Source organism: Mesorhizobium silamurunense, assembly GCF_014843825.1.
GTDB lineage: Bacteria > Pseudomonadota > Alphaproteobacteria > Rhizobiales > Rhizobiaceae > Mesorhizobium > Mesorhizobium silamurunense.
In genome coordinates, this window is record NZ_JHQR01000050.1 from 1 (window position 1) to 47,851 (window position 47,851).

The 47,851-nt window shown below is 62.2% G+C and carries 43 protein-coding genes and 3 pseudogenes; 21 read left to right on the top strand and 25 right to left on the bottom strand.

Annotated elements, in window-relative coordinates; genetic code table 11:
* The first annotated feature begins 86 nt into the window (after positions 1-86).
* The 3 genes from nuoH to DH10_RS05375 are packed head-to-tail and all read left to right on the top strand — an operon-like array spanning position 87 to position 2,145.
* The gene (gene nuoH, locus DH10_RS05365) at positions 87-1,073 is read left to right on the top strand and encodes an NADH-quinone oxidoreductase subunit NuoH (protein ID WP_192247009.1); all 987 of its coding nucleotides are present in this window, start codon (positions 87-89) and stop codon (positions 1,071-1,073) included.
* 19 nt (positions 1,074-1,092) lie between these two features.
* Entirely contained in the window at positions 1,093-1,659 is a 567-nt protein-coding gene (locus tag DH10_RS05370) for an NADH-quinone oxidoreductase subunit I (RefSeq protein ID WP_192246926.1), read from the top strand.
* A 45-nt stretch (positions 1,660-1,704) separates the two neighbouring features.
* Complete coding sequence (locus DH10_RS05375; protein ID WP_192246928.1) at positions 1,705-2,145, top strand: CBS domain-containing protein; 441 nt, start codon at positions 1,705-1,707, stop codon at positions 2,143-2,145.
* A gap of 59 nt (positions 2,146-2,204) precedes the next feature.
* On the opposite strand, the gene nuoG is transcribed toward DH10_RS05375, so the two are convergent.
* The 21 genes and pseudogenes from nuoG to DH10_RS05480 form a co-directional block, all read right to left on the bottom strand.
* Positions 2,205-4,793 (bottom strand): NADH-quinone oxidoreductase subunit NuoG, encoded by a 2,589-nt coding sequence (gene nuoG, locus DH10_RS05380; RefSeq protein ID WP_192384382.1) that lies wholly within the window; start codon positions 4,791-4,793, stop codon positions 2,205-2,207.
* A gap of 33 nt (positions 4,794-4,826) precedes the next feature.
* On the bottom strand, positions 4,827-6,092 hold the full coding sequence (gene nuoF / locus DH10_RS05385; RefSeq protein WP_192246932.1) for an NADH-quinone oxidoreductase subunit NuoF: 1,266 nt from the start codon (positions 6,090-6,092) through the stop codon (positions 4,827-4,829).
* Positions 6,093-6,096: 4 nt separating this feature from the next.
* Positions 6,097-6,609, bottom strand: coding sequence for an NADH-quinone oxidoreductase subunit NuoE (nuoE, locus tag DH10_RS05390; RefSeq protein ID WP_192246934.1), 513 nt, complete (start codon positions 6,607-6,609; stop codon positions 6,097-6,099).
* Positions 6,610-6,625: 16 nt separating this feature from the next.
* Positions 6,626-7,840, bottom strand: coding sequence for an NADH dehydrogenase (quinone) subunit D (gene nuoD, locus DH10_RS05395; protein ID WP_192247011.1), 1,215 nt, complete (start codon positions 7,838-7,840; stop codon positions 6,626-6,628).
* Between the two features lies 1 nt (position 7,841).
* Entirely contained in the window at positions 7,842-8,405 is a 564-nt protein-coding gene (locus DH10_RS05400; protein WP_192384384.1) for an NADH-quinone oxidoreductase subunit C, read from the bottom strand.
* Positions 8,402-8,905, bottom strand: coding sequence for a NuoB/complex I 20 kDa subunit family protein (locus DH10_RS05405; protein ID WP_111547966.1), 504 nt, complete (start codon positions 8,903-8,905; stop codon positions 8,402-8,404). Before DH10_RS05405 ends, DH10_RS05400 begins: the two co-directional genes overlap by 4 nt.
* Positions 8,893-9,258 (bottom strand): NADH-quinone oxidoreductase subunit A, encoded by a 366-nt coding sequence (locus tag DH10_RS05410; RefSeq protein WP_192246938.1) that lies wholly within the window; start codon positions 9,256-9,258, stop codon positions 8,893-8,895. Before DH10_RS05410 ends, DH10_RS05405 begins: the two co-directional genes overlap by 13 nt.
* A 154-nt stretch (positions 9,259-9,412) precedes the next feature.
* Positions 9,413-10,852, bottom strand: a complete 1,440-nt coding sequence (locus DH10_RS05415) for an NADH-quinone oxidoreductase subunit N (RefSeq protein WP_192246940.1) — start codon at positions 10,850-10,852, stop codon at positions 9,413-9,415.
* Complete coding sequence (locus tag DH10_RS05420) at positions 10,849-12,324, bottom strand: NADH-quinone oxidoreductase subunit M (protein ID WP_192246942.1); 1,476 nt, start codon at positions 12,322-12,324, stop codon at positions 10,849-10,851. Before DH10_RS05420 ends, DH10_RS05415 begins: the two co-directional genes overlap by 4 nt.
* A gap of 8 nt (positions 12,325-12,332) precedes the next feature.
* Complete coding sequence (locus DH10_RS05425; protein WP_192246944.1) at positions 12,333-14,093, bottom strand: Na(+)/H(+) antiporter subunit D; 1,761 nt, start codon at positions 14,091-14,093, stop codon at positions 12,333-12,335.
* Positions 14,086-14,340, bottom strand: coding sequence for a hypothetical protein (locus DH10_RS05430; protein ID WP_192246946.1), 255 nt, complete (start codon positions 14,338-14,340; stop codon positions 14,086-14,088). The genes DH10_RS05425 and DH10_RS05430 overlap by 8 nt, the downstream gene beginning before the upstream one ends.
* The gene (locus DH10_RS05435; protein WP_192246948.1) at positions 14,337-15,791 is read right to left on the bottom strand and encodes a monovalent cation/H+ antiporter subunit D family protein; all 1,455 of its coding nucleotides are present in this window, start codon (positions 15,789-15,791) and stop codon (positions 14,337-14,339) included. The genes DH10_RS05430 and DH10_RS05435 overlap by 4 nt, the downstream gene beginning before the upstream one ends.
* A 3-nt stretch (positions 15,792-15,794) precedes the next feature.
* A complete protein-coding gene (gene nuoK / locus DH10_RS05440; RefSeq protein WP_192246950.1) occupies positions 15,795-16,097 on the bottom strand; it encodes an NADH-quinone oxidoreductase subunit NuoK in 303 nt (100 codons plus the stop codon).
* Entirely contained in the window at positions 16,097-16,597 is a 501-nt protein-coding gene (locus DH10_RS05445; RefSeq protein ID WP_192246952.1) for an NADH-quinone oxidoreductase subunit J, read from the bottom strand. Before DH10_RS05445 ends, nuoK begins: the two co-directional genes overlap by 1 nt.
* 259 nt (positions 16,598-16,856) lie before the next feature.
* Positions 16,857-18,779 carry an adenylate/guanylate cyclase domain-containing protein gene (locus DH10_RS05450; RefSeq protein ID WP_192384386.1) on the bottom strand — a complete coding sequence of 641 codons (1,923 nt, stop codon included), beginning with the start codon at positions 18,777-18,779 and terminating at the stop codon, positions 16,857-16,859.
* Between the two features lie 312 nt (positions 18,780-19,091).
* Positions 19,092-19,259: pseudogene (locus tag DH10_RS36675) on the bottom strand (tyrosine-type recombinase/integrase); the annotation flags it as partial.
* Between the two features lie 3 nt (positions 19,260-19,262).
* A pseudogene (locus DH10_RS05460) lies at positions 19,263-19,502 on the bottom strand (AraC family transcriptional regulator); the annotation flags it as partial.
* Positions 19,503-19,562: 60 nt separating this feature from the next.
* Positions 19,563-19,736 carry a hypothetical protein gene (locus tag DH10_RS05465; protein ID WP_192384388.1) on the bottom strand — a complete coding sequence of 58 codons (174 nt, stop codon included), beginning with the start codon at positions 19,734-19,736 and terminating at the stop codon, positions 19,563-19,565.
* Between the two features lie 29 nt (positions 19,737-19,765).
* Positions 19,766-20,896, bottom strand: coding sequence for a WD40 repeat domain-containing protein (locus DH10_RS05470; protein WP_192384390.1), 1,131 nt, complete (start codon positions 20,894-20,896; stop codon positions 19,766-19,768).
* Between the two features lie 14 nt (positions 20,897-20,910).
* The gene (locus DH10_RS05475) at positions 20,911-21,219 is read right to left on the bottom strand and encodes a MotA/TolQ/ExbB proton channel family protein (RefSeq protein ID WP_192246960.1); all 309 of its coding nucleotides are present in this window, start codon (positions 21,217-21,219) and stop codon (positions 20,911-20,913) included.
* Positions 21,197-21,706 carry a hypothetical protein gene (locus DH10_RS05480; protein WP_192384391.1) on the bottom strand — a complete coding sequence of 170 codons (510 nt, stop codon included), beginning with the start codon at positions 21,704-21,706 and terminating at the stop codon, positions 21,197-21,199. Before DH10_RS05480 ends, DH10_RS05475 begins: the two co-directional genes overlap by 23 nt.
* 552 nt (positions 21,707-22,258) lie before the next feature.
* On the opposite strand from DH10_RS05480, the gene DH10_RS05485 reads away from it, so the two are divergent.
* The 9 genes and pseudogenes from DH10_RS05485 to DH10_RS05525 all read left to right on the top strand — a co-directional run bounded on the left by DH10_RS05485 (position 22,259) and on the right by DH10_RS05525 (position 32,049).
* Positions 22,259-23,932: an aromatic/alkene/methane monooxygenase hydroxylase/oxygenase subunit alpha gene (locus DH10_RS05485; RefSeq protein WP_210325069.1), complete on the top strand. Its 1,674-nt coding sequence runs from the start codon at positions 22,259-22,261 to the stop codon at positions 23,930-23,932.
* Between the two features lie 99 nt (positions 23,933-24,031).
* A pseudogene (locus DH10_RS05490) lies at positions 24,032-25,086 on the top strand (2Fe-2S iron-sulfur cluster-binding protein).
* 52 nt (positions 25,087-25,138) lie between these two features.
* On the top strand, positions 25,139-26,197 hold the full coding sequence (locus tag DH10_RS05495) for an aromatic/alkene monooxygenase hydroxylase subunit beta (RefSeq protein ID WP_192384393.1): 1,059 nt from the start codon (positions 25,139-25,141) through the stop codon (positions 26,195-26,197).
* 17 nt (positions 26,198-26,214) lie between these two features.
* Positions 26,215-26,583: an MmoB/DmpM family protein gene (locus DH10_RS05500; RefSeq protein ID WP_192246971.1), complete on the top strand. Its 369-nt coding sequence runs from the start codon at positions 26,215-26,217 to the stop codon at positions 26,581-26,583.
* Between the two features lie 91 nt (positions 26,584-26,674).
* Positions 26,675-27,697 (top strand): amidohydrolase family protein, encoded by a 1,023-nt coding sequence (locus DH10_RS05505; protein WP_192384396.1) that lies wholly within the window; start codon positions 26,675-26,677, stop codon positions 27,695-27,697.
* 5 nt (positions 27,698-27,702) lie between these two features.
* Complete coding sequence (locus tag DH10_RS05510; RefSeq protein WP_192384398.1) at positions 27,703-28,500, top strand: iron-sulfur cluster assembly protein; 798 nt, start codon at positions 27,703-27,705, stop codon at positions 28,498-28,500.
* Positions 28,501-28,575: 75 nt separating this feature from the next.
* Entirely contained in the window at positions 28,576-30,207 is a 1,632-nt protein-coding gene (gene groEL, locus DH10_RS05515; RefSeq protein ID WP_192384400.1) for a molecular chaperone GroEL, read from the top strand.
* Between the two features lie 37 nt (positions 30,208-30,244).
* Positions 30,245-31,288, top strand: a complete 1,044-nt coding sequence (locus DH10_RS05520; RefSeq protein WP_192384402.1) for an NAD(P)-dependent alcohol dehydrogenase — start codon at positions 30,245-30,247, stop codon at positions 31,286-31,288.
* Between the two features lie 71 nt (positions 31,289-31,359).
* Positions 31,360-32,049, top strand: coding sequence for an MIP family channel protein (locus DH10_RS05525; RefSeq protein ID WP_192384430.1), 690 nt, complete (start codon positions 31,360-31,362; stop codon positions 32,047-32,049).
* 89 nt (positions 32,050-32,138) lie between these two features.
* Here the strand turns inward: DH10_RS05525 and DH10_RS05530 are convergent, their stop codons facing one another.
* Together DH10_RS05530 and DH10_RS05535 are read right to left on the bottom strand one after the other, a co-directional pair.
* Positions 32,139-34,226 (bottom strand): sigma-54-dependent Fis family transcriptional regulator, encoded by a 2,088-nt coding sequence (locus tag DH10_RS05530; protein WP_192384404.1) that lies wholly within the window; start codon positions 34,224-34,226, stop codon positions 32,139-32,141.
* Positions 34,227-34,312: 86 nt separating this feature from the next.
* Positions 34,313-34,786 carry a hypothetical protein gene (locus DH10_RS05535; protein ID WP_192384406.1) on the bottom strand — a complete coding sequence of 158 codons (474 nt, stop codon included), beginning with the start codon at positions 34,784-34,786 and terminating at the stop codon, positions 34,313-34,315.
* Between the two features lie 300 nt (positions 34,787-35,086).
* Here DH10_RS05535 and DH10_RS05540 point away from each other — a divergent pair, with 300 nt between their 5' ends.
* Entirely contained in the window at positions 35,087-35,590 is a 504-nt protein-coding gene (locus DH10_RS05540; RefSeq protein WP_192384408.1) for a hypothetical protein, read from the top strand.
* 369 nt (positions 35,591-35,959) lie between these two features.
* Here DH10_RS05540 and DH10_RS05545 read toward each other — a convergent pair whose 3' ends face one another.
* Positions 35,960-37,003 carry a helix-turn-helix transcriptional regulator gene (locus DH10_RS05545; RefSeq protein WP_192384410.1) on the bottom strand — a complete coding sequence of 348 codons (1,044 nt, stop codon included), beginning with the start codon at positions 37,001-37,003 and terminating at the stop codon, positions 35,960-35,962.
* Positions 37,004-37,197: 194 nt separating this feature from the next.
* Between DH10_RS05545 and DH10_RS05550 the strand changes: the two genes are divergently transcribed.
* The 8 genes from DH10_RS05550 (at position 37,198) to DH10_RS05585 (ending at position 47,079) form a co-directional block, all read left to right on the top strand.
* Positions 37,198-39,564 carry a beta-glucosidase gene (locus DH10_RS05550; protein ID WP_192384412.1) on the top strand — a complete coding sequence of 789 codons (2,367 nt, stop codon included), beginning with the start codon at positions 37,198-37,200 and terminating at the stop codon, positions 39,562-39,564.
* Between the two features lie 98 nt (positions 39,565-39,662).
* On the top strand, positions 39,663-40,898 hold the full coding sequence (locus tag DH10_RS05555; protein ID WP_192384415.1) for an ABC transporter substrate-binding protein: 1,236 nt from the start codon (positions 39,663-39,665) through the stop codon (positions 40,896-40,898).
* Between the two features lie 140 nt (positions 40,899-41,038).
* Positions 41,039-41,914, top strand: a complete 876-nt coding sequence (locus DH10_RS05560) for a carbohydrate ABC transporter permease (RefSeq protein WP_192384417.1) — start codon at positions 41,039-41,041, stop codon at positions 41,912-41,914.
* Positions 41,911-42,795: an ABC transporter permease subunit gene (locus DH10_RS05565; RefSeq protein ID WP_192384419.1), complete on the top strand. Its 885-nt coding sequence runs from the start codon at positions 41,911-41,913 to the stop codon at positions 42,793-42,795. Before DH10_RS05560 ends, DH10_RS05565 begins: the two co-directional genes overlap by 4 nt.
* Before the next feature lie 2 nt (positions 42,796-42,797).
* Positions 42,798-43,868 carry an ABC transporter ATP-binding protein gene (locus DH10_RS05570; RefSeq protein WP_192384421.1) on the top strand — a complete coding sequence of 357 codons (1,071 nt, stop codon included), beginning with the start codon at positions 42,798-42,800 and terminating at the stop codon, positions 43,866-43,868.
* A gap of 76 nt (positions 43,869-43,944) precedes the next feature.
* Entirely contained in the window at positions 43,945-46,320 is a 2,376-nt protein-coding gene (locus DH10_RS05575) for a beta-glucosidase family protein (protein ID WP_192384423.1), read from the top strand.
* 34 nt (positions 46,321-46,354) lie between these two features.
* Positions 46,355-46,660 carry a hypothetical protein gene (locus DH10_RS05580; protein WP_192247003.1) on the top strand — a complete coding sequence of 102 codons (306 nt, stop codon included), beginning with the start codon at positions 46,355-46,357 and terminating at the stop codon, positions 46,658-46,660.
* Between the two features lie 92 nt (positions 46,661-46,752).
* Positions 46,753-47,079 carry an FCD domain-containing protein gene (locus DH10_RS05585; RefSeq protein WP_192384425.1) on the top strand — a complete coding sequence of 109 codons (327 nt, stop codon included), beginning with the start codon at positions 46,753-46,755 and terminating at the stop codon, positions 47,077-47,079.
* 274 nt (positions 47,080-47,353) lie between these two features.
* On the opposite strand, the gene DH10_RS05590 is transcribed toward DH10_RS05585, so the two are convergent.
* The coding region (locus DH10_RS05590) for a thioredoxin domain-containing protein (protein WP_192384428.1) at positions 47,354-47,851 on the bottom strand (498 nt) is incomplete at its 5' end.

The window sequence follows — 47,851 nt, forward strand, 5'->3', positions numbered from 1 at the left end:
GCAATTGCCACTCCCGCGCAGCCTGACCAGCGTGCAGTGCTGATCGGGTCGCGGGTCTCGTCCCGTCGAACGAGTGGCCTCGGATCATGGAACTCGTCGTTGCTCTTGGGCTGATCGTCTTCAAGGTCGCGTTGCTGATTGCGATCCTGCTGCTGCTGCCCTTGCCGCTGACGTGGCTGGAACGCAAGATCGCGGGGCACATCCAGCAGAGGATGGGGCCGATGCGTGTGGGATGGCATGGGCTGCTGCAGCCGGTGGCGGACGGGGTCAAGCTCTTGACCAAAGAGGACCACATCCCGGCCGAGGCCGACCGCTTCCTGTTCAAACTGGCGCCAATCCTAGCGCTCGCCCCGCCCTTCGTGGTGTTCGTCGCGGTCCCTTTCGGCGAATCCGTATCGGTCCTCGGCACCGAGATCACCCTCTACGTCTCCAACATGAACGTGGCGCTGCTTTTTGTCTTCGCGGTGATCGGGATCGAGGTCTATGGCGTCATCTTCGGCGGCTGGGCGGCGAACAGCAAATACGCTGTCCTGGGCAGCCTCAGGACCTGCGCGCAGATGATCAGCTACGAGATCCCGATGGGGTTCGCGGTCATCGGCGTGGTCATGCTGGCGCAATCCATGAGCCTGCTCGACATCGTGCGGGCGCAAGCCAATGTCTGGAACATCGTCTACCAACCGGTCGGGTTCTTCGTATTCTTCGTCGCCGGGCTGGCTGAATCTCAGCGCATTCCCTTCGACCTGGCGGAAGCGGAAGGCGATCTTGGGGCCGGGTTCCATACCGAATACAGCGGTATCCGCTTTGCGTTCTTCATGGTCAGTGAATACGCCGTCATGCTTCTGACGTCGGTCCTGGCGGTGATCCTGTTCTTCGGCGGCTGGAACGGCGTGCTGGTCCCGTTGCCACCGCTCCTCTGGTTCGCGCTCAAGGTCGCGTGCTTCGTCTATGTGTTTATCTGGTTCCGCTTCACTTTCCCGCGCTATCGCTACGACCAACTGATGGCGATCGGGTGGAAAGTCTTGCTTCCTCTGTCGATGGCGAACATAATCATAACCGGTGTTGCTTTCCTTTAGGGGCTGCAACGAGGCGACGATGTCGCGCGCACTGGACAGAACTGGAATATGGATCGGCTGGGCGTTCTTCGCCGATCTGGCGAACGCCTTGGCGCTGACCTTCGGCTACATGTTCTCCAGACCCGTGACCATGCAGTATCCGGACAAGGAAAAATGGTTGCCCTATTCGCGTTACCGCGGGCATCACTTCCTAAAGCGCGACGACGAGGGCGAGATCAAATGCGTAGCCTGCGAACTCTGCGCGCGGATCTGTCCCTGCGACTGCATCGAGGTCATCCCTTATGAGGACGAGAAGGGCAACCGACACCCGGCAAAATTCGAGATCGACATGGCCCGGTGCCTGTTCTGCGGGCTGTGCGAGGACGCCTGTCCGGCGGACGCGATCGCGCTTGGCCAACAGTACGAATTCTCGAGTTTTTCCTCGCGTGACCTGGTGATCGGGCGTGACGATCTGCTCGGCAAGCCGGGCAAAGCAACGACCGGCGGCGGCGTGGTCGCTGCACGCCTGAACACCGAGCAGGACGTGCTGGTCGAGACGAGCGAGCCACGGGGGTACAACTGGTGGCGGAATATCCGACGAACGTGAAGGCGCGCCAGCTGGCAAGCCGGAGCGCGCAGACAGGAGGCTCATATGCTGGTCTGCCAAATCTTGAGGACCAAGGCTCCCGAGGTCGTCACAGTCACTCCAGGTCAGACGATGGTGGAAGTGCTACGGCTGTTTAGGGAGAACAACATCGGCTTCGTGGTCGTCAGCCGTTTCCCCGGGCAATGCCTGGGCACGCTGTCGGAGCGCGACTGCTGCAATGCGGTGGCTGAACACGGAACCAAGGCGCCCATGATGCGGGTCGCCGACATCATGAACCGCAGTGTGGCGACCTGTTCGGCTCAGGATTTGCTGCCCTCGGTGATGGCGACAATGACCAACCGGCGTACGCGCCATGTGCTGGTCATGGATGGCGACGCTACTGTCGGCGTGGTGAGCATCGGCGACGTGGTCAAGCACCGGCTCGACGAATTGCAGAACAACGAGCAGGTGCTGTACGATTACATCGCGGGGACCGGTTATCACTGACGACGTCGGCTGAAGGGTGCAGGGTCAGGGCAGGCTGCCACGGAGAAGTCCGTGGTGCCTCAGCCCAGATTCTCAGGCCGCGCCTCGACCCCGGCGACAGTGGCGATCTCGAAGGCCGCGTGCGCCATTTGAACTTCCACCGGACATGGGTATTCGCCCCGCCGCATCAGGCTGTTGAGACGCAAGGATTTGTAGTTCTCGGGAACGAACACGAGGCCCCTGGGAAAACGCTTGTTGACCTTGAGCTTCGCCGTCAGTTCGCCTTGGGCCGATCGCACGACCACCTGATCGCCATCCGCAAGGCCAAGCTGCACTGCATCCCGCGCGCTCATCTCGACATATGGGTCATCCGCGACCGTATTCAGGATCTCCGAGCGCTCGGAAAGATATCCGTTGTGGAACAGGCAGTTGCCGGTGACCAGCATGAGCCGGTCGGCTGCAATGGGGGCAGGCGGGAGGGCGAAGAACTCGCCAACGGGTGGCGCAAGGGCCGCCTTCGTGAAGGCTCCGTCGGCGCCAAGCCCATCCTGCGTCAACCCCTGGTAGGCCGGAACCAGCCGGGCAATCTCGCCGAAGATTTCGCCTTGGATCGACGGCCGCAACGCCTGCCCGCGAAGCGCTGCAACGAAGTCGAAAATCGACAGATTGTCCCGCGCCTCGAGCGCGGGTTCGCGGAATTTGCAGACCTTTTGGGCCCGGCCTTCGTTGTTGGTGAACGTGCCGGATTCCTCGCCATAGCTTGCCGCGGGCAGCACGACATCCGCCAGGCCCGCCGTATCCGTGAGGAACGCGTCCTGCACGATCAGGAGATCGGCGGCACCAAGCGCCCGCTGCACGAATCCCCGGTCGGGATAGGACATCACTGGATCGCTTCCGGCGATATAGAGCGCGCCCATTCGCTTCCTGTCGCAGAGTTCCAGCATGGCGTCGAAATCCACGCCCGGTTCAGACGGGATTTCGGCGCCCCAGGCCCGTTCGAGAGTTGTGCGCGCCGCATCATCGGCGAGCCCGCGCAGCCCCGGCAGCGCCGTCGGCAGAACGCCCATGTCCCAGGCGCCCAGTTGGTTGGCACGGTCGAAGAGGAACTGCATCGCCAGGCTCTTACCGAGCGCGCGCACAACCTGCAAAAGGTTGTTGAGTTGCTGCAACGTCGCGCGCGCCAGGGGCGATCTCAAGAGGTCAGCGCTGACAAGCACGGTGATGGTCCGGCCTTCCAGCAACGCTGCGGCGAGGCGGTCCGGACCGTCACCGCCGGTGACCGCTGCCGGCCGGCCGGTTGTTGCGCCGATGTCAGCAAAAACGTCGCCCGGCAATGCCTGACCAGCCGCCCCCAGTCCGGTCACCACCGCGGCAAGGCCCTGAGCCTCGCCGCCCGGCGGCACGCGAACGACCGCCCGCGCATCGGCGTCCAGACGGGATGGCCGCGCCGAGAGCATGAGCAACCTGGTCCGTCGCCGCCGTGCACAGTCCCGCAGCAAATATTCGGTGACTGGGTTTTCGTCCGTCACGTTGCCACCGACGACGAGCACACAGTCGTTGCCGATCACCTCCTCCAGCGGTGCGCGGGTGTAGAAGGCGGCCACCAATGGGCCGAGCGTATCAAAGGGCGTGGACCAGCGCGAGGAGCAGTCGATATTGTTGGTCCGGAATGCTGTCCGCATCAGCTTCTGGAACTGATAAAGCACCTCGTTGGGCAGGCGCGGCGAGGCTAGCCCGCCCGCAGCCTTGCTGGCAACGACCGACAGCCGCCGGCGGAAGTAGTCCCCCGCTTCGTCCCAGGAAACTGGGACCAGGACCCCGTCACGACGGATCATCGGCCGCTTGATCCGATCCTGACTCCGGACGAAGTCGAGGCCGAAGCGCCCGCGCACGCAGAGCGTTTCGCGGTTTATGCCATGCTCCACCTTCGAGCGGACCCGCATGAACTCGCCCTTGCGTGTGCCGACGGTCAGTTGGCAGCCGGTGCCGCAATGCGGGCAGACCGTGTCGGTCTCGACCAGATCCCAGGGCCGCGCCTTGTAGCGATAGGGGAAGCTCATCAGCGCGCCGACCGGGCAGACCTCGACGCAATTGCCGCATTGATCGCAACTCGCAAGACTGCCCTCGAAGCCAGTGACGGCAGTGTCCATGCCTTTTTCAACGGTGCCCAAGGCGACCGCGCCGACGACTTCTTCGCACATCCGGACACAGCGCTGGCACTGGATGCAGCGGTTGACGTTCATGATGATGACCGGGCTGAGACGGATGTCCTCGGAGTGGAACACACGCTTGGCATCGCGGAACCGGCTTGTACGGGGCCCGTATGCCATCACCATGTCTTGCAACTCGCACTCGCCACCCTTGTCGCAGATCGGGCAGTCGAGAGGGTGGTTGGCAAGCAGCATGTCGAGCATGGAAGAGCGCGTTTCGTCGATCAGCTGCGTGTTCGTCCGCACCACCATGCCGTCGGTGACCGCAGTGGCGCAAGAAGGCTGCAGCCGTCGCTGCCCCTCAATCTCCACCAGGCACATGCGGCAGGAGGCCAGCGCCGGCAGCCGCTTCAGATAGCAGAAAGTCGGGATGTTGATGCCCAAACGCTCGGCGGCCTGGAGCACCGTGGAGCCCGGCTCCACTTCCAGCGTTCGTTCATCGATTGTGACGCGAACCATTGGCTTCCTCGCCGTTCCCTTACAGCGTCCTCATCAGTGAAACGGGCACCTCCGCTCTTCGATGTGCGCGACGAATTCATGCTCGAAATGCGCCAGTGCTGCCCGCAGGCCCATCGCCGCGCCGTCGCCCAGAGCGCAGAACGTGTTGCCGAAAATGCCTTTGCAGAGCGCCTCCAGCTGTTCCAGATCGCCCGGCGCGCCCTGGCCCGCCTCGACCCGGCGCAGCACTTTCACGACCCAGTTCAGCCCTTCGCGGCAGGGGGTGCACTTGCCGCAGGATTCGTGGTGGAAGAACTCGATGATCCGCGTGGCGACTTTGACGATGCAGGTCGAGTCGTCGATCACGATCACCCCGGCCGAGCCGAGCATCGAGCCGGCGGCGGCCAGCGAGTCGAAGTCCATCCCCACGTCCAGCCCGCGCTCCGGGATCAGCGGCGCCGAGACTCCGCCTGGGATCACTGCCTTGAGCGTGCGCCCCGGCAGCGGCCCGCCGGCATAGTCACAGACCAGTTCGCGCAGCGGTATCCCCATCGGCAGCTCGTAAAGGCCCGGTTTCCGCACCTGTCCGCTGAGGCAATAGAGCTTCGGGCCGGGGCTCTTGTCCGGGCCGATGCCGCGGAACCAGTCGGCCCCTCGCACCACGATATGCGGTACGCAGGCCAGTGTCTCGACATTGTTGATCACGGTCGGGCTGGCGTAGAGCCCTTCGACCGCCGGAAACGGCGGTTTCAGACGCGGCTGCGCCCGCTTGCCTTCGAGCGAGTCGAGCATCGCGGTCTCCTCGCCGCAGATATAGGCGCCGGCGCCGCAATGGATGTGCACGACGAAGTTGAAATCCGAGCCCAGGATCCGTGTTCCCAGATAACCCTTCGCATAGGCCTCGGCGATCGCCTGCTCCAGCCGGCAGATCGCCAGCGTGTATTCCCCGCGGATGTAGACATAGGCGGTTTCCGCTCCTATCGCGTAGGCGCTGATCGCCATGCCTTCGATCAGTTGGTGCGGGTCACGCTCCATGATGATCCGGTCCTTGAAGGTGCCCGGCTCGCCCTCATCGGCGTTGCAGCACAGGTATTTCGGCTTGCCGGCGCGCTTGGGCACGAAGCTCCATTTCATGCCCGTAGGGAATCCGGCTCCGCCGCGCCCGCGCAGGTTGGATGTCTTGACGAGGTCGATAATCTCGTCGGGCGTGTGCTCCCGCAGCGCCTTGGCCAGCGCCCGGTAGCCGCCGCCGGCCTCATAGGTCGCGAGCAGATGGCCGTCCGCCACGTCAACGTTCCTGAGAAGGACCGGTTCGAACATGGCGCTATTCTCCCGGCGGTCCTGCGGCGGCAAGATCGGCGCCAGTCGCCTGCCGTACCGTCGCGCGCAGCCTGTCCAGGAGCGCATCGATCCGCGTGATGTCGAGGTCGCCGTGATAGTCGTCGCCAACCTGCATCACCGGGGCCATCTCGCAAGCGCCGAGGCATTCGACGGTCGAAAGCGTGAACAGCCCGTCCGGGGTCGTGTCGCCCTTCTTGATGCCGAGCACCTCCTCCAGGTGCCTCAGCAGCTCATCGGATCGGCGCAGCATGCAGGAGACATTGTCGCAGAGCTGCAGGTGGAAAATGCCGACCGGCTCGGTATGGAAGAGGGTGTAGAAGGTCGCCAGTTCGTAGACCCAGATGCGCTCGACGCCGAGGATGTCGGCGACCTCTTCCAACACCAGTCCGGGCAGATGGCCATGTTCCCTCTGTGCGATCAGAAGCGCGGGCATGATCGCCGAGCGCTGATCGGGATATCGCGCCGCCGCCTCTTCGATCTTTTCGCGCATGGTCATCGCGCCCAAATCCCTGCTACTTGTCCACCTCCGCCATCACGGGGTCGAGGCTGCCGAGCACTGCGATCATGTCCGCCAGGTAGCGCGCGTTGGTGACCCCGAAGAGCGCCTGAAGGTTGACGAACGAGGGTGCCCGGACCTTCATGCGGAACGGTTTTGGCGACCCGTCGCTGATGATGTAGAAGCCGAGCTCGCCCTTTGGCGCCTCGATCGCCGAGTAGACCTCGCCCTTCGGCACCTTGAAGCCATAGGCCGACAGGTCGAAATGCTGGATCAGCGCCTCCATCGAGCAGTGCACCCGATCCTTGTCCACCGGGAAGGCGATTGTCGGCATGTCGATCTGGAACGGCCCGTCGGGCATCTGGTCGAGACATTGCTCGATGATCCGGACGCTCTCGCGCATTTCCTCGACGCGGCATCGCCAGCGCGCGTAGCAATCGCCTTCATCGCGGGTAATAACGTTGAAAGCTAGCCGGTCATAGATCTCATAGGGCTCGTCGCGGCGGATGTCCCAGTCGACGCCCGAGGCGCGCAGGTTCGGGCCGCTCAGGCCCAGATCGATGCCGTCCGCGGCAGAGATCACGCCGATCCCCTGCGTGCGCTTCAGGAACACCCGGTTGTTATCGACCAGCCGTTCATAGTCGCGGATCCGGTTCGGGAAGATGTCGCAGAACTCCCGGATCTTGGGGAAGAATCCGTCGGGCAGATCCTCACGCACACCGCCGACCCGGCAGAAGGAGGTGTGCATCCGCGCCCCGCTGATCATCTCCAACAGGTCCATGATCATTTCGCGCTCGCGCATGGCGTAAAGGAGCGCGGTCATCGCGCCCAGGTCCAGCGGGAGTGCGCCGGTGATCAGAAGATGACCGGAGATCCGCGCCAGTTCGGCCATCAGCACGCGGATATATTGCGCGCGGATCGGCGCTTCGATGCCCAGGAGCTTCTCCACCGCCAGTGCGAAGGCTAGGTTGTTCGAGGGCGGGCAGAGGTAGTCGAGCCGGTCGGTCAGCGGGAAGATCTGGGTGTAGGTGAAGCTCTCGGCCAGTTTCTCGGTGCCGCGGTGGAGGTAGCCGATATGCGGGTCCACGCGTGCGACATATTCGCCGTCCAGCTCGAGGACGAGCCGCAGCACCCCATGCGTGCTGGGATGCTGCGGGCCGAGGTTGAGAAGCACCTCCTTGGTGTGGGGCGCATCGGCTTCCGGCCAGCTCAGTTCCGTGACTTCGGTCATCTCAAGTCCCCGGTGTGGAACGGCCTCCCTGTGGAATGTCCTCGGTGGCAAGGTCGGGCTGCGTCGGCGGCGGGCCTTCGGCGCCAAACGGGTTCAGCTTGTCCTTGTAGCCCCGCAGCGGAAAGTCCTTGCGCTGCGGGAAGCCCTCGAACCCTTCCCACATATAGATCCGGCGCAGGTCGGGGTGGCCCTCGAACCTGATCCCGTACATGTCCCAGGTCTCGCGCTCATGCCAATTGGCGGTGCGCCAGACCCCCGTCACCGACGGGACCCGCGGCGGATCGCCGAGGCGGCACTTGATCCGCACGCGCCATTTGTTCGGCAGCGAACAGAGGTGGTACACCGCCTCGTAGCGCGGCATCTCGGGGTAGTGATCGACCCCACAGATGTCGGACAGGAAATCGAACCGCAGCGCCGGGTGTTCCTTTAGGAACCGGCAAAGCTCGACGATCCTGTCAGGCGAAGCGGCGAAAGCGTGAACCCCATGCGAGAAGCCGAGCTCCTCGATTGCCTCCCCGAAACGTTCCGCGATCAGGGCGCGGATGAGGGACGTCTCCGCGCTCATGGCACCGCAACCCGATCCAGGGGTGTCCCGGCCAGCGCCCTGGATTTCTTGATCTTCTCCTGAAGCAGAAGGAAGCCGTGCATCAGCGCCTCGGGCCGAGGTGGGCAGCCCGGCACATGCACGTCCACCGGCACGAAGGTCTCCGCCCCTTGCACCACGGCGTAGGTGTTGTAGACCCCGCCCGAGATGGCACAGGTGCCCATGGCGATGACCCAGCGCGGCTCCGGCATCTGGTCGTAGAGCCGGCGCACCACGGGCGCGAATTTCCGCGTTATGGTGCCGGCGATGATCATTACGTCGGACTGCCGCGGCGAAGGCCGGAACACCACGCCGAAGCGGTCGAGATCGTAACGGGCACACCCCGCCGAGATCATCTCGATGGCGCAGCAGGCGATGCCGAAGGTTTCGGGCCACAGCGCCGATCTTCGGCTCCAGCTGATCAGGCTGTCGGCCGTGGTGAACAGCACGCTGTCGCGGATCGCGTTGTTTACGCCTCCCATTCCAGCGCCCCCTTCAGCCAGGCGTAGGCGAAGCCCACGAGAAGCAGCAAAATGAAGACGAACATCTCGACATAGCCGACCGGCCCGATCTCTTTCAGGACAACGGCCCAGGGAAAGAGGAACATCGTCTCGACATCGAAGACGACAAACAGGATCGCGAGGATGAAGAACTGCACCCTGAAGCGGCCTCCGGCAGCTTCGCCCGCCGGGTCCATGCCGCACTCATATGGCATGTTCTTCGCGGGATAAGGATTGGACGGGCGCAGTAGCGAGGAAACAAAAAGCGTAACCATCGCCACCAGGACAATTCCGGCGACCATGAAAAGAACCGGCAGGAACTCCATTCCGGTCACGTCGCGTAGCCCCGGTCACCTGCCGAGGGCTTTGCTCAGGCCGCTACCGACCCCTTTGGGACCGGTGATGCGGGCGCCCTTGGAAGCAACTTGGGCATTCCTTTCTTGCACGGCAAGAGTATTCCGTCGGCCAGATCATTGCAAATCCAATCGATCAGCCGCCAATTGCGGCATGTTGAGCAAGCTTCAGAAACCACGCCGGAAACAGGCCGATGCCGATGGTGCCGGCAGCGGTGAAGGCGAGTGTGGCGCGGAGCGCGGGCGTCAGCGCCGGATCGAACGCGCCCTCCGGCTCGCGCATGTAGATCACCATCACGATGCGGATGTAGAAGTAGGCGGCAACGGCGCTCAGCAGCACTGCGATCACCGCCAGCATGACGAAACCCCGCTCGACGAGCGCGACCAGCACGTAGAACTTGGCGAAGAACCCGGCTGTCGGCGGAATGCCGGCCAACGAGAACAGATAAAGCAGCATCAGAAGCGCCAGCCCGCGATGCGACTTGGCAAAGCCAGCATAGTTCTCGATGACCTCGCCCGAGAAATCGCCGTTCCGCATCATGATGACGATGCCGAAGATGCCGAGATTCATGAACGCATAGATCAGCAAATAGAGCATCACGCTGGCGACCCCGTCCGCACCGCCGGCCGCCACGCCGAACATGGCGAACCCGGCGTGGGCGATGCTGGAATAGGCCAAGAGGCGCTTGAAATTGTCCTGCACCAGCGCCACGAAACTACCGAGCGCCATCGTCACTGCTGCAATGACCGCAACGATGATCCAGACGTTCGAGGCCGCGACCAGTGGGTTGAGGAACACCCGCAGGATCACAGCGAACCCCGCTGCCTTGGGCCCAACCGACATGAAGGCGGTGATCGTCGTCGGCGCGCCTTCATAGACGTCCGGCACCCACATGTGGAACGGCACCGCGCCGACCTTGAATACCAGCCCCGCGACGATAAAGACCACAGCCAGGAGCAATCCGGGATCGAGCGGATCACCGGTCACCGCCGCAGCCATCCTGTCCAACTGCGTCGTGCCGGTGAGCCCGTAGATCAGCGAAACGCCGTAAAGGAAAATCCCGGTCGAGACCCCGCCGAGGATCACGTATTTCAGCGCCGCTTCGTTCGACCGCTGCTGCTGCCGCAGGAAGCCGGTCAGCACATAGGTGCAGAGCACCGTCAGTTCGAGACCTACATAGATCGACAGGAGGTCGGTCGCTGAGGCCATGATCATCATTCCCGAGAGCGCCAGGAGCAGCAGTACAAAGTATTCACTGCTCCCGATCCCTTCGATCTCGGCATATTTTCGCGAAAGAAGGAATGTCAGAACTGTGACCAGGTAGAACACGACCTTGAAGAAGACCGCGAAGCGGTCGGCGACGAACATGCCCGAGTAGGCCGGCCGCACCTCGCCCGCCAGCATGAGCGTCCCCAAGGCGGCAATCAGCACGACCGCGACTGAAGCCCAGACAAGGAAATGTTGCTGCCCCTTCCGCACCAACTGCCCCAGGATCAGCAGGATACAGGCCCCGGTAACCACGACGATCTCTGGCAGGCTCGCCAGAATCGACTGGAAAAGCGCGGCGGCGGTCATTGGGCGCCCCCCTTACCCTGCACCTGCGCCAGTAGATGCTTCACCGAGGCGTCGATGATTTCGAGAAAGGGCTTCGGATAGAGCCCGATCCAAAGAACGAAGACGGCTAGCGGCAGGATCGCCGCCATTTCGCGGGCGTTCACGTCGCGGATCTTGAACCGCATGCCGATGCTGGCCGGTCCAAGCGCGACTTTCCTATACATGCCAAGCAGATAGGCCGCTCCCAGCAAGGCGCCCAGAACGGCAGCGGCACCGACAGCCAGGTTGGCTGCGAACGCGCCCGACAGCACCAGCAACTCGCCCACGAACGAATTCGTTCCCGGCAGCGCCATCGACGACAGGGCAAACAGTGCAAGAAACGCTGTATAGACCGGCGCCGCCTTCATCAGCCCGCCATAATCCGCGATGCTGCGGGTATGGGTCCGCTCGTAGATAAGGCCCACGGACAGGAACAACGCGCCGGTCGTCACGCCATGATTGAACATCTGCAGGATGCCGCCCTCGAGCCCACGCAGGTTGAGAGTGAAAATCCCCAGCGTCACCAAGCCCATGTGGCTGATGCTGGAATAGGCCACCAGCTTCTTCAGGTCGTCCTGCGCCAAGGCGAGCAACCCGCCATAGACGATGGCAACCGCCGAAAGGACCAGCATCAGCGTCGAATAGTGCACCGTCGCCTCGGGCAGCATTGGCAGCGAGAACCGCAGGAACCCGTAGGCACCCATCTTCAGGAGCACGGCGGCGAGGATGATGCTGCCGGCCGTCGGCGCCTGCACATGGGCATCCGGCAGCCAGGTATGGACCGGGACCATCGGCACCTTGACCGCGAAGGCGATCAGAAAGGCGAAGAACAGCCATGACTGGACCTGGAACGGCAAATCATGCGCCATCAGGGTGCGGATATCGAAGGTCTCGCCACCGTGGAGATAGAGCACGATGACGCCGATCAGGAACATCAGGCTGCCCGCCAGCGTGTAGAGGAAGAACTTGAACGCTGCATAGACCCGGCCGTCGCCACCCCAGACGCCGATGATCACATACATCGGAATCAGCATCGCCTCCCAGAAGACGTAGAACAGGAACAGGTCCAGCGCGCAGAACACACCCAGCATCAGCGCCTGCATGGCCAGCAGGCTGACCATGAACTCCTTCACCTTGCGGTCGATCGCGACCCACGAGGCGAGCACGCAGATCCAGCCCAAAAGCGCGGTCAGGAACACGAAGAGTGCGCTGATTCCGTCGACGCCAAGTGTGTAAGTGATCCCCAGCGCGGGCACCCACGGGTGCGTCTCGGTGAATTGCATCTCGTGGGTAGAGGTGTCGAAGCCGCCCAGCATGGCGATGCAAAGCGCGAAGTCGAGGATAGTGACAGCCAGTGCTATCCATCGCACCGCATCGTCGTTGCGGATAAACATCAGCGCCGCCGCCCCGACGGCTGGCGTGAAGACGATGAGGCTAAGCAGAGGGACCGCCATGGCGCCCCCTACTGCCACGCCACAGCGAATACGGCGATGGCCGCGATCACACCGGCGATCATAGCCAGCGCGTAGTGGGTCACGACGCCGGTCTGGAGCCGCCGCAACGCTCCGCCGCCGGCCAGGATCGTGCGAGCGACGGCGTTCACGAAGGCGTCCACGCCGTGCAGATCGATCCGCAGTCCTGCCCGTGCCATCCCGTGCAGAAAGGGCAGCGCCGCGGTCTCGGACACGTCACTCACCGCCTTCTCGTAGCGCGCCAATGGTTTTTCGGCGAGCCACATGAAGCGCCGCGCGCCCATGCGGTAGAACCAGTCGGTATCGATGCTGATCGTATTCTCGGGGTCGAGCGCCCTGAGGAAGATGACGAAGCCCAAGGCGGTGAACATCAGCACGCCAAGGCTCTCTGTGACATGGACGCCGGTGTAGGGTTCGAAGTCGACCGGGTAGGGCAGAAGCGCGTAGAGCGTCTGGGGGAACACTCCGATCGCAATGCAGAGCACGGCTGCCATGCCCATCGCAACCAGCATGTTGCGCGGCGGTTCTCGCGCTTCCAGCCCTTGGTCCGTGCCGAAGAACATGTAGTACGGGAGCTTGAGCCCGGTGTGCAGGAACGTCCCCGATGACGCCATTGTCAGCGCCAGCACCACCAGCGCGCGATGATCCTGTCCGGCGGCAGCCACCACCATCGACTTGGTGACGAAGCCTGATAAGAACGGGAATGCCGAGATCGCAAAGGCGCCAACCATGTAGAGCGCAAGGGTTACCGGCAGGGTTTTGTAGAGCCCTCCGAGTTCGGTGAGCTTGCGCCGCCCGGTGACGTGGATCACCGCCCCCGCGCCCATGAAGAGGAGCGCCTTGTAGAGGATATGCGCGAAGGCATGGCTGACGGCGCCGTTCACCGCCATCTCGGTCCCGATGCCGATGCCCGCCACCATGTAGCCCACCTGGCTGACGATGTGATAGGCCAGGAGCCGCCGACAATCGTTCTCCAGCACCGCGTAGATAACGCCGTAAAGCGCCATCACTGTGCCGAGCCAGACAAGAAGATCGGTCCCCGGAAACGCCCGCGCCAGCACATAGACGGCGGTCTTCGTGGTGAAGGCGCTCATGAACACGGCCCCGGTGACGGTCGCTTCCGGGTAGGCGTCGGTCAGCCAGGCGTTGAGTGGCGGCACCGCGGCGTTGAGCAGGAACCCGGCAAGGATCAGGCCGGTGGCGAAGCCCAGCCCGCCCTCGATCGGGCCGAAGAGCAGCGAACCGGTGGCGAACCCATGGAGAATGATGCCGCCGAGCAGGGCAACGCTGCCGGTGATATGGACCATGAGGTAGCGGAACCCTGCGCGGAGTGCCTGATCGCTGCGCTGGGCAAAGACCAGGTAGGCAGAGGCAAACGTCATACCCTCCCAGAACAGGAACAGGGTCAGGTAGTCGCCGGCGAACACCACTCCGAGCGCGCTGCCGACGTAGACGAACGCCGCGACATGCTGTCCTGCGTGCGTCAGATGCAAGGCATAGACCATGCCGATCAATGCCATGATGCTGAAAACGGTGGCGAAGAGGATGCTTAGCTTGTCGACCTTCGCCATCATGATTTCCTGCCCAATGAACCGCGCCGCGCCGTAGCCGCCAGGATGCATCGTCAGCACGGCCAGGATCGCCAGCGTTGGGATCAGCAGCACATAGGCCTTGCGGACAGGCCCTTTCAGGAAGGGGATCGGAAGAGCGCCGAGAATGAACAGCAGGCCGGGATGGACGAAGTCAGTCATAATAGCCCTCGCGTCGCATCAGCCCGCATTGATGGCCAAGAAACTTGGACACGAAGATTAGAAGCACGCAGGAGCCGAAGCCGTAGAGGGCAGACCAGCCAGGCAGCCGCTCCCACAGGTATTCAGCGTGTTCGCGGAAGACCAGAACGTCGGCGATAACGATCAGGCCGAGCACCAGATAGAATAGCCGGCGACGCTTTCTCGCATGTCTCTCATCGCCAAAGAAATCGACGACACGCTTGATCATCTGACGACTCTTTCCGCCAGGGCGAGGAAATAGTCCGGGAAGATGCCCATCGCCACCGACAGGATGGCGGTCGCGACCAGCGGGATCGTCAACATCGGAATTTCACGAACGGTCGCCGGGCTCTCCTGCGCCTCCGTCCCGAAGAAGGCGGCATAGCTGACCGGGAGGAAATAGGCGGCGTTCAAGACCGAACTTATCAGGAGCACGATAAGGAACGGGGTCTCCCCGGCCTCCACCGAGCCGAGCGCCAGATACCACTTGCTGATGAAGCCCGCAGCCGGTGGCACCCCGATCATGCTGAGCGAGCCGACGAAGAACGCTCCCATTGTCCAGGGCAGCCTGCGGCCGATGCCGGCCATGTCGCTGATGTTGCGCTTGCCGGACGCGCAATAGATCGAGCCGGCGCAGAAAAAGAGCGTGATCTTCGAGAATGCATGCGCCGCGATGTGGATGATCCCGCCGACCATCGCGACGGGCGACAGCAGAACCGCGCCCAGCACGATGTAGGAGAGCTGGCTGACCGTCGAATAGGCGAGCCGCGCCTTCAGGTCGTCCCGCGTCAGGGCGTAGATGGACGCCATCAGGATCGTGAACGAGACCACATAGGCCGTGGCGATGCCGAGCCCCAGCCCGCCCACCAGCCCTGCGCCGAAGACATGGAACACCACGCGCAGCACGCAGAACACACCCATCTTGACGACGGCCACCGCATGCAAGAGCGCACTAACCGGCGTCGGCGCCACCATCGCAGCCGGCAGCCAGGCGTGCATCGGCATCACCGCGGCCTTGGCGAAGCCGAAGAGATAGCAGAAATAGACGACGGTCAGCAGCGGCGCCGACGCGTCGACCCCCGCCAGCAGCCCCCCCGGCACAAAGTCGAGTGACCCCGCAATGCTGTAAGTCAACGCCAGCGCGGCCAGAAGCACGCTTTTCGACGCTCCCATCAAATAGACGAGGTATTTGCGGCTGCCCGCCCATCCCTCCTCGTCCTCATGGTGGTAGACAAGCGGATAGGTAACGAGGCTCAGCGCCTCGTAGAAGATCACCAACGTGAACAGATTGGCGGCAAAGGCGCCCCCGGCGGCGGCCGCGAGGCTGGCGGCGAAGCAGGCGAAGAACCGGGTCTGCGCATGCTCATTCAAGTGCCGCATGTAGCCGATGGAATAGATCGACGCCACGATCCACAACAGCGACGATACGGTGGCAAAGACCATGCCGAGCGCATCGACACGGAAAGCGAAGTCGATCCCCGGCAGAATCTCGAACAGGCGCAAATCGACTGTCCCGCCCGCCAGCACCGTGGGCGCCATCGAGGCGACAATTGCGAACATGGCGATCGCGGCCAACGGCGAGACGGCATCGCGAAGTTTCTCGCGTTTGTTCAGAAGGAGGACTGCCAGGGCCGCCAGAACTGGGACGGCAACGGCAAGCAGCGGCCGGATCGATATCACCGGCTATCCTTTCATCATGGTCACTTCGTCGACCTTGAGGGTGGACTTGTTCCTCGCCAGGGCGACCAAGATGCCGAGGGCAACGGCAACTTCCGCCGCAGTGATTGCTATGACGAAGATTGCAAAAATCTGCCCGCGGTAGTCGTCGTAGTAGTGCCCAAAAGCTATGAAGTTGATGTTGACCGAGTTGAGCAGCAGTTCCAGCGACATCAGCACGACCAGGATATTGCGTCTGAGCAGCACGCCCGCCGCACCGATCACGAACAGGACCACTCCGAGCACGATATACCACCAGAGCGGCACCATCACCGCGGCTCCTTCCGCGCCAGCACGATGGCGCCGATCAGGGCCGCCAGCAGGATGACGGAGGCGACTTCAAACGGCAGGAGATAGTCGGCGAAAAGCGTCGTGCTGAGTTGCCTGACCTCACCGCCGGTGCGCATTGCGACGGGCTCCGCGACCGAAAAGCGGTCGCTCCTGAGCACCAGTACAAGCATCTCGACCCCAAGCAGGACCAGCAGCACCAGAACAGGCAGGTTGCTACCCGGCAAGAACCGCTGCAACACCGCTTCGCGTACATCAATCATCATGATCACGAATAGGAACAGGACCATGATCGCGCCGACATAGACGAAAATCTGGATAACCGCGAGTAACGGCGCCTCGAGCAAGACGAAGATCGCCGATACCTGCAGGAAACACGCCATCAGCGCCAACGCGCTGTGAACAGGATTCCGCGCCAGGACCAAGGTCAGGGCCGCGACCACGGACGCCGCAGCGAACAGAAGAAAGAACCCCTGATCCATCGACGCCGCTCCTCCGACGCGAACTGTCACTCGGCGCGACAGGGCCGGACTTGAGATAGCTGTCCACTTCCGTTCACAAATTGTGCCCTAATATCCGATTTTTCTCAAGATTATCGTGGTTTAGTGCTGCGCTAAACTCACTACTCATATTTGAGAGCGAGGCGCACTTCTCGGAAAAGCCTTGCTGATCCGTGACAGGTTAGGCTCGGTTGAAGCGGGGCTTTCAGGCGGGACGGAAAGTCCCGAGCGGGAAATGGCTCTAAGCTCCGGAAGGCCGTCCTTCGGTTCCTGATTGGCCTTCTGCCTTCAACAATCTGACCTCCAGGCGCTCGATCAGCGCCCGATAGCGCGGATGATCGCGCAGAGGATTCATATCCACGTCCTGCGCCATCCAGTGCACTTGCTGCAATCCAAGCTGCGGCACGCAGTGCTCCAGCGTATCGATCGCCTTTTCGACGGCGCCGATCGCCGCCAGGAAACACGCGACATTGTAGTGGCTGTTATAGTCCTCCGGGTCGATGGTGATCGCGCGCTCGGCCCACTGGAGGGCGCGTTCGTCCAGGCCGAGATTGTGGAGGATGTAACAACCATAGGCATAGGCTGCCCCATCGTCCGGATAGAGCTGCATGGCTTTCTCGATGCGGGTAAGCAACTCCCCTGAAAGCCTGTGGGCTTCCTCCTCGTCGCCCAGCGTCTTGCGGCAATCCCAGAGCATGCACATCGCACCATAGCTGTTGCGATCAACCTCCGCCGCCTTCTCATAGGCGGCCGCGGCCTCGGCAAACTTGCGCTCCATGCGCAGCACGTCGCCCAAGGTCCTGTGCGCCTCGTAGAGATCGGGATCGAGCGCGATTGCTCGCTGGCAGGCGGCGCCTGCGAGCTCGATTTGCTCCTTCTGGAAATGCGACATCGCGTGGGCCACGTGAGCTTCCGCCAGCGTCGAGTCCAAGGCCAGCGCGCGCTGCGCCTCGGCGCTCAAGGTGACAAGGTTTGCGCTGGGATCTCCGGATCTCAGCAACATGCCTTCAGCTAGCGCCAGCCCGGCCCGCGCCAGCGCGTATTCGGGATCGATCTCGAGCGCCCGCTGGTAGAGGCGTCGGGCGGAAAGGTGATTGCGACGGCCCAGGCGCAAGAAATGCTGCCGTCCCATGAGGTAATATTGATAGGCTTCGACGTTCTCGGTCGTGCGCTTGCCGATGGCAGCATACTCGGCCGGCATCAGCCGGATCTTCAGGGCATCGACGATGGCCCGCGCGATCTCGTCTTGGAGCGCAAATATGTCGTTGAGATCACGGTCGTAGCGCTCGGCCCACACATGATGCCCACTCATCCCGTCGATCAGCTGCGCGGTGATGCGAACGCGACTACCCGCCTTGCGTACGCTGCCTTCCAGCACATGCGAAACGCGCAATTGCCGCGCCGCTTCGCTGACGTCCATCGACTTGCCTTTGAGGGCAAAGGTCGTGTTGCGCGCGGTGACTGCCAGCGCCCCGACCTTGCTGAGGTCCGTAATGATGTCCTCGGTGATGCCGTCAGAGAAGTATTCCTGCTCTGGGTCGCCGCTCATGTTGGTGAAAGGCAGCACGGCGATCGATGGTCGGTTGCGGAACGGAAGCGCATCCTTGGCCGACGGCACGGACGAGCTGGGGAGGGATTGCTCAATGGACATGACACGGTAAGCGCGTACCGGCTCCGCAATGTTGTGAACCCGTTGCTCGCCGATATCCGTATAGACGTATTCGAGTTTGCCTTTTACTTGATCGTAAATGGCGCGCCCGATGCAAACGCCGCCAGGCTCCGCGAGCTTTTCAAGCCGTGCCGCGATGTTCACCCCGTCTCCGTATATCGTGTCGTCTTCGACGATCACGTCGCCGAGGTTTACGCCCATACGGAACGCCATACGCCGGTTTTCGGGGAGCCCGGCGTTCTCGCCGTCCAGCTCGCGCTGCAGCTCGATCGCACACTGCACGGCGTTAACCGCGCTCCCAAACTCGATAAGCAGGCTGTCCCCGGCCGAGCCGACGATGCGTCCGTGGAACCGGGCGATTTTGGGCTCGAACACCTCAGCTCGGAGCCGCCGCAGCCGTCCCAGCGTTCCCGACTCGTCGGCCGCCATCAGCCGCGAGTAACCTGCCACGTCGGCAGCCAAGATCGCCGCAAGCCTGCGTTGCTCTTCTCGCAAGGAACGGACCTCCCGCCAGTTGGAACAATCTTAGCCTAAGAAACGGCGAGAGCGAGCCCTTGTTCGGATGCCTGGAATCCGAAATTGGCGTTAAGGAAGCATATCGTAGCGAAATTCGACTGCGCGGCAGGTCGCAGAACCATACGAAATGATGCGGGAAGATTTCTGATTGAAGCCCACGAAATAATCAATGAAATCAACAACTCGAGCACATCCTCCGAGCCCACCATTGTCGTTATTTATCAATGCTTTATAGGGTGGTTCGCCACGAGGTTCGCCAATAGGTTCGCCAAGCAGCGGCTTGCGCGTGACGAGGCGTACGACTCGATCCGTCCCCTGGACGGCCAGGCGAACCTGCGATGCCTCTCGCGAATAGAGTTCGGCATGATCGATATCGTCGTGCCTCAGTACGTCCATAAGCTATCCGGTCAAGGCCTCGGCCTCCGCCAGATAAACACCGAGCGACTTCCTTAAGCCATTCGGCGGCAGAAACCGTTCCGTAACAGCCCTCATGCTTCGGGGACCTTCCGGGGAGAGCTCAGCCGCTGGCAATAGATCGGGAAGTTGTGTGCTTCCTCGCCGCTGGCCGGAAGCCAGTCGCGATAGAGGTAGAGCGCGGCGGGCTCCAGATTGTCGGTGTTGCCGACGACGCTTAGAACCGCGCAGCGTCCGCCAGGGATCTCGCCGGTCGATCTCTTCCCCGTTCGCCTCGGTCGGTTGGTCGTCTCGATACAAAGGTCACAGAATCGCCTCATGGCACAAGGAGCTGACTGCCTCGTTGGTCTAGTTGGTCTTCAATTGACCAACCCGATTCTCCGCGATCCACCGGGCTGCGAGCACCAGTGCGCCCATGCTGAAATCCTTGCCGTGCTTGGCCACCATTTCCTCCGACAGATTGGCGAGCCGTTCGAAGAATTCGTCCTTGCTCTTGTCCTCGGCGGTGGGTTCGGTCTGCATGTTTTCCTCCTGTGTCATGCGGCCTGGCTCTAGTGTTTGAACATCTGGGCGGGAAAGGTGATGATTCCGGCGGTGCCATCGACGGCACCCACCGCGAGGTGCCGTCCGTCGCCGGACCAGGCAAGCGCGGTCACTGCGCTGCCCAATGGCCTGACGAGGAGTTCGTCCCGCGCGCCGATCTGGGCGATGGTGATCCGGCCGTTGGCATAGCCGGCAGCAATCAGTCTCTTCTGCGGATGCGCGGCCACTGTCTCGACCGGAACCAGCCCGGCGCGACCAGTCTCCAGCGCGCCAGAGGTTTCTCCTTCAAGTGGCGGCGCGGCCATCGACCAACCGGCGATCCGGAAGGCGCCCGATGCAAACAGAGCGTTCTCCGGCACGCTCCAGCACACCGTACGGACCGGCGTTGGAAATCCCGTGACGATCTCAGCTCGGCCATCAGTCATGCTGACCAGAGCAAAGCCTCCGGTTTCGAGCCCGCAGGCCAGCCAGGTGCCGTCGCCGCTCCAGCGGATCGATACGGGGCGCGCTGAAAGGGAGATCTCACATAGGGGGCCAGCGTCGTTGTCTATCGGCCAGATCGACAGTCCGTTGTCCCCGCCGCAGGCAAGGCTCCTTCCGCCCGGTGAAAAGGCAAGCGAATCGGTGGATGGTATTGCATCCTGTCGCAGTCTCACCGCGTCGCCTCCGCCGTGCGACAGGAAGATGTCCTGCCCGTTGCTGACGGCTGTCATGGCTGTCCGGGGGCTATGGTCGATGGCGACGGCCGGTCCGTCGATCTTGACCAGCGTCTCCATCTCATTGCCGTCCGAAGTCAGGTACACCACTTCGCCGGCCGCCGTTCCGACGAGGAAACCGGACCCAAGGTAGTTTGCGATCGGGACGTCACCCTCTCCGAGCGCGGCGGTGGCTATCAGCGGCGCCGGCTGCCTTTCCCTTGGGCGAATCGTCGTCTGGCCGAGATCGCCGCTCACCCTGATCCGCGATTCCGGCGGCTCCTGGTCCGCGACCGCGGCTAGGGCAACCGTGCCATCAACGCCGGTGAAGGCGACAGACGAGCCATCGGCGCTGAAGCGCAGATCGGCGATCGCCGACGGGCGGCGCCAGCTTCTGGCTAGCAGGTCGAACAAGGTGAGGTTCTGTATCGCGTGCTGGTTCATGGCCACTCCCTTCGTCAGTTTCCGGTCTCCGCCAGGCTGCGGTCGACGTCGTCGATCTCACCTTCGGCGGCGGCGATGCGTTCCTCGTGCGCGGCGCATGCGTGCCTGAGCGTCGCCGCGCTCTCCTCGGCTTCATGCAAGTCCCGCACCAGTTGCGGGTTTGTGCCGTTCCTGCCGATCTCGAGCTCTAGGCGAAGCACATCCATCTCGACGCCGGCGAGCTTCTGGTTGAGCCGCTGCGCCTCGGCGGTGAGCGCGGAGACGTTGGCGACAAGATCGAGGCGGCGCGCGAGCAGCGCGTCACGCCTGGCTATTTGGCTCATCGGGTCCTCCTGTCATTTCGTCTCCGGGCGTCGGTCCGGGCGGCTTCTCGAAGGTCGACAGCAGTCCGGGCAATGTGCCGGCCTGCGACCGGAACTGCTTTTCGGCGGTCTCGATGTGGCTCTTGAGCTGATCCCAGATGTCGACGCGCATCACCGATGTCGTGTCGCCGGTGAGGCGCTCTATCTCTTCGACACGGAACTGGCGCGACAGCGAAACGCCGGAAAACACGAAGTCGCGCAGCAGGATGGCGTGGTTCTCGATGAACAGATGGATCATCGGATGGGTTTCCGCGGTGACGCCGCCGGCAGCAAGTTCGGCCCGGATGAAATCCTGAAAGTGGCTCTGGAGGCGAAATTGGCTCTCGCCCAGGAAGCGCATGACGAAGACCAAATCGCGAGGCATCAGCCTGACAAGATCGTCGGCGATGTCGTCTGGCAGTCGGGATATCGGCGATGGCAGGCCTTGGCTGTCCTTTTCGTTAGGCATGGCTCTCTCCAATGCTGAGCCGCATGGGCCGCCTCTTCAAAATAATAGAGAGAGGGTAGAATTGAATAGATGAAATCTGTTTTATAAATGCTGCGTGTGCTAAGTAAGCATTTCGCAATTGCGAATAGAGTATAAATATTACAGGCGTAATTTACATCTGTAAAATAACGTTACAGTTGGCGGATTCGTTTCCCGCCCAAGTGAACTGCGATTGGTTTCGAGCGGCCGGTATGGCTCATTTTTCAGAACTGGCACGACGCTTGCTTCGTTCATTTCCATAAGAGGCCCATCGCGTTTCGGCGCGGTGCCAAAAGAACGAAGGAACGGAGGAGACAGGTCAGGTCCGCTTCGGTACGCCCATCGCAAAAGCGGTTGGCGCTGGAGCCCTACCAACACCTCGGAACCTTTGCCGCGATCCACTCGAACAGCCCGACGCTAAGTCGCGCCTGAACGCGCAACCCTTTGTCGTGCCGTTCGCACTCTCACTGGCGGCGTTGATTGCCGTCTCACGCCCGGATCAAGGAATCCGCGGCTCAAACCTGGTGGAGGCTTATGACGATGTCGTCTTTGACGCTCAACAAGATCACCTCGCAACGCGGCATTTCCGTAGGCGAGGCGACGAAGAAGATTTCCGACCTCGGTTGGAACCCGACCTACGTCCAGGAAGCGATGACGTTTCCGACGGACTACAAGATCGCGAAGGCGCCGCGCGATCCGATGAAGCAGGTGCTGCGCTCCTATTTCCCGATGCAGGAGGAGAAGGACAACCGCGTCTATGGCGCGCTCGACGCCGCCCTTCGCGGCGACATGTTCCGCAATGTGGAGCCGCGCTGGGTGGAGTGGATGAAGCTCTTCCTCGCCATCATTCCCTTCCCGGAAATCTCCGCCGCCCGCTCGATGGCGATGGTGGCGCGACTGGCGCCGGGCGAGGACCTCAGGACCGGCTTCACCATGCAGATGGTCGATGAGTTCCGCCACTCCACTATCCAGATGAATCTGAAGAAGTGGTACATGGAGAACTACATCGACCCGGCGGGCTTCGACATCACCGAAGAAGCCTTCGGCAAATGCTACGCAACCACCATCGGCCGCCAGTTCGGCGAAGGCTTCATCACCGGCGACACGATGACGGCCGCTTGCATGTACCTGACGGTCGTCGCCGAGACGGCGTTCACCAACACGCTCTTCGTCGCAATGCCCTCCGAGGCGGCGCGCAACGGCGACTATGCGCTGCCGACCGTCTTCCTGTCGGTGCAGTCCGACGAGAGCCGGCACATCGGCAACGGCCATTCGCTGCTGATGGCGGCGCTGAAGGAGCCCGAGAACCATCTGCTGCTCGAACGCGACATGCGTTACGCGTTCTGGCAGAACCACGCCATCGTCGATGCGGCGATCGGCACCTTCATCGAGTATGGCACCACCAATCGCGACAAGTCGAAGGAATCCTACGCGGAGATGTGGCACCGCTGGATCTACGAGGACTACTATCGCACCTACATGCTGCCGCTCGAGAAATACGGCATCAAGATCCATCATGACGATGTCCAGGCTGCCTGGGAGCGCATCACGAAGAAGAACTATGTCCACAAGGTCGGCCAGTTCTTCGCGGTCGGCTGGCCGGTCAATTTCTGGCGCATCGAAGCCCAGACCGACAAGGACTTCGAGTGGTTCGAACACAAATATCCGGGTTGGTACGCCGAGTTCGGCGACTTCTGGAAGTGGTACGCCAAGCTCAGCCACAAGGGCGAGAAGGTGCTGCTGTTCAACAGCGACGTTGGCTACGTCTATCCGCACCGCTGCTGGTCCTGCCTGGTGCCTTGCCTCATCCGCGAGGACATGGTGGTCGACGAGATCGACGGGCAATTGCACACCTTCGCCCACGAACTCGACCGTTGGACCGCCGTCGAGGCCTTTGCCGATGAGTATCAGGGCCGTCCGACGCCCGCGATGGGCCGCTTCAGCGGCAAACGCGAGTGGGAGACGCTCTATGACGGCTGGGACCTCGCCGATGCCATCAAGGATCTCAACTTCGTCCGCTCCGACGGCAAGACGCTGATCCCGCAGCCGCACCTGCGCTTCGGTGCCGACGAGCAGTGGACGCTCGACGACGTGCGCGGCAACATCCTCGGCTCGCCGCTCAAGGCGCTTCGCGGCATGTCTGCGGCGGATCGGGAGAAGCATCTCGCCGAGTATCGGGCCGGCTTCACCATCACGCCGTTCAACTGACCATCCGAGCGCGGGGGCCGGGTTCCGACCCCCGCGACATTCCAGAGGAAGGCATCTCCTGTCCTGCGGACGGGCCGGAGAGGAATTGGGAGGTTATCGATGGCTGGTGCTCACACAGTGCGCCTGGAGCCGGTCGGCGTCGAGTTCGAGGTCGAAAACGGCGAAACGGTCCTGAACGCGGCATTCCGACAGGGCATCGCGCTGCCGCATGGCTGCAAGGAAGGGCAATGCTCGGCCTGCAAGTGCGTGCTGCTCGAAGGCGAAGTCGACATGCTGAAATACTCGACCTTCGCCCTCAACGACATGGAGAAGGACGGCGGACACATCCTGTTGTGCCGATCCATCGCCTATTCCGACATGCAGGTCGAGCTTCTCAACTACGACGAGGAGGTCCTGGCGAAATCGATCGCGGTCAAGACGTTCAACGGCCGGATCTCGAAATTCGAGCATCTGACCCATGACATCCGCGGCATCGAGATCGAACTCGGCTCGCCGATAAAATTCTGGGCTGGGCAATATGTCGACATCACGGTCACCACGCAAAAAGGGGAGACGATTACGCGCTCGTTCTCCATGGCAAATACGCCGGACCAAACCCAAAAGCTTTCCTTCATCATCAAGAAATATCCCGAAGGAAAGTTCTCCGGAGAGCTCGATTCCGGAGGCATCCGCGTTGGAGCCGAGGTCACCGTCGTCGGACCCTATGGAACCTGCTTCCGGCGGGAAGAACGGCAGGGTCCCCTGATCCTGGTCGGCGCCGGCTCCGGCATGTCGCCGGTCTGGTCGATCCTCATCACCTGAAGAGCGGCGAGAAGCGGGACGTCTATTTCTTCTACGGCGCGCGGACGCCCAGCGACCTGTTCTACCTCGACAGGATCGCCGAGCTCGCCGGTCGCCACCCGGAGATGAACTTCATCCCGGTGCTTTCGCACGTCAACGGCGAGGCGTGGGACGGCGAGCGCGGCTTCGTTCACCAGAGCGTCGATGCCAAGCTCAAGCAATTGGCGGTCGACGGGCAGGGCGACGTCTACGCCTGCGGTCCGCCGCCCATGATCGATGCGCTGCAGCCGGTTCTGTTCATGAACGGGTTCGAGACCGAACGCATCTTCTTCGACCGGTTCACCACGTCGTCCAGCGCCACCCCTGCCCATTGAGACGGGCCGGAGCCAGCGACACCAAAGCAACTGCAACAAGGGAGTGAAGACAATGGTAGCAACGTCGAGTTCAGTCGGATCGGGAGCCGCGGGAGCCGCGATCTTCGCCGATTCGGACAGCCGCAAATATCGGTACTTCGAGCCGAAAGGCCAGCGCGCCACCCACTACGAGGATGTCACGGTTGACGTGCAGCCCGACCCCGAACGCTACCTGATCCAGGACTGGATCATCTCTTTCTCGAACGGCAAGGGCGCCTACGTCAAGGACAACACGGCTGCCAAGAGCTCGAACTGGCATGCCTTCCGGGCTCCCGATCAGGAATGGGAGCGCACCCACTACCAGCGCCAGTCGAAGATCGAGACGATGGTGCAGAGCGTCATCACCAATGCCCGCCGCGCCGGCGCGCCGAAGACCTTCGACAAGGTCTGGTCGAAGCTGCTGCAGGCGCATCTCGGAGCATGGAAGCATGCCGAGTTCGGCCTGGGCACTTCGCTCATGCAGGCGCAGCGCTACGGCTACACGCAGATGATCAACAATGCCACGCTGACCAATTCCTCCTACAAGCTCCGGCTGGCCCAGGACATTACCCTCTATCTCGCCGAGATCGGCATGGACATCACCGGTTGGGACGACGAGCTCGGCAAAAAGCATTGGCTCGAGGACGGCGTGTGGCAGGGCACCCGCGAGGCGATCGAGACGATCATGGGCACGGCCGACTATCTGGAACAGTACTTCGCCATCAACATCGTCTTCGAGCCGCTGGTTGGCGAACTGTTCCGCTCCGGCTTCCTGATGCAGGCGGCGGCGGCCAACCACGACTTCATCACGCCGCCGGTGATTTCGGCGGCCGAAGCCGACTACGAGCGCAACCTCGCCAACACCATCGACCTGATCTACCTGCTCGCCAACGACGAGAAGCACGGCGCGGCCAACAGGAAGCTCTTCCAGGGCTGGGTGAGGAAGCACCGCGCGCTTGCCGACAAGGCAGCCATCGGCCTGCAGCCGATCTGGTCGATGCCGCATTCCAAGCCGATTTCGTTCACCGACGTTCGCGCCCAGTCCGAGGAACGGATTGGCCAGATCCTCGGCGAACTCGGCCTCAAGCGCTGAACAAGGGAGAAGACATCATGTCAGTAGCAGCACGCGACGCCTCGCAATCCAACATCTTCAAGTCGATGAAGGACATCACTTTCGAGCAGACGATTTCACACCAGTGCGGCGTCACCATGAACGACTCGGTCGAGGCGCGCGCCATCGCCGAGTTCATGGGCAAGAAGCCGGGGGTCATCGTCACCTACCAGCCGGCCATGATCCGCATCGACGGCGACGGCAAGCTGATCTTCAAGATGGACGAGATCAGCGAATATCTCGGCCGCGAGATGACCGCCGAGATCTTCGAGGTCAACACCTCCACCCACTACGGCCGCATGGTGCGCATCGACGACAACACCGTGATCCTGTTCGGGAACATGGACGAGGTCTTCGAATACATCTGAGCAAGCTCAAGGACCCGGCACGCCGCCCGGAAGCGGCGCGCCGGCACCCTCAATACGACGCCCCACCAACACGACGATTGCGGAGGCAAGAATGTACAGGACACCCGACGGCAAGGATATCTTCGTGGTCGATGGCCACACCCATTTCTGGGACGGCAGCCCGGAGAACCAGAGGAACATCCACGGCAAGCAGTTCATCGACTGCTTCTATGCCTATCACACGAACCTGAGCCCGAAGGAGCAGCTGTGGCCGAAGGGCAAGTTCGAGAAATACAGCGCCGACGATCTTTATCGCGACCTGTTCATCGACGGCCCGGACGATGTCGCGATCGTCCAGTCCACCTACCTGAAGGACTTCTACAAGGACGGCTTCAACACGATCGAGCGCAACGCCGAGGTCGCCAAACGCTACCCTGAACGGTTCATCGTCAACGGGTCCTTCGATCCGCGCGATGGCGAGAAGGCGCTGGAATACATCCACTTCATGAAGGAGACCTACGACGTCAAGGGCGTGAAGATGTATACGGCCGAGTGGAACGGCGCCTCCAAGGGCTGGAAGCTCACCGATCCCGATGCCTACAAGTGCTTCGAACTCTGCGAAAAGCTCGGCATCAGGAACATCCATGTCCACAAGGGCCCGACGATCATCCCGCTCAGCAAGGACGCGTTCGACGTTCACGATGTCGACCACGCGGCGACGGATTTCCAAGGCCTCAACTGGATCATCGAGCATTGCGGCTTGCCGCGCCTCGACGATTTCTGCTGGATCGCGACGCAGGAGACCAATGTCTATGGCGGCCTGGCGGTGGCGCTTCCCTTCATTCACTTGCGCCCGCGCTATTTCGGCGAAGTCATCGCCGAACTGCTGTTCTGGCTCGGGCCGGAGAAGCTCCTGTTCGGTTCCGACTACGCGATCTGGACGCCGCGCTGGCTCGTCGAGAAATTCTGGGCCTACCAGATCCCGCAGGACATCGCTGCAGAACGCGGTGTGCAGCTGACCGACGAGATCAAGGAGAAGATCCTCGGCCTGAATGCCACGCGCCTCTACAACATCGACATCGATGCCAAGAAGAAGGCGCTCGCAAGCTCGCCCTTCGGCATCGCGGCGGAGTAGGGGCCATGGCCACCGCCAGCGTTTCCGGCAGCCGCGAGAAGGAGCTCTGGCGGCGCCTTGGTGAGGTCAACGACCCGGAACTCGACGAAGCGATCACAGAGATGGGCTTCGTCGAGCGGGCCGAGGTGATGGGCGATGGCAGCGTGGAGGTCGACTTCCGCCTGCCGACCTACTGGTGCTCGCCCAACTTTGCCTTCCTCATGCTCGACGGTGTCCGCAAGGGGCTCGACCGGCTCTCCTGGGCGCCCGCCTACCGCGTGAAACTGCACGACCACATGTTCGCCGAAGAGGTCAATCGCGGCATCGAGGCGGGCAGGACGTTCGGCGACATCTTCGCCGAGCTTGCCGGGGACAAGGATATCGCCGCCTTGCGCGAAACCTTCAGCATGAAGGCCTTCAAGCGACGTCAGGAGGCGGTCTTGCGCGGCCTGCGGGAGCACGGCCTCACGGATCGCGAAATCCTCGGCATGGACCTGGCGGCCTATGATGCCGCCAGGTTCGAGCCGGGCGAGGCGGCCGCGCAGAAGCCGCGATACCGCGCGGCTCTGCTCGAGCGGTTTCCCGACCGCCGCGCAGGCGATCCCGTCTTCGTGACCTGGGAGGGACGCCAAATCCCGCCTGCCGCGCTCAGTGCCCATCTCGCCGAGCTGCGCGGCGTGCGCGTCAACATGGAGTTCAACGGCGCGCTGTGCCGTGGGCTGAAGCAGACAAGATACAAGGAACTGGGTGTGGTCGACGGCGAACCGACGCTGGTCGACTTCATCATGGACCGCGTGCCGGCGCGAAACGCGCCGGCCGTCTAGCAGCGTCGAAAGCAACGGCCTCCCTCGCACGAGGCCCCCAACCAACAAGCCGCCCGTAAGGCGGAAGGAGGAGTCATGCCTAAAATAATGCTTCACAATTCGCAGGCGCGCCGGGCCCTTGCCCGTGGTGTCTTCAGGCTGGCGGCGGCCGTCGAACCGACGCTCGGCCCCAAAGGCATGAACGCAATGATCGACCGGCCGATCGGAACGCCGATGGTGACCCGCGATGGCGTCAGCATCGCCTCCGAGATCGAACTGCATGACCGTTTCGAGAACATGGGGGCGCAGGTCGTCCGCGAAGTGTCGATGCAGACCAATGAGGTCGCCGGCGACGGCACGACGACCGCCATCGTGCTCGCCAACGCACTGATCCAGGGCGGCATCGAGGCGAATGAGCGCGGCGCCAAATCGGTCGATCTCTGCAAGGGCATCGATCGCGCGGTGGCGGCGGTGGTGGCCGCCCTCAAGGCTTCGGCCAAGCCCGCCAAGGGCAACGGCATCCTCGCCTCGGTCGCCAACATCGCCGCGACCGACGCCAGGCTTGGCGCGCTGGTGGCGGAAGCACACGAGCGCGTCGGCGCGGAAGGCGTCATCACCACCGACTTCAGCGTCACCACCGAGACCACGCTCGACGTGGTCGAGGGCATGTCGTTCGACCGTGGCTACCTCTCGCACCACATGGTCACCGACCAGGAGAAGATGGAGGCCGTGCTCGAGTGGCCCTTCATCCTGATGACCGACCTCAAGATCAAGGAGCCCAAGGCGCTCGAGACCGCCCGCCGCATCGCCGACGAGGCCGGGCGGCCGCTGCTGATCGTATCCGAGGAAGTGTCGCCGGAAGTGGTGGTGACGCTGCTCGGCAAGCAGGAACCCGGAAAATACCTCATCGTCCATCCGCCTGAATACGGCCATTGGCGCAAGGCGATGATGGAGGATCTGGCGATCATCACCGGCGGCAAGGTGATCGCCCGCGATCTCGGCGGCCGGCTGGAGGACATCACGGCCGAGGATCTCGGGACGGCCGAGCGGGTGAGGACCAGCGCGTCCTACACCTCGATCATTCGGGGCGGCGGCGACCATGCCGCGATCGCGTCGCGCCGCGCCCAGGTGCAGCGGCAGTATGAGGCCGCGCCGCCCAACATCGAGCAGGACAAGCTGCGCGAGCGCCTGGCCAAGCTTTCCGGCGGCACTGCCATTCTCTACGCCGGCGGCGTCACGCCGGTCGAGCAGAAGCGGACCATCCAGCTGATCGAGGATTCGCTGAATGCTGTGCGCGCCGCTTCCGAGGAGGGTGTGGTCGCCGGCGGCGGCTCGGCGCTGGCCCAGATCGCGCCGCTGCTCGACAAGGTGGCGGCCGAGGCGGAGGGCGACATCGCCGAAGGCGTGCGCCTGGTGCGCTCGGTGTTGTCGCGGCCGCTGTGGCGCATCGCCGCCAACGCAGGCGCGGATCCCGAAACGGTGGTGGCCGAGGTGACTCGCGTCAATGGCGGCCACGGCTACAACGCGTCGGCCGGCAGCTACCAGAACATGTTCGAGGCGGGGATCATCGACCCGGTCCGTGTGACCTACACCGCGCTCGCTAACGCCGCCTCCGTGGCGACGCTGATCCTGACCACCGAAACACTGATCGGCGATCTCGCCGAGGACGAGGACCCGACCGCCGGCCCGGCTCGCGGCGGCGGTTCGGAAAAGCTTGGCCGCGCCTGACACGGCATTCCACCAGATATTTCGAAAGGACACGACGATGAAAGCCGCCAGACTCTACGAATACGACCCGCACATGAACGTGAAGCTCAAGATCGAGGAGGTCGCCGCGCCGACGATCACGGCCCCGGACGAGGTGATCGTGCGGGTCGGCGCCGCCGGACTGTGCCGCACCGACCTCCACATCATCGAAGGCGTGTGGAAACCGACCATGGACCCCGACGGCAGCCTTCTGCCTTACATCATGGGCCACGAGAATGCCGGCTGGGTCGAGGAGGTTGGCAGCGGCGTCCGGTCGGTCAAGCGCGGCAACGCCGTGATCTGCCATCCGTTCCGCTCCTGCGGTATATGCCTCAACTGCCGGCACGGCGAGGACATGTATTGCGATAATGGCCAGTTCCCCGGCCTCGGCATGGACGGCGGCTTCGCCGAATATTTCATCACCAGCGAGCGCTCGCTGATCAAGCTCAACGCCAATGTCACGCCGATCGAGGTGGCGCCGCTGGCCGATGCCGGCATCACCGCCTATCGCGCCGCCAAACGGGCAGCGAAGCTGTTGCGGCCGGGCAGCTACTGCGTGCTGCTCGGCATCGGCGGGCTTGGCCACATCGCGCTGCAGTCGCTGCACGCGATTTCGGGCTGCCGCATCATCGCCGTCGATCGCGAGCCGGCCGCGCGCGTGCTGGCCAAGGACCTCGGCGCCGATTTCGTCCTCGACGGTGGGCCGAATGTTGTCGAGGAGGTCAAGCAGATCACCGGCGGCGGCGCCCATGTCGTCATCGATTTCGTCGGCGAGCTCGGCGTCGAGAACATCTGCTGGCAGATGGTGCGCAAGGGCGGCCAGCTGTTCGTCGTCGGGTATGGCGGCGCGGTCAACGTGCCGACCGCGCATCTGGTCATCGAGGAAATCAACATCGGCGGCAGCCTGGTCGGCAATTTCACCGAGCTCGTCGAGCTGATGGAGCTCAACGCCGACGGCAAGGTGAAGATGCACTACACCGAGTACAACCTCGCCAGCATCAACACCGCGCTCGACGACTTCAAGAACCGGCACTTCACCGGCCGCGGCGTCATCGTGCCCTGAAACATTTGGACCGGACTTCGCGCGGACGAGCCGTCGTCCGGTCCCCACCATCATCCAGAGGGAGAGAAAATATAAACAAATACATCTGTGAATTCATCGGCACGTTCGCGCTGGTCTTCTTCGGCTGCGCGACGGTCCTGTTCATGCGCTCAGAGGTCGGCCTGCTCGGCGTCGCCATGGCCTTCGGCCTGTCGGTGGTGGCGATGGCCTACGCCATCGGACCGATTTCGGGCGCCCATCTCAATCCGGCGGTGAGCCTTGGCGTCTTCGTTTCCGGCCGGATGAAATTCAACGACCTTGTCGGCTATGTCGTTGCGCAATGCGTGGGGGCGATCGTCGCATCGGCGGTGCTCTACGTTATCGTAGAAGGCAAGGGTGGCGGCTATGATTTGGCGGCGAATGGTTTTGCCCAGAACGGTTGGTCGACCTATTCAGTGACCTCGGCGTTCCTGTTCGAGTTGATCGCGACGTTTCTGTTCCTGCTTGTCATCCTTCGTGCGACTGCCGAAGGCGGCGCCGGTGCTCTGGCCGGCCTGGCGATCGGATTGACACTGGTCATGATCCATCTCGCCGGCATTGCCGTGTCCGGATCCTCGGTCAATCCGGCGCGCTCACTAGGCCCCGCCCTGTTTGCCGGTGGGACCGCGCTGTCACAGCTCTGGCTCTATATCGTGGCGCCTTGCCTCGGCGCTGCGGCAGCCGGACTGGCGCTGCGTGTTGGTGTCATCGGCGTCGGCGAAACGGCACCGCAGCCGGCCTGATCGGCTGCCCGCCCGCTGCCCCTTCTGTCGGCTGAGATTCCCCCGACCCATGGCGCGAATGCCATGGGTTTCCTTTTTGCCGCGTGTGTTCAGACGAAGCCGCGCCGGATGCCATATTGCTCGAGCTTGCGGTAGAGCGTTGGCCGGGAGATGCCGAGCCGCTGCGCGACGCGGCTGAGATTGCCGCCCTCCGCGGCCAGCGCATTTTTCAACGCCTGGCGCTCCGCCTCGGCCAGCGTGCCTTCAGGCACCTCCGATGAGACGACCGCACCGTCACTCGGCTTCGCGCTCTGTCCGGAATCAGGGGCGGTGATTTCCTCGGGAAGATCGTGACGACCGATATCGCGGCCGCGCGCCAACACATGCAGACGTCCGACAAGGTTCTTCAGCTCGCGCACATTGCCCGGCCAACGATAGGCCAGCAGCGCCGCGAGCGCCTCCTGCGAGAATTCCAGCGGCTCCTCGCCTGAGGCTGATGCGATTTTCCGGTTGAAATGTTCGGTCAGCAGCAGCACGTCGTCGCCGCGCTCACGCAGCGGCGGCACCGTGATCGAGACCGCGCCGATCCGATAGTAGAGGTCGCGGCGGAAGCGGCCCGCGGCAACTTCCTGCTTGAGGTCGCGATTGGTCGAGGCCACAAGCCGGACATCCACCGGCCGGCCCCGGCTGTCGCCGATGCGGTGGACCACGCGCTCCTCCAGGACACGCAGCAGAAACGGCTGGATCTCGAGCGGCATTTCGCCGATCTCGTCGAGGCTGAGCACGCCACCATTGGCAAGCTCGAAAACACCCGGCTTGCCGTCGCGCGAGGCGCCGGTAAAGGCGCCGGCGACATGGCCGAACAGCTCGCTGCCAAACAGATCCCTGGTGATTGCACCGCAATTCATCGCGATGAACGGATCGTTTAGCGTTCTTCGGTTGCCGGCATGGACAAGCCGCGCAAACAACTCCTTACCAACGCCCGTCTCAACTTCGACCAGCAGCGAGGCGACGCTGTTCGAGCGGGCGACGCGACAGGCGGCGTCGACGGCGGCGAGCAGGGCCTCGCTTTCGCCGACGATCATGGCGGCGGCATCCTGAAGATGCTTGTCCGCTTCCCGATGGACCATCGTCACGCTGGAGGCTGCCGGCGCCGAGGGGAACACCAGTGCCGCACCGCGCAGATCGCCGTCGAGCTTGAGCGGCGTGATGTGGCAGGAGCGCAGATGGGCCGGCAGCGCCCTGGCGATATCGGCTTCGGAACCTGACGACGGAAGGTTCATCAGCCAGCGGCCGCGGCCCGCTTCCGCCGGGCCATCGGCCATTTCGGAGGCTTCGCCGTCGGGCACGTTGTTGCGGAAGATGGCGCGGCCCCGACGATCCAGGATCACCAGCCCGTCTTTCCGACGGTAACTGGGAGCAGAGGAAATGAAAGCTTCGAGCAGACGTGTGCGTTGCTCCTCCTGCTGCTCGGCCAGCGCCTTTTCGATCTCCCGGGCCGTGGCGGCGACAAGGGCGGTGTTGTGCGGCCTGAAGATCGGCGAATAGCCCGAGAGGTCGACGACCCCGATGATCTTGCCATCGAGAGGATCGCGGATCGGGGCGCCGGCGCAGGTCCAGGATTTGATGCCGGCACAGAAATGCTCGGCAGCATGGACGAAGGTCGGTTCCCCGGTCCAAAGTGCTGTGCCTATGCCATTGGTTCCGACGGCGCCCTCGTTCCATTTGCCGCCGATGGCGAGGTGGATATCCATGCCATCATGCAACGTCTTCTTGTCGCCGATGGCGTCGATCAGCACGCCGTCGCTGTCGGCCAGAACCAGCATCGCGCCTGTTCCCTCCAGCAACTGGCCGATGGAGGCGAAAGACCGGCGCGCAGCGGCGAGCAGTTCGGCATTGGTCCGGGTCAGAAATTCGATCTCGTCGCGATCGCCGTTCAGCGGCGCTTCATGCCCTTGCGCGTTGATGCCGCCGGTTGCGCTGCGATACCAGGACTCGTGGATGAGGGAGCGAACGTGGCTTGGGTGGACTGCATCGCGGGCACATTTGGGTTCGTCCGCCAGAAAATCTTCCCAGGCGCGCATCGTGGCGCGCTCGTCATAGTCGATGCTGCCCAGAACCATTTGCTTGCTGGCTAACGGCGCGTGCGCCGGAAGAGCATCGATCTTCATCTGATTGGGGCCTATCTCGCGTTTCATTCAGTCATCACGGAACCTTTGGGGTATGCCATGGCTGTATGCTGTTGCGGATTGGACGTGTTGAACCCGGTCCAATCGCCTGCCGGTCAGTTAATGCCGAGTTTCGCGCCGATGTCGCCGGCAAGCTGTTCTTCGGAGTAGGTGGCGGTGAGGCGGGATCCATCCATGTCGGCAAGTTTCGCGGCGACAGTTTCATCGACCGGCGCGAAGTAGCCGTTCTGCTTGGTCGCCAGCACGAAAATCTGTTCTCCGCCGCGATTGCGGATATCGCCGATGTGATGAAGTTGGCGCCCTGTATCCTGATCCTTGGAAATCACGCGGCCGTTGATGGTGACCTGAATGGACGGTTTAGCTTCGGCCACTGTCGCAGTACCGCCGCCAACATGGATGATCAGACCCTCCGCCTTCGGTTGCTGGCGAGGCATCCTCGAAGCCGAATAGCCGCCGCCGCTGATCTGGTCGGCAAGGCGAACGATGGTGGAGCGGTTTTGCTCGATCAGTCGTTTGACCTGTACGTCCTCGCGCCGCGGGCCATCGCGCTTGGAGATGATCTCGACCATGAATCCTCCCAGATTCGTTGGCTTGGCAGTGCCGTCGCAACGGCTCATTCTTCTTCTTTGCAGCGAACCTTACACTGCCATAACTAGCTCCGCCATTCACATTAGATAGCGCCGAAACTCGTGCTGTTGGTAGCAGGTGGCTGCTACACGAGATTGCATGCAGTGCCCTTGGGTGCGACATGGCCGCAGATGAAGGCTTCGATCATGGCATGTGCGCTCCGCTCATTATCCTATTGAACGGAAGCGGCGGTCGCCGGCCGGTTTCAATCTTCATACTTCCCTCCATCCGAGATCCAGCCTTTGGCCAGGAAATCGGCGCGCGGAGGGCAAAAGATGTCGAGTAGGATATGGTGGCCTTCAAGAAGGGCAAATACGTCTACTGTCACTGCACCGGACATCGACAAAGGTCGTGGCGGCTATGCCGATTGTCGCCGTAAATATGTCAGAGAAGAAGTGCTCAACGACACGTTCGGCACGCTCCTCGACCAACTCCATTTCGACGAAGAGGTGCTGGACTGGGTCAAGACCGCGCTCAAAGCCAGCCATGCCGATGAGCGTTGTGGGCACGAGCAGGCGATCCATCGTTGTCAAACCGAGTACAAACGCCTCGAAGACCGTCTGCAAGCCATGTATCTGGACAAGCTCGACGGCCGCATCGACAACGTCTTCTATGACCGCATGTCGGCACAGTGGCGAACGGAGCAGGCCGCGAGATCGAGCGCCATGGTCAGGCGGAAGAACCCTACATGGATGACGGCATTCGCCTGCTGGAGCTGGCACACGACGCTCGTCGCCTGTTCATAAAACAGCCTGCTCACGAGAAAAAACGTCTTTTGAATCTTGTACATCGAACTGCGAGTGGAACCGAGGTGAGATTCGTGCGGCTTTCAGGCAGCCGTTTGATTTGCGGAAACCGTGGCGACAGCTGCAATCGAGGAGGCGCGTCAAGGGAAGTTATCCGCAGGGCATCCAGTTTGGCTGGGCAACCTATGCCGGTCACCGTTTCGCCCGCGAGCTGGACGAACCCGATATCGGCGATGCGTTGCCTTTTCGGCGGGAGGTGACCGCGCTGGCGGTCGATTAGACGCCGTGTTCATCCGACCGCTGTAGCCGGATGGTCGTCAATTCCGGGTCCGGACGGACATGGTGGCAGCACGGATTATGCGAAGGTTTTTAGCGTGAACCTGCATTATAAGGAGCACGCAGTGTGACCTCCCGGCGACCGGTCGCGTTGACCCCAAGGGAAATCTCAGCAGCCTTGCCAATCTGCACGGCATGTTGCGTGAGTAGCCTCAATGCCTCGGACGCATCCTCCTCGGTCAATTTGCTTCTTGCTCCTCGCAGCCCCTGTCCGCGCCTAAACTCCCCGGGGCTGCAGCCGAAGCGGGCTCTGAATTTGTTGTAGAAGACTGCCGGGTTACCGAAACTGTTTCGCTCCATGATCATGCTGATCGTATGATCGGTAATGCGAAGTTCGTGCGCGGCGGCGTCCAGGCGCTGGTTCAGGCAATAGTCGCGATAGCCTATTCCCAAATGACGTTTGAACAGGCGTGAAAGATGGCTCAGCGTCAGACCTTCCGCATCCGCGATCTCGCTCAAGGTCCGGTTGTCGTCCTGTCCTCCGACCGCGTCCATGATCTTTAGGATGCGGTTGCGGCTGGCGGAGCGGAGGGGAGCCTCACCCCCCTCAGATTCCTGGTAGGGGATCGCGCGGTAGATGAAGCAGGCAAGGAGATTGGCGGTGGTGTCTCGCACCATCATCTCCTCGAGATGCCCGGTCTGATCGAGGACCAGCCGCGCCATCAGCGCCTTCATGGGGGCGGTCCTGTTCATGAAAGAACGGCCGTGCAGGAAGGTGCGGCACAGATAGTGCCGGGACGAAAAACCGGGCAGCCCCAGCCGCTCGAAGTATGCGCCGTCGAGATGCACGCCGCAGATCAGCGCATCGGGCGAGACCGACGTGGAATTGTGCGGCACGTCCGAATTGATGATAATCACGTCGTCCGGGTTCATCTCGCAGAGCTGTCCGTCAACCACAAGTCGAAACCTGCCTCGCAGCACAAGAAGTATCTCCATTTCGCGGTGCCAGTGATAGGGAACGTCGATGGCGCCGTGGACGAAGGCCCAAAAATGCCGTGTCGCCGTGGGCGCATGGTTTTCAAAGCCGGCATCCTGTTTGCCGCGCAGCTCACCGGGGCTCAAATAGGCGATGTTCATCTCTCTTCCTCCGTGAGGGCGTCATGCAATAAGCATCAAAAACTGTCGTACTTCCAGTACAAGTTTCGCGGCTAGATTTGCGGCCCCCCAAGTGTCATCAAATTGTCGTCCTGGAAGAGACCGGACGCCCAGGCGCTGCCCGGCAATTCGCGGGTGGCGAACCGATGGCGCGTGGCAAAGCGGATGAAATGTGCATGAGCTGGAATGTTTCCGATAGGCAGTTGGCTGCCCTCGTCGCGGAAATGACCGTCGAGGAGAAAGCTGCTGCGGTCAGTGGTCATGGATTGTGGCGCACTGCGACCAACTATCGCCTCAACATTCCCGAATTGCTGATGACGGACGGCACCTACGGGGTCCGTTATTCGATCGATCAGATCGACGGCATGCAGGATGGCGACAGGCAACTCGCAGCGTTCCTCGGCGTCGTCAATACGGATCTTTCGACGGGCGTCGAAAGCGCGTTCGGCTCCACTCGTCCGGCAACCTGCTTTCCGAACGGTTCCTCGCTGGCCTGCTCGTGGGACGTTGATCTGGCCTATGAGCTCGGCGAGGCGCTGGCTGCCGAATGCCAGGCTTTCGGCGTCAACATCCTGCTCGGCCCCGGCATCAACATCCGTCGCACACCGCTCGCCGGCCGGAGTTATGAATATTATTCCGAAGACCCCGTGCTTAGCGGGGAGGTTGCCGCGGCCGTTATCAACGGTCTGCAGCAAAACGGCGTCGGCGCCTCGCTGAAACACTTCGCCTGCAACAACTCCGAAGTCCAGCGCACGACGATGAGCTCCATCGTCGAGGAACGCGCCCTGCGCGAGATCTATCTCGCGGGCTTCGAGCGGGCCATCCGCAAGGGCAACCCCTGGACGGTGATGAGCTCCTACAACCGGCTGAACGACATCCAGGCAGCGGAAAATCATTGGCTATTGACCGAGGTGCTGCGCGACGAATGGGGCTACGACGGTGTTGTCGTTTCCGATTGGCATGGGATCAAGAACCGTCCCGCGTCGATGAATGCCGGCAACGATCTCGACATGCCGGAAAGCGGCGCGCGCAAGCAGGAATTGATCGACGCGGTCAAGGACGGCCGGGTGCAGATGGACGCGCTCGACCAGTCTTGCCTGCGCATCCTCAAGCTTGTCCGCACGGCGCGCAACGCCATCCGGCCGAATGCCGAGGCCGAGTTCAAGAAGCATCACGCGCTCTCGCGGCGCATGGCGGCGGAATCGATCGTGCTCCTGAAAAACGAGAAGGCGATCCTGCCCCTCGACGCAGCGAAGTTTGGCAAAATCGCTGTCGTAGGCGCGGCCGCCGTCGAGCCGGTCATCCAGGGTTCCGGTTGTGCGACGACACGTCCAACCGAAATGGATATTCCGCTGGACAAAATCCGCGAGCTTGCTCCCGGCGCCGCGGTCAACTTCCATGCCGTGGCCGATTTCGAAGCCGGCAGCGTGTCCGAACAATCGGCTCTTGCGGCAGTCGATGCGGCCGATGTGGTGCTGTTCTTTGGCAATACCGAGGTCGGCTACGACGGCGAGGGCTCCGATCGTACTCATCTCAATCTTCACGCCAGCCAGGATGAGCTGATCGAGCGTCTCGGCAAGCGTAGCGGCAAGCTCGTTGTCATCCTGTCCACTCCGGATGCCGTGGCCATGCCGTGGATCGAAAGCGTTCGGGCTGTCATTGCCGCCTTCTTCGGCGGGCAGGGCGTGGGCATGGCCATCGCCGATGTCCTGTTCGGCAAACAGAACCCCTGCGGTAAGCTGACCGTGACATTCCCGGTCCAGATGGAGGATATCCCCGGCTATCTCACCTATCCGGGTGAGAACGGCCGTCATGTCTACAGCGAGGGCATCTATGTCGGCTATCGCCACTATGACAAGCGCAAGCTCGCCCCGCTGTTTCCATTCGGCTACGGGCTCAGCTATTCAACCTTCAGCTATTCCAACATCTCCACCAGCACCGACCGCATCGAAGCTTCGGGCACGATCCGGGTATCGTTCGACGTCACGAACACAGGCAGCGTCGCCGGCAAGGAAATCGCCCAGGTCTATGCGCGGCCGCACGGTCCCCGCCTGATCCGGCCGATCCGCGAGCTCAAGGGCTTTGCGAAGGTCGAGCTGCAGGCTGGCGAGACCAAGCGCGTCGAAGTGACGATAGACAGCCGGGACCTGCGCTACTACGACCCTGCCTACCGGCAATGGCTCCTCGATGCGGGCCAGATAAGCTTCGAGGTCGGAGCATCCTCGCGCGACATCCGTCTCGAGAAGACGGTCATGGTGGACGCGCCGGCTTTGCCGTCGACGGTCCTTGACGTGGAGAGTCAGCCTTTCCTGGTGCTGGAGCAGGACTTCGCCCGTCGCCGCTTCCACGACTTCCTCAAAGCCCAACTCGATCTCGACGACGAGGAGGCCGAGAAGATGATGGAGTACTGCGCCGGCTCCTTCCTGGGGATCTACAAGACCGTGTCCTGGGTGGCCGGCGAAAAGATCTCCAAAGCCACGATGGCGGCATTTCTCGACAGTCTCAACAAGGAGATCGGCGAGACAGTCAGCAAGGCAGCATGACGCGATGACGGCGCCGTTCGACGCTGACCGAACACGGCGACCCGATCACCCGGGATGTTCCGGGTCTTGAGATCAACCAAAGCATCAGGGGAACTGAGATGAATTTGCGACGCTTTACTTCCACGATATCCGTACTCGGCCTTCTCGCCGGTTCCAATACCGCGCTCGCGCAAACCGTCGATGTGCAGCATTACTGGACGAGCTCCAGCGAATCCAAAGCGATGAATACGGTGGCCGACGCCTTCAAGTCTAAGGGGGGCAAGTGGATCGACAGCCCATCCGCCGATTTCGACGCCGCGCTTGCGGCCGTCACCAGCCGCATTGCCGGCGGTGAACCTCCCTCCGCCATCCTGATGACGCCGAATTCGGCCTTGCGCGAGCTTGCGGGTTCCGGCCAGCTTCGCGATTTCGACGACCTGGCTGCGGAAGGAGGCTGGCAGAAGGTGATGTCGCCGCTCGTGTGGAGCAAGCTGAACGTAGGTGACCACCTCGTTGCCCTGCCTGTAGGCATCCATGCGCAGAACTGGGTCTGGTATTCCAAACCCCTTCTGGAAGAACTGAAGATCGAGGAACCCAAGACCTTCGAAGAGCTCTTCTCGGCCGCGGACAAGATCAAGGCGTCTGGCCGCATCGGCATAGCGATTGGCGGCGAGCCCTGGCAGGAGGTCGGCATCCTTTTCAGCTCGATCCTTGCTCTGGGCGGTCCGGACTACTGGAACGAGCTGATCGTGAAGCGCTCCCCGCAAGCGCTCAAGTCGCCTGTCCTGCCGCAGGCCTTCGACATCTTCCGCAAGGTATCGACCTATGCGGACCCTGCCAGCCCGGGCCGTTCATGGAACGACACCACCAACCTGGTCGTCACCGGCAAGGCCGGCTTCCAGTTTATGGGCGATTGGGCGCGCGGTGAGTTCCTTGCCGCCGGCAAGGTCGCCGGCAAGGATTTCGGCTGTTTCCTCACCCCCGGCGAAAAGCCGAGCTACGCGATCCTGATCGACGTCTTTGCCTTCCCCGTGAACAAGGATGAAGACCGGATCAAGGGCCAGACCCTGCTGGCCCAGTCGGTCATGGACCCCGCCGTCGAGGAGCAGATTGCCGAGGTCAAGGGATCGGTGCCCTCCCGCACGGATGTCGATACGTCCAAGCTTGACGTCTGCGCGCAGCTCGGCGCCAAGACGCTCGCCACGCCGGGCGCCGCGGTGCAGGCGGCCTATGATGCGCTGGCAGGCGACTTGAATGGACAGGTGACCGATCTTGCCACCCAGTTCTGGACCGACAAATCCATGACGACGGAAGCCGCGGTCGAGAGCTTCTCGAAGATCCTGCAGAGTGAATGAGCGCCGAGCCGGGCCGCGGTTTCGCGGCCCGGCTTGCTGCTGTTGTTGAGGAACCACTAATGCGCGGAAGCCAGGATGGCCAAACAGGAAAGGAGTTTCATGAACGCCACCTCGCCATCGATACGCGACCTGGAGGGAGAATGAAGACCTGGCTGCATAGGCAGACCTTCAATCCGGATATCACGGTTGCCGTGTTCTTCGGCGTCGTCGCGATCTTCTTCTACGGGTCGATCCTATGGACCGGCTACATGTCGCTGACGCGCTCGACTCTGATACCCAGCTACGAGGTGATCGGCTTCGATCAATACGTCAAGCTGTTCACCAATTATCGCTGGCTCGTGTCCTGCCTGAACATGGTGATCTTCGGCGTGCTATTCATCGTCGGGACCCTCAGCTTCGGCACGATACTGGCCATCCTCGCGGATCGTCGCATTCAGGCTGAATCGCTGTTTCGGACCATCTTTCTCTATCCGCTCGCGGTTTCGCTGATCGTCACCGGGCTTTCCTGGCGATGGGTGCTCGATCCGGTGAACGGCCTGCAAGGCCTCATGCGAAACGCAGGATGGGAAAGCTTCACCTTCGATTGGCTGACCAATCCCGACCGCGCCATCTATACGCTCGTCATCGCCAGCATCTGGCATTCGTCGGGCCTGGTGATGGTGATCGTCCTGGCCGGTTTGCGCGGCGTCGACAATGACCTCTGGAAGGCGATCCGCATGGAGGGCATTCCGCTCTGGCGCGCCTATCTGCAGGTGATTTTTCCCGGAATGCGGCCGGTGATTGCTTCCTGCGTCGTGCTGCTGATGTCCGAGGTGATCCGGGGTTACGATCTGGTCATCGCTATGACCAAGGGCGGGCCTGGCATCGCTACCGAAATGCCGGCGAAGTTCGCTGTCGATTTCTACTTCGCCCGCGTCAACCTGGGCCTCGCTTCAGCGGCGTCGATCGTCATGCTGCTGCTCTCGCTGCTGATGCTCTTGCCCTATTTCTACAGCGAATTCAGGAAGCGCACGTGAGCCACGGCATTCAGGTCAAAAGACCGGTGTTTGGGCCGCGCGTCGCGCGCATCGGCCTCTACGCGTTTCTCATCGTGTCGGCGGCGTTCTTCCTGCTGCCGTTGCTGCTGATCATCAGCAATTCGCTCAAGCCTCTGGAGGAGATCCGGCAAGGCAATCTGCTCGCCTTGCCAGTCAGGCCGACTTTCGATGCGTGGATCACGGCCTGGAAAAGCGCCTGTACCGGCCTCGAGTGCGGCGGGGTTCGTCCCGGACTGTGGAATTCGATCAAGATCGCGGTGCCGAGCGTGGCGATCTCCACCCTCGTCGGCGCGCTCAACGGTTACGCCCTGGCGCAATGGAAATCGCGCCGCGCCAATCTGATTATGCTGCTGGTCACCATAGGCTTGTTCATTCCCTATCAGGCCATGCTCTACCCGACGGTCAAGATTCTGAGCAGCATGGGGCTGTTCCGCACCTACGCGGGCATCGTCCTGGTGCACGTGATCTACGGCTTGCCTTACACGACACTGCTCTTCCGCAACTTCTATGTCGGGGTGCCCGACGAGATCAGCCGGGCGGCCCGCATGGAGGGGGCTAGCTTCCTGAGGACATTCTGGTCCGTCATCCTGCCGATTTCGACCAACATTCTCGTCGTCGTAGCGATCCTGCAATTCACCGGCATCTGGAACGACTATCTGCTGGGTTTGATCTTTGCCGGCAACGACAATCTGCCGATGACGGTGCAACTGACGAACATCGTCAACAACGCCCGCGGTTCTGTCTCGCCCAACGTCAACATGGCCGCGGCCGTCATCACGGCTATTCCGACGCTCGTGGTCTACTTTCTTTCAGGTCGCTATTTCGTGCGCGGCATCGCCGCCGGCGCGGTCAAGGGATAGAAATGTCAAGCGTATCCATCCGCCAGATCAGGAAATCCTTCGCCGGCCTTACAGTGCTGGACTCCGTCGATATGGAGATTGCGCCGGGCGAGTTCGTGGTCATTCTCGGCTCTTCCGGTTGCGGCAAATCCACTTTGCTCAACGTGATCGCAGGGCTGGACGATTGCGACTCCGGCCAGATCCTCATCAATGATGTCGATGTTAGCAGCCTGGAGCCAAGCCAGCGCGGCCTTGCGATGGTGTTCCAATCCTACGCACTGTTTCCGGCCATGACGGTCCGGCGCAACCTGTCCTTCGGCATGGAAATCGCCGGCACACCCAAAGCGAAGATCGCCGAAAAGGTCGCATGGGCTGCTAGGCTGCTCCAGATCGAGGCGCTGCTCGATCGTAAGCCAAGCCAGCTTTCGGGCGGCCAGCGTCAGCGTGTGGCGATAGGCCGGGCGTTGGTCCGCTCCTCCAGCATCTGCCTGTTCGACGAGCCGCTTTCCAATCTCGATGCCAAGCTGCGCGCGGAGACGCGGGTGGAACTCAAGCAACTTCACGCGACGCTAAAGTCGACGATGATCTATGTGACACATGATCAGATCGAAGCCATGACCATGGCCGACCGCGTGGCGATCATGCACAAGGGCAGGGTGGAGCAGTTCGCGGAGCCGCAGACGGTCTACGAGAAACCGGCCAGCCTGTTCGTCGCCGGCTTCATCGGCTCTCCGGCGATGAACTTCCTCAAGGGGCATCTTGAAAGGACGCGGCGGTTCAAGACGCATGATGTCTGCCTTGATGCGTCGTCCTATGGTTTCGCGACCGAGCCGACGGCGCCGGAGGCGATATTGGGAATCCGCTGCGAGGACGTGAACGTCGTCGAGCGCGGCACGCCCGACAGCATGCCAGCAACGCTCGCCTTCACCGAGCTTCTGGGCGCCGACGCGCTCGGCTGGTTCGACTGTCTCGGCCAGCGGTTCAGCGTCAAGCTGACCGTCGATGCCGCTCGGACGATGCAAAAGGACGTTGGGTTTCGTTTCAACATGTCCAAGGCCTCGTTCTTCTCGGCGGCGACGGAACGGAGGCTATGACGGCGTCGCCGCGGCCGCGCCGGAGCAACGCGCGACCCTGCCGATCTTGTTCCACGGTCATTCCCGGAGACTTCAAATGACGAATGAAAAGTTCATGGCCGGCGACTTCGCGGCCCTGGTGGCGCAGATGACGGACGAGGAGAAAGTCTCGCTGGTCGCCGGCCATCACATGTGGAAGACGCAAGAGATCGATCGGCTGGGTATCCCGCACATCGTGATGACCGACGGCACCTATGGGGTGCGCTACTCGATCCCGCAGATTGACGATGATCAGGCCGGCGGCGTGGATTTCGCTGCGTTTCTTTCCGTGGTGAACCAGCGGGCGGACCACGTACAGACCGCATGGGGGCAGATGAAACCCGCCACCTGCTTTCCGAACGGAACCAGCCTCGCATGTTCCTGGGACGTCGACCTCGCGCACCAACTGGGCAAAGCGCTGGCCCGGGAGTGTCAGGAATTCGGCGTGCACTTGCTGCTGGGTCCGGGGATCAACATCCGGCGCACGCCGTTGGGCGGACGCTCCTATGAGTACTACTCGGAAGACCCGGTATTGAGCGGGGATTTTGCCGCTGGTGTCATCAACGGCCTGCAAGAGAACGGTGTCGGTGCTTCCCTAAAGCACTTCGCCTGCAACAATTCGGAAGTCGAGCGAACCACGATGGATTCCGTCGTGGAGGAGAGGGCGCTTCGCGAAATCTACCTCAGGGGCTTCGAACGGACGATCCGCCAGAGCGAGCCGTGGACCGTCATGAGCTCCTACAACCGGCTCAACGGCGTTCAAGCCGCCGAGAATTCCTGGCTGCTCACCAAGGTGCTGCGCGAGGAATGGGGTTACGACGGTCTGGTCGTCTCCGACTGGCACGGCGTCAAGGACAGGCCCGCCTCCCTGATCGCCGGCAACGATCTGGATATGCCGGAAAGCGAAACCCGCAAGGCCGATCTCCTCGCGGCAATCAAAACGGGCGATGTCGGCCGGGCGCTGGTCGATCGCGCCTGCGCGCGGGTTCTCGAGCTGGTCCGCAAGGCCAAGCAGGGAGAGAACCGGACAGTGACGTTCGATCGGGCGGGACACCACGCACTTGCTCGCCGTCTGGCCGCGGACTCCATGGTACTGCTCAAGAACGAAGGCGGCCTCTTGCCGATCTCGACAGTCAAGGTGAAACGGATCGCAATTGTCGGAGAGGGCGCCGCGGCGCCCGTCATCCAGGGCTCGGGCTGCGCGACGACGACACCGACATCCAAGGACGTTCCGGTGGACGAAATCCGCAGGCTTGCGGGCAGCGGCGTATCAATCGATGTCTTCCAGGGAACGAGCGAGATCGCGTCCGAGCGCGAAGCACTGATCAGCGAGGCGGAGCAGGGCGTGGCCGGCGCCGATATCGTGCTGGTTTTCGTGAACACGGAAAATGGCTATGACGGCGAGGGGTCCGATCGCCGCTCGCTCGACCTCGCGCCAGGCCACGACGCGCTGGTGGAACGGCTTGTCCGTGCCAATCCGAACATTGTCGTCGTCATATCGAGCCCCGATGCGGTCGCCATGCCCTGGATGGGGAAGGTGCCGGCGGTCGTCGAGATGTTCTTTTCCGGTCAGGCGACCGGCGGCGCCGTCGCCGACATCCTGTTCGGCCGCGTGAACCCGTCGGGCAAGCTGACCACCACTTTCCCGAAACGCATGGAGGACATGCCGACCTATCTCACCTATCCCGGCGAAAACGGGCGGCACATTTATAGCGAGGGTATTTTCGTTGGCTATCGCTGGTACGATGCGCGCGGCATCGAGCCGCTTTTCCCGTTCGGCTTCGGGCTGAGCTACACCGAGTTCGCCTACTCGAATCTGGCGCTTGACCGAACGGTCCTGCAGTCCGGAGAAAAGGTCGCGGTCAGCTTTGCGGTGACGAACACCGGAAAGGTCGGCGGCAAGGAAATCTGCCAGGTCTACGCCCGCTATGGCAAGCCAAGGCTGAAGCGCCCGGTGCGCGAATTGAAAGGGTTTGCCAAGGTCGAATTGGAGCCGGGCGAGAGCAGGACCGTAATGGTGGAAATCGCGGCAGAAGACCTTTGCGTCTACGACACTGCGCTTCAGGCCTGGACACTCGACAATGACGCGATCGCCATCGAGGTGGCGGCGTCGTCACGCGACATCCGTCTAAGCGCCGAATTGCAGACAGTCTCCGCCGTCGCGGTTCACCGGCGCATCGAACGGGATACGCAACCGATCTTCATTTTGGAAAATCCGGCCGCTCGCGGTGAGTTCAATCGTTTCCTCCAGAAACAGCTCGGCATTTCTTCCGAAGATGCGGATCGCATGCTGGACCATTGCGCCAACTCGTTCGTCGGTATCTTCACCACCTTCGACCGGCGTTTCCGCCACACCTTCCCGAAGGCCGATGTCGAGGCGCTTCTAGCCGAGATCAATCGAGAAACATGCGGACAAGAGCGTCACGCCGCCTAGATTCCTGCAGCGTTGACCGTTGTGATGAATATCGTTGGCGCAAGCACTTCCGGCTGCCCTCGACGCCACAGGTGCGGGACCTTCGGTTCGCTCGGCGGCAACGACAGCCTGCGTCGCACCGAGCCACGGCCTGTCCCACGCCGTCGCCATCGGCTACAGCATCGTCGGCACGACAGCAAACACCACCGGGCAGTCGTTTGAAGCGCTGACCATCCTGACCACCATCTGTCTGGCAATCAACCTTTCGGTGTCAGCAGCCATGAATATCTACAACCGACGCGTGACGCTGCGGCATTTATCTTATGCCGATTGGCAACTTTGCGCCTCATGCCGGCTGTAGAACCCAGTCCTGCCAACCGCTGAAAGCAGACACTAGCGGCAACCACGTTGGAGGTCGCAGTTGCGCCTCATGTCAGCCGAAGAGGCTGGCGGTTGCTCGAACCGGCAGCCGCGGCCTTTGCCGCAACCAATGCCAGCGCAACCGAACTGAACGCGGTTCGCAAAGCGCATCAGAGGGTGAGCGACGCCAGGGACATGCCAGATTTCGAGCATTGGGACGCCGAATTCCATCACCGAATATTCGCGTGCTGCCGCAACGACTTCCTTAAAGAGATCCACAACCTCATGCGCGCCATTCGCAACCAGTCACCCTGGTTCGAAATGAAGAAGCGCTCGTTCTCGGAGGAACGCCGCCTGGGGTATCGCGACGAGCACCAGGCAATCTGGAGCGTCTGGTTCGCCGCGATGCGGAAGGTGTGAAAAATGCGATGCTGGCGCATCTTAGAACCGTCGAGCACAATCTTCTAGTCTAGGGCGGCAGGTCCGCGCATCACCGCAGAGCTGCAACAGAGGCCGCTACCCCGCACGCGGACGCCGCTCGACTCGCGCTGGTAGCAAGGCGGCTGGACGACCGCCCCCGGCCCCTCCGGGGTTCATCGGCAGGCGAGAGCGGTGCCGATTGTGGGGCCCGTATCAGGCGACAGCCGCAAACTTCGCGTAATCCTGCGCCCAGCCCCACTACCGAAGCTGCGCCTTACCTTCCGATTTGCGACGCTGCCGACATCAGCTCCTGAGTGTTCGGGGCGCCGAATAGGCCGCCATCAAGTACCTCATTGGAAGTCCAGCGAACGACACCATCGCGGTCCAGCAAGAACTGGCCGACGAGCTGCCCAATGCCGGTGGCCATCATCTGTTGATCCGCTTCCGTGATTTCGTAGCTGTCCTTCTTGTTCAGATATTCGAGCGCCGCAAACGGGTCCATCGGTTCCGGCATTTCGCCCGGCAAGTCGACCCGCATCGACTTCACATCGCTCATCGAAACCTTTTGCGGCCATGCGCTCTCGTCTTCGGTGATCTGCATATTCGGCAATCCAAAGGCGCGGTGTGAAGTCCGCTCCGGATCGGATGCAGCGAGCAGGCCGAGCATCGGATGGTATCGCAGATACAGGCGCGCCCGCTCGATGGGCGTGTTGACCACCGTCAGGCTTTCGATGCCCTTCTCCTTGAGGGCTGGGGTGAGTTGCGAAAGCAT

Excerpts from the sequence above, each read along its gene's own strand:
- nuoH (WP_192247009.1), top strand. The coding sequence starts at position 87 with ATGGAACTCGTCGTTGCTCTTGGGCTGATCGTCTTCAAGGTCGCGTTG.
- DH10_RS05370 (WP_192246926.1), top strand. The coding sequence starts at position 1,093 with ATGTCGCGCGCACTGGACAGAACTGGAATATGGATCGGCTGGGCGTTC.
- DH10_RS05375 (WP_192246928.1), top strand. The coding sequence starts at position 1,705 with ATGCTGGTCTGCCAAATCTTGAGGACCAAGGCTCCCGAGGTCGTCACA.
- nuoG (WP_192384382.1), bottom strand. The coding sequence starts at position 4,793 with ATGGTTCGCGTCACAATCGATGAACGAACGCTGGAAGTGGAGCCGGGC.
- nuoF (WP_192246932.1), bottom strand. The coding sequence starts at position 6,092 with ATGTTCGAACCGGTCCTTCTCAGGAACGTTGACGTGGCGGACGGCCAT.
- nuoE (WP_192246934.1), bottom strand. The coding sequence starts at position 6,609 with ATGACCATGCGCGAAAAGATCGAAGAGGCGGCGGCGCGATATCCCGAT.
- nuoD (WP_192247011.1), bottom strand. The coding sequence starts at position 7,840 with ATGACCGAAGTCACGGAACTGAGCTGGCCGGAAGCCGATGCGCCCCAC.
- DH10_RS05400 (WP_192384384.1), bottom strand. The coding sequence starts at position 8,405 with ATGAGCGCGGAGACGTCCCTCATCCGCGCCCTGATCGCGGAACGTTTC.
- DH10_RS05405 (WP_111547966.1), bottom strand. The coding sequence starts at position 8,905 with ATGGGAGGCGTAAACAACGCGATCCGCGACAGCGTGCTGTTCACCACG.
- DH10_RS05415 (WP_192246940.1), bottom strand. The coding sequence starts at position 10,852 with ATGACCGCCGCCGCGCTTTTCCAGTCGATTCTGGCGAGCCTGCCAGAG.
- DH10_RS05420 (WP_192246942.1), bottom strand. The coding sequence starts at position 12,324 with ATGGCGGTCCCTCTGCTTAGCCTCATCGTCTTCACGCCAGCCGTCGGG.
- DH10_RS05425 (WP_192246944.1), bottom strand. The coding sequence starts at position 14,093 with ATGACTGACTTCGTCCATCCCGGCCTGCTGTTCATTCTCGGCGCTCTT.
- DH10_RS05430 (WP_192246946.1), bottom strand. The coding sequence starts at position 14,340 with ATGATCAAGCGTGTCGTCGATTTCTTTGGCGATGAGAGACATGCGAGA.
- nuoK (WP_192246950.1), bottom strand. The coding sequence starts at position 16,097 with ATGGTGCCGCTCTGGTGGTATATCGTGCTCGGAGTGGTCCTGTTCGTG.
- DH10_RS05445 (WP_192246952.1), bottom strand. The coding sequence starts at position 16,597 with ATGGATCAGGGGTTCTTTCTTCTGTTCGCTGCGGCGTCCGTGGTCGCG.
- DH10_RS05465 (WP_192384388.1), bottom strand. The coding sequence starts at position 19,736 with ATGCAGACCGAACCCACCGCCGAGGACAAGAGCAAGGACGAATTCTTC.
- DH10_RS05470 (WP_192384390.1), bottom strand. The coding sequence starts at position 20,896 with ATGAACCAGCACGCGATACAGAACCTCACCTTGTTCGACCTGCTAGCC.
- DH10_RS05475 (WP_192246960.1), bottom strand. The coding sequence starts at position 21,219 with ATGAGCCAAATAGCCAGGCGTGACGCGCTGCTCGCGCGCCGCCTCGAT.
- DH10_RS05480 (WP_192384391.1), bottom strand. The coding sequence starts at position 21,706 with ATGCCTAACGAAAAGGACAGCCAAGGCCTGCCATCGCCGATATCCCGA.
- DH10_RS05485 (WP_210325069.1), top strand. The coding sequence starts at position 22,259 with ATGACGATGTCGTCTTTGACGCTCAACAAGATCACCTCGCAACGCGGC.
- DH10_RS05495 (WP_192384393.1), top strand. The coding sequence starts at position 25,139 with ATGGTAGCAACGTCGAGTTCAGTCGGATCGGGAGCCGCGGGAGCCGCG.
- DH10_RS05500 (WP_192246971.1), top strand. The coding sequence starts at position 26,215 with ATGTCAGTAGCAGCACGCGACGCCTCGCAATCCAACATCTTCAAGTCG.
- DH10_RS05505 (WP_192384396.1), top strand. The coding sequence starts at position 26,675 with ATGTACAGGACACCCGACGGCAAGGATATCTTCGTGGTCGATGGCCAC.
- DH10_RS05510 (WP_192384398.1), top strand. The coding sequence starts at position 27,703 with ATGGCCACCGCCAGCGTTTCCGGCAGCCGCGAGAAGGAGCTCTGGCGG.
- groEL (WP_192384400.1), top strand. The coding sequence starts at position 28,576 with ATGCCTAAAATAATGCTTCACAATTCGCAGGCGCGCCGGGCCCTTGCC.
- DH10_RS05520 (WP_192384402.1), top strand. The coding sequence starts at position 30,245 with ATGAAAGCCGCCAGACTCTACGAATACGACCCGCACATGAACGTGAAG.
- DH10_RS05530 (WP_192384404.1), bottom strand. The coding sequence starts at position 34,226 with ATGAAACGCGAGATAGGCCCCAATCAGATGAAGATCGATGCTCTTCCG.
- DH10_RS05535 (WP_192384406.1), bottom strand. The coding sequence starts at position 34,786 with ATGGTCGAGATCATCTCCAAGCGCGATGGCCCGCGGCGCGAGGACGTA.
- DH10_RS05545 (WP_192384410.1), bottom strand. The coding sequence starts at position 37,003 with ATGAACATCGCCTATTTGAGCCCCGGTGAGCTGCGCGGCAAACAGGAT.
- DH10_RS05550 (WP_192384412.1), top strand. The coding sequence starts at position 37,198 with ATGAGCTGGAATGTTTCCGATAGGCAGTTGGCTGCCCTCGTCGCGGAA.
- DH10_RS05555 (WP_192384415.1), top strand. The coding sequence starts at position 39,663 with ATGAATTTGCGACGCTTTACTTCCACGATATCCGTACTCGGCCTTCTC.
- DH10_RS05560 (WP_192384417.1), top strand. The coding sequence starts at position 41,039 with ATGAAGACCTGGCTGCATAGGCAGACCTTCAATCCGGATATCACGGTT.
- DH10_RS05570 (WP_192384421.1), top strand. The coding sequence starts at position 42,798 with ATGTCAAGCGTATCCATCCGCCAGATCAGGAAATCCTTCGCCGGCCTT.
- DH10_RS05575 (WP_192384423.1), top strand. The coding sequence starts at position 43,945 with ATGACGAATGAAAAGTTCATGGCCGGCGACTTCGCGGCCCTGGTGGCG.